The organism is Phenylobacterium sp. (genome assembly GCF_965284355.1).
Classification (GTDB): domain Bacteria; phylum Pseudomonadota; class Alphaproteobacteria; order Caulobacterales; family Caulobacteraceae; genus Phenylobacterium.
Window position 1 is genome coordinate 718,901 of record NZ_OZ260078.1, and the last position, 57,146, is coordinate 776,046.

Annotated in this window: 49 protein-coding genes, 1 tRNA gene and 1 pseudogene (2 of these 51 running past the window's edge); 26 read left to right on the forward strand and 25 right to left on the reverse strand. The window is 68.6% G+C overall.

The window, feature by feature from the left end; translation table 11 throughout:
- The 5 genes from rlmB to ACQ66R_RS03655 form a co-directional block, all read left to right on the forward strand.
- A protein-coding gene (rlmB, locus tag ACQ66R_RS03635) for a 23S rRNA (guanosine(2251)-2'-O)-methyltransferase RlmB (protein ID WP_430419318.1) crosses the window boundary here: on the forward strand, window positions 1–830 show its 3' portion. The gene continues 13 nt to the left of window position 1, outside the view; the window shows 830 of its 843 coding nt (coding positions 14–843); the start codon falls outside the window, past its left edge; it ends in the stop codon at window positions 828–830.
- Window positions 831–923: 93 nt separating this feature from the next.
- Window positions 924–1,862 carry a PEPxxWA-CTERM sorting domain-containing protein gene (locus ACQ66R_RS03640; protein ID WP_430419320.1) on the forward strand — a complete coding sequence of 313 codons (939 nt, stop codon included), beginning with the start codon at window positions 924–926 and terminating at the stop codon, window positions 1,860–1,862.
- Window positions 1,863–1,942: 80 nt separating this feature from the next.
- Window positions 1,943–2,821 (forward strand): helix-turn-helix domain-containing protein, encoded by an 879-nt coding sequence (locus tag ACQ66R_RS03645; RefSeq protein ID WP_430419322.1) that lies wholly within the window; start codon window positions 1,943–1,945, stop codon window positions 2,819–2,821.
- 137 nt (window positions 2,822–2,958) lie between these two features.
- Window positions 2,959–3,630 (forward strand): PEPxxWA-CTERM sorting domain-containing protein, encoded by a 672-nt coding sequence (locus ACQ66R_RS03650; RefSeq protein ID WP_430419324.1) that lies wholly within the window; start codon window positions 2,959–2,961, stop codon window positions 3,628–3,630.
- Between the two features lie 98 nt (window positions 3,631–3,728).
- On the forward strand, window positions 3,729–4,442 hold the full coding sequence (locus tag ACQ66R_RS03655; RefSeq protein ID WP_430419326.1) for a TerC family protein: 714 nt from the start codon (window positions 3,729–3,731) through the stop codon (window positions 4,440–4,442).
- Window positions 4,443–4,502: 60 nt separating this feature from the next.
- On the opposite strand, the gene metG is transcribed toward ACQ66R_RS03655, so the two are convergent.
- Window positions 4,503–6,308, reverse strand: coding sequence for a methionine--tRNA ligase (gene metG, locus ACQ66R_RS03660; protein ID WP_430419328.1), 1,806 nt, complete (start codon window positions 6,306–6,308; stop codon window positions 4,503–4,505).
- 217 nt (window positions 6,309–6,525) lie between these two features.
- Between metG and ACQ66R_RS03665 the strand changes: the two genes are divergently transcribed.
- Window positions 6,526–6,987 carry a hypothetical protein gene (locus ACQ66R_RS03665; RefSeq protein ID WP_430419330.1) on the forward strand — a complete coding sequence of 154 codons (462 nt, stop codon included), beginning with the start codon at window positions 6,526–6,528 and terminating at the stop codon, window positions 6,985–6,987.
- 75 nt (window positions 6,988–7,062) lie between these two features.
- Here the strand turns inward: ACQ66R_RS03665 and ACQ66R_RS03670 are convergent, their stop codons facing one another.
- Together ACQ66R_RS03670 and ACQ66R_RS03675 are read right to left on the reverse strand one after the other, a co-directional pair.
- Window positions 7,063–7,683, reverse strand: a complete 621-nt coding sequence (locus tag ACQ66R_RS03670; protein ID WP_430419332.1) for a hypothetical protein — start codon at window positions 7,681–7,683, stop codon at window positions 7,063–7,065.
- 25 nt (window positions 7,684–7,708) lie between these two features.
- Entirely contained in the window at window positions 7,709–8,062 is a 354-nt protein-coding gene (locus ACQ66R_RS03675; protein ID WP_430419334.1) for a DMT family protein, read from the reverse strand.
- Window positions 8,063–8,133: 71 nt separating this feature from the next.
- On the opposite strand from ACQ66R_RS03675, the gene ACQ66R_RS03680 reads away from it, so the two are divergent.
- Genes ACQ66R_RS03680 through ACQ66R_RS03695 form a run of 4 tightly spaced genes read left to right on the forward strand, consistent with a single transcriptional unit; the run spans window position 8,134 to window position 12,069 of the window.
- Window positions 8,134–9,243: a polyamine ABC transporter substrate-binding protein gene (locus tag ACQ66R_RS03680; protein ID WP_430419336.1), complete on the forward strand. Its 1,110-nt coding sequence runs from the start codon at window positions 8,134–8,136 to the stop codon at window positions 9,241–9,243.
- On the forward strand, window positions 9,240–10,394 hold the full coding sequence (locus ACQ66R_RS03685; protein ID WP_430419338.1) for an ABC transporter ATP-binding protein: 1,155 nt from the start codon (window positions 9,240–9,242) through the stop codon (window positions 10,392–10,394). The genes ACQ66R_RS03680 and ACQ66R_RS03685 overlap by 4 nt, the downstream gene beginning before the upstream one ends.
- Window positions 10,391–11,275: an ABC transporter permease gene (locus ACQ66R_RS03690; RefSeq protein ID WP_430419339.1), complete on the forward strand. Its 885-nt coding sequence runs from the start codon at window positions 10,391–10,393 to the stop codon at window positions 11,273–11,275. Before ACQ66R_RS03685 ends, ACQ66R_RS03690 begins: the two co-directional genes overlap by 4 nt.
- On the forward strand, window positions 11,272–12,069 hold the full coding sequence (locus ACQ66R_RS03695; RefSeq protein WP_430419341.1) for an ABC transporter permease: 798 nt from the start codon (window positions 11,272–11,274) through the stop codon (window positions 12,067–12,069). Before ACQ66R_RS03690 ends, ACQ66R_RS03695 begins: the two co-directional genes overlap by 4 nt.
- A gap of 508 nt (window positions 12,070–12,577) precedes the next feature.
- Here the strand turns inward: ACQ66R_RS03695 and ACQ66R_RS03700 are convergent.
- Genes ACQ66R_RS03700 through ACQ66R_RS03710 form a run of 3 tightly spaced genes read right to left on the reverse strand, consistent with a single transcriptional unit; the run spans window position 12,578 to window position 17,653 of the window.
- The gene (locus tag ACQ66R_RS03700; protein WP_430419343.1) at window positions 12,578–15,154 is read right to left on the reverse strand and encodes a GIY-YIG nuclease family protein; all 2,577 of its coding nucleotides are present in this window, start codon (window positions 15,152–15,154) and stop codon (window positions 12,578–12,580) included.
- On the reverse strand, window positions 15,117–16,700 hold the full coding sequence (locus tag ACQ66R_RS03705) for an Eco57I restriction-modification methylase domain-containing protein (RefSeq protein ID WP_430419345.1): 1,584 nt from the start codon (window positions 16,698–16,700) through the stop codon (window positions 15,117–15,119). The genes ACQ66R_RS03700 and ACQ66R_RS03705 overlap by 38 nt, the downstream gene beginning before the upstream one ends.
- Window positions 16,697–17,653 (reverse strand): N-6 DNA methylase, encoded by a 957-nt coding sequence (locus ACQ66R_RS03710; RefSeq protein WP_430419347.1) that lies wholly within the window; start codon window positions 17,651–17,653, stop codon window positions 16,697–16,699. Before ACQ66R_RS03710 ends, ACQ66R_RS03705 begins: the two co-directional genes overlap by 4 nt.
- Before the next feature lie 203 nt (window positions 17,654–17,856).
- Here ACQ66R_RS03710 and ACQ66R_RS03715 point away from each other — a divergent pair, with 203 nt between their 5' ends.
- The gene (locus ACQ66R_RS03715) at window positions 17,857–19,770 is read left to right on the forward strand and encodes a DUF262 domain-containing protein (protein WP_430419349.1); all 1,914 of its coding nucleotides are present in this window, start codon (window positions 17,857–17,859) and stop codon (window positions 19,768–19,770) included.
- A 4-nt stretch (window positions 19,771–19,774) separates the two neighbouring features.
- Here the strand turns inward: ACQ66R_RS03715 and ACQ66R_RS03720 are convergent, their stop codons facing one another.
- The 5 genes from ACQ66R_RS03720 to ACQ66R_RS03740 form a co-directional block, all read right to left on the reverse strand.
- Window positions 19,775–20,002: a hypothetical protein gene (locus ACQ66R_RS03720; RefSeq protein WP_430419351.1), complete on the reverse strand. Its 228-nt coding sequence runs from the start codon at window positions 20,000–20,002 to the stop codon at window positions 19,775–19,777.
- A 268-nt stretch (window positions 20,003–20,270) separates the two neighbouring features.
- Window positions 20,271–21,362 carry a site-specific integrase gene (locus ACQ66R_RS03725; RefSeq protein WP_430419353.1) on the reverse strand — a complete coding sequence of 364 codons (1,092 nt, stop codon included), beginning with the start codon at window positions 21,360–21,362 and terminating at the stop codon, window positions 20,271–20,273.
- Window positions 21,359–21,850, reverse strand: coding sequence for a helix-turn-helix domain-containing protein (locus ACQ66R_RS03730; RefSeq protein WP_430419355.1), 492 nt, complete (start codon window positions 21,848–21,850; stop codon window positions 21,359–21,361). The genes ACQ66R_RS03725 and ACQ66R_RS03730 overlap by 4 nt, the downstream gene beginning before the upstream one ends.
- Before the next feature lie 9 nt (window positions 21,851–21,859).
- Complete coding sequence (locus ACQ66R_RS03735) at window positions 21,860–22,024, reverse strand: helix-turn-helix domain-containing protein (RefSeq protein WP_430419357.1); 165 nt, start codon at window positions 22,022–22,024, stop codon at window positions 21,860–21,862.
- A 124-nt stretch (window positions 22,025–22,148) separates the two neighbouring features.
- Window positions 22,149–22,772: a hypothetical protein gene (locus ACQ66R_RS03740; RefSeq protein ID WP_430419359.1), complete on the reverse strand. Its 624-nt coding sequence runs from the start codon at window positions 22,770–22,772 to the stop codon at window positions 22,149–22,151.
- A gap of 255 nt (window positions 22,773–23,027) precedes the next feature.
- Between ACQ66R_RS03740 and ACQ66R_RS03745 the strand changes: the two genes are divergently transcribed.
- The 3 genes from ACQ66R_RS03745 to ACQ66R_RS03755 all read left to right on the forward strand — a co-directional run bounded on the left by ACQ66R_RS03745 (window position 23,028) and on the right by ACQ66R_RS03755 (window position 31,187).
- On the forward strand, window positions 23,028–29,393 hold the full coding sequence (locus ACQ66R_RS03745) for a hypothetical protein (protein ID WP_430419361.1): 6,366 nt from the start codon (window positions 23,028–23,030) through the stop codon (window positions 29,391–29,393).
- A 152-nt stretch (window positions 29,394–29,545) separates the two neighbouring features.
- Complete coding sequence (locus ACQ66R_RS03750; protein WP_430419363.1) at window positions 29,546–30,058, forward strand: hypothetical protein; 513 nt, start codon at window positions 29,546–29,548, stop codon at window positions 30,056–30,058.
- Window positions 30,051–31,187, forward strand: coding sequence for a DUF3800 domain-containing protein (locus ACQ66R_RS03755; protein WP_430419364.1), 1,137 nt, complete (start codon window positions 30,051–30,053; stop codon window positions 31,185–31,187). Before ACQ66R_RS03750 ends, ACQ66R_RS03755 begins: the two co-directional genes overlap by 8 nt.
- Before the next feature lie 241 nt (window positions 31,188–31,428).
- On the opposite strand, the gene ACQ66R_RS03760 is transcribed toward ACQ66R_RS03755, so the two are convergent.
- Window positions 31,429–32,646: a tyrosine-type recombinase/integrase gene (locus ACQ66R_RS03760; protein WP_430419366.1), complete on the reverse strand. Its 1,218-nt coding sequence runs from the start codon at window positions 32,644–32,646 to the stop codon at window positions 31,429–31,431.
- 165 nt (window positions 32,647–32,811) lie between these two features.
- Window positions 32,812–32,887 (reverse strand) — tRNA-Thr (locus tag ACQ66R_RS03765).
- A 73-nt stretch (window positions 32,888–32,960) separates the two neighbouring features.
- Here ACQ66R_RS03765 and ACQ66R_RS03770 point away from each other — a divergent pair.
- From ACQ66R_RS03770 to ACQ66R_RS03780, 3 genes are all read left to right on the forward strand, one after another.
- Window positions 32,961–34,205 (forward strand): FAD-dependent oxidoreductase, encoded by a 1,245-nt coding sequence (locus tag ACQ66R_RS03770; protein WP_430419367.1) that lies wholly within the window; start codon window positions 32,961–32,963, stop codon window positions 34,203–34,205.
- A gap of 6 nt (window positions 34,206–34,211) precedes the next feature.
- The gene (locus ACQ66R_RS03775; protein ID WP_430419369.1) at window positions 34,212–34,664 is read left to right on the forward strand and encodes a YaiI/YqxD family protein; all 453 of its coding nucleotides are present in this window, start codon (window positions 34,212–34,214) and stop codon (window positions 34,662–34,664) included.
- A 61-nt stretch (window positions 34,665–34,725) separates the two neighbouring features.
- A complete protein-coding gene (locus ACQ66R_RS03780; RefSeq protein ID WP_430419371.1) occupies window positions 34,726–35,202 on the forward strand; it encodes a c-type cytochrome in 477 nt (158 codons plus the stop codon).
- Between the two features lie 232 nt (window positions 35,203–35,434).
- Here the strand turns inward: ACQ66R_RS03780 and ACQ66R_RS03785 are convergent, their stop codons facing one another.
- The 4 genes from ACQ66R_RS03785 to mnmH form a co-directional block, all read right to left on the reverse strand.
- A complete protein-coding gene (locus ACQ66R_RS03785; RefSeq protein ID WP_430426197.1) occupies window positions 35,435–38,677 on the reverse strand; it encodes an efflux RND transporter permease subunit in 3,243 nt (1,080 codons plus the stop codon).
- Complete coding sequence (locus ACQ66R_RS03790; RefSeq protein WP_430419373.1) at window positions 38,677–39,915, reverse strand: efflux RND transporter periplasmic adaptor subunit; 1,239 nt, start codon at window positions 39,913–39,915, stop codon at window positions 38,677–38,679. The genes ACQ66R_RS03785 and ACQ66R_RS03790 overlap by 1 nt, the downstream gene beginning before the upstream one ends.
- Window positions 39,916–40,107: 192 nt before the next feature.
- Window positions 40,108–40,878 (reverse strand): class II aldolase/adducin family protein, encoded by a 771-nt coding sequence (locus tag ACQ66R_RS03795; protein WP_430419375.1) that lies wholly within the window; start codon window positions 40,876–40,878, stop codon window positions 40,108–40,110.
- Window positions 40,879–40,892: 14 nt separating this feature from the next.
- Window positions 40,893–41,996 (reverse strand): tRNA 2-selenouridine(34) synthase MnmH, encoded by a 1,104-nt coding sequence (mnmH, locus tag ACQ66R_RS03800; protein ID WP_430419377.1) that lies wholly within the window; start codon window positions 41,994–41,996, stop codon window positions 40,893–40,895.
- Window positions 41,997–42,036: 40 nt separating this feature from the next.
- Here mnmH and selD point away from each other — a divergent pair, with 40 nt between their 5' ends.
- Both selD and ACQ66R_RS03810 read left to right on the forward strand, forming a co-directional pair.
- On the forward strand, window positions 42,037–43,074 hold the full coding sequence (gene selD / locus ACQ66R_RS03805) for a selenide, water dikinase SelD (RefSeq protein WP_430419379.1): 1,038 nt from the start codon (window positions 42,037–42,039) through the stop codon (window positions 43,072–43,074).
- A gap of 113 nt (window positions 43,075–43,187) precedes the next feature.
- Window positions 43,188–43,382, forward strand: coding sequence for a DUF6959 family protein (locus ACQ66R_RS03810; RefSeq protein WP_430426199.1), 195 nt, complete (start codon window positions 43,188–43,190; stop codon window positions 43,380–43,382).
- Window positions 43,383–43,552: 170 nt separating this feature from the next.
- Here ACQ66R_RS03810 and ACQ66R_RS03815 read toward each other — a convergent pair whose 3' ends face one another.
- From ACQ66R_RS03815 to glpK, 4 genes are all read right to left on the reverse strand, one after another.
- Entirely contained in the window at window positions 43,553–43,966 is a 414-nt protein-coding gene (locus ACQ66R_RS03815; protein ID WP_430419381.1) for a hypothetical protein, read from the reverse strand.
- 99 nt (window positions 43,967–44,065) lie between these two features.
- Window positions 44,066–44,389, reverse strand: a complete 324-nt coding sequence (locus ACQ66R_RS03820; RefSeq protein ID WP_430419383.1) for a hypothetical protein — start codon at window positions 44,387–44,389, stop codon at window positions 44,066–44,068.
- 46 nt (window positions 44,390–44,435) lie between these two features.
- Complete coding sequence (locus ACQ66R_RS03825) at window positions 44,436–47,285, reverse strand: M16 family metallopeptidase (protein ID WP_430419385.1); 2,850 nt, start codon at window positions 47,283–47,285, stop codon at window positions 44,436–44,438.
- Between the two features lie 59 nt (window positions 47,286–47,344).
- Window positions 47,345–48,841, reverse strand: coding sequence for a glycerol kinase GlpK (glpK, locus tag ACQ66R_RS03830; RefSeq protein WP_430419387.1), 1,497 nt, complete (start codon window positions 48,839–48,841; stop codon window positions 47,345–47,347).
- Between the two features lie 108 nt (window positions 48,842–48,949).
- Here glpK and ACQ66R_RS03835 point away from each other — a divergent pair, with 108 nt between their 5' ends.
- The 6 genes and pseudogenes from ACQ66R_RS03835 to ACQ66R_RS03860 all read left to right on the forward strand — a co-directional run.
- Complete coding sequence (locus ACQ66R_RS03835; protein WP_430419389.1) at window positions 48,950–50,083, forward strand: DUF2336 domain-containing protein; 1,134 nt, start codon at window positions 48,950–48,952, stop codon at window positions 50,081–50,083.
- A gap of 62 nt (window positions 50,084–50,145) precedes the next feature.
- The gene (locus ACQ66R_RS03840; protein WP_430419391.1) at window positions 50,146–50,922 is read left to right on the forward strand and encodes an NAD kinase; all 777 of its coding nucleotides are present in this window, start codon (window positions 50,146–50,148) and stop codon (window positions 50,920–50,922) included.
- Between the two features lie 186 nt (window positions 50,923–51,108).
- On the forward strand, window positions 51,109–51,537 hold the full coding sequence (locus ACQ66R_RS03845) for an Hpt domain-containing protein (protein ID WP_430426201.1): 429 nt from the start codon (window positions 51,109–51,111) through the stop codon (window positions 51,535–51,537).
- A gap of 152 nt (window positions 51,538–51,689) precedes the next feature.
- Window positions 51,690–52,244: a hypothetical protein gene (locus tag ACQ66R_RS03850; RefSeq protein ID WP_430419393.1), complete on the forward strand. Its 555-nt coding sequence runs from the start codon at window positions 51,690–51,692 to the stop codon at window positions 52,242–52,244.
- Window positions 52,245–52,510: 266 nt separating this feature from the next.
- Window positions 52,511–52,792 carry a DUF559 domain-containing protein gene (locus tag ACQ66R_RS03855; RefSeq protein ID WP_430419395.1) on the forward strand — a complete coding sequence of 94 codons (282 nt, stop codon included), beginning with the start codon at window positions 52,511–52,513 and terminating at the stop codon, window positions 52,790–52,792.
- Window positions 52,732–52,902, forward strand: a pseudogene (locus ACQ66R_RS03860) (DUF559 domain-containing protein); the annotation flags it as partial. The gene ACQ66R_RS03855 and the pseudogene ACQ66R_RS03860, both read left to right, overlap by 61 nt.
- Before the next feature lie 129 nt (window positions 52,903–53,031).
- Here ACQ66R_RS03860 and ACQ66R_RS03865 read toward each other — a convergent pair.
- From ACQ66R_RS03865 to ACQ66R_RS03880, 4 genes are all read right to left on the reverse strand, one after another.
- Entirely contained in the window at window positions 53,032–53,340 is a 309-nt protein-coding gene (locus tag ACQ66R_RS03865) for a hypothetical protein (protein ID WP_430419396.1), read from the reverse strand.
- A gap of 49 nt (window positions 53,341–53,389) precedes the next feature.
- Window positions 53,390–54,190 (reverse strand): NUDIX hydrolase, encoded by an 801-nt coding sequence (locus ACQ66R_RS03870; RefSeq protein ID WP_430419397.1) that lies wholly within the window; start codon window positions 54,188–54,190, stop codon window positions 53,390–53,392.
- Between the two features lie 175 nt (window positions 54,191–54,365).
- Window positions 54,366–55,308 (reverse strand): IS630 family transposase gene (locus tag ACQ66R_RS03875; RefSeq protein WP_430419033.1). Its coding sequence is split into 2 segments (ribosomal slippage): window positions 54,366–54,971 and window positions 54,973–55,308, totalling 942 coding nucleotides; the frame shifts between segments, so codons are not numbered across the junction.
- Window positions 55,309–55,509: 201 nt separating this feature from the next.
- The gene (locus ACQ66R_RS03880; protein ID WP_430419398.1) at window positions 55,510–56,664 is read right to left on the reverse strand and encodes a DUF2336 domain-containing protein; all 1,155 of its coding nucleotides are present in this window, start codon (window positions 56,662–56,664) and stop codon (window positions 55,510–55,512) included.
- 172 nt (window positions 56,665–56,836) lie between these two features.
- Here ACQ66R_RS03880 and ACQ66R_RS03885 point away from each other — a divergent pair, with 172 nt between their 5' ends.
- Window positions 56,837–57,146, forward strand: partial view of a response regulator gene (locus tag ACQ66R_RS03885; protein WP_430419400.1) — the beginning only. The gene runs 911 nt beyond the window's last position; the window shows 310 of its 1,221 coding nt (coding positions 1–310); its start codon is at window positions 56,837–56,839; its stop codon lies off the right edge, out of view.

Below are 57,146 nucleotides of genomic sequence, written 5' to 3' on the forward strand. Positions count from 1 at the left end.
GCGAACGCAACGACGCCCGAAAGGGTGCGAACTTCCGACCCAAGTCCGGGGCGAAACCTCAAGGAAATCCGCAGGACAAGCCCTATTCACGGCCCCGCCAGGACCGCCGCGCGGGCCCGCCGGGCGACGATTGGATCTGGGGCTGGCACGCCGTCGAGGCGGCCCTGGCGAATCCGAAGCGGGAGAAGCCCCAGCGCCTGGTGGTCACGCCCGACAAGGCCAGGCAGGTCGAAGCGAAGTTCGGGCGCAAGGTGAATTTCGAGGTCGCCGACGCCCACCAGATCGGCCTGCTGCTGCCCCAGGGCGCGGTTCACCAGGGCGTCGCGCTCCGCCCTGCCCCGCTGGAGGACGTCGACCTCGAGGCCTTCGAGGCGCGTCCCGGCGCCGTCGTGTTGGTCCTGGACCAGGTGACCGATCCGCAGAACGTGGGGGCGATCCTGCGCTCGGCCGCGGCGTTCGGCGTCGCGGGCATGGTGCTGCAGGACCGCCACGCGCCCAAGCTGACCGGCGCGCTGGCCAAGGCTGCCGCCGGCGCTGTCGAGCGCGTGCCGGTGGCGCGGGTGGTGAACCTGTCTCGCGCGTTGGACGACCTGTCGAAGCTGGGCTGGCGCACCGTGGGCCTGGCCGGCGAGGCCGACCTGGGCCTCGCACAGGCGCTGAACGGCGAGCCGACCGTCCTCGTCATGGGGTCCGAAGGCGAAGGCCTGCGCCGCCTGGTGGCCGAGCACTGCGACGACCTGGCGAAGATCCCCATGCCCGGTGACTTCGAGAGCCTGAACGTCTCCGCCGCCGCGGCCATCGCCCTTTACGAGGCGTCGCGTCCTCGCTGACGCAACAACTCGCAACGCCTCGCAGGTCGGCGCACCTACCTGCGCCGGCCGCAGCTGACCATAACCCGCGCCTCCAACGATTGGGGTGCAACCATGACTCACAAGTTCAACTTCATCGGGGCCGCCGCCGGCGCTCTTGTTCTCAGCGCGTCGACGGCCGATGCGGGCACGCTGCTCGCCGGCTACGCCCAGCAGAACGGCCAGTTCGGGGTGACCGCGCAGGACGGAAACACGCTCGCCCAGACCGGAGGCGCGGCCGCCAGCCAGAAGGTCGTCGGCCTGACCTATGGAGCCGACAGCTACTACGCGGCCGGGGCCGGCGCGCCCAGCAACAACATCACCCGATACGACACGGCCGGCGGCTTCATCGGCGACATCAAGTTCGGTCCGCTGCTCGACCTCGGCCCCCTCGCCTTCGGCGCGGGCTCTGTCTTCATTGCCTACGAGTCGCAGATCACCGCCTCGTTCGGTGTCGGGTCCTTGAGCTCCGACCTCGGCTTTGACGCCACATTCGACGTCGAGATCCCGGAGATGGCGACGGGCCTGGCGTTCGGCGCCGACAGCCTGTTCGTCGCTTACGGCTCGCACCTGGCGCAATACGGCCTCAACGGGGACCTGCTGCACGCCTTCGACTTCGGCGTGCCGAAGCTGGGCGCCTTGGCCTACGGCGACGGTATGCTCTATGCGGCCTTCGCCAATGGCTCGAACCAGGGTTGGGCCGGGTTCGACCCGGCGGTCCTCTTCGCCACCGGCTCAGGCAGCGGTCTCAGCGTTTCCACCGGCTCGAAGGTCAACGGCTTGGCCTTTGGGGACGGCGGCGTCTTCGCCAGCTTCGACCACGAGCTCGTGAAGTACGACAAGGACGGCAATGTGCTGGCTGTCGTAGACACCGGGCGGCGGGTGAACGGCCCGCTGGCCTTCGTTTCCGACACGGGCGCGGTTCCGGAGCCCTCGGCGTGGCTGCTGATGATCCTGGGCTTCGGAACGACCGGCGCCGCCTTGCGCGCTCGCCGGCGAGTCGCGGTCGCCTGAGCCTGACTCGTCCCTCGCGTAAGAGATCGCTGACAATCGCCTGCGAACCTGCGACCCATCCGTCGTTGGGGAGACGTGCGTTGTCAGGGGATGATTTTCCGTCGCGGCTGTTGCTGGCGCTGAAGGCGCTGTCGATCAGCCGCGGCCGATTGGCCTCGGAGCTGGCCGTAGACAAATCAGTGATCAGTCGCTGGCTTTCGGGCCGGCAGGCGCCCACCGGGCAGAACCTCGCCAATCTCACCGCGCTGGTCGCCAGTCACCGGCCGGGCTTTAGCCTGCTCGACTGGGAAAGTGACCTCGACGCGCTCTCGGCCAAACTGGGCGTCGCCCCGGAAGGTTCGAACACCTCCTGGGGGCCGCTCGGCGGCTGGCTGGCCGAGTCCGTTCTTCGCGAGACAAAGACCCTTACCGACCTGCGCGGCGACGCCTACGAGGGCCACTGGCGTACGACCCGACCCGCGATCGGCCAGCCCGGCCGGTTCGTTCACGACGCCTGCCTCATCCGGCGGGCCGAGAACGGCTTCCTCACGACCCGCATCGCGGTCGAGGACATGCGCTTCGAGGGCTGGACGTTCATGACCCAGACCCAGCTGTTCTCGGTGCTGTCCGAGCCGCGCACGGGCATGTTCACCTTCTCGATCTTCAACGCGGTGCTGCGTCATCGCGCCGAGGTGCTGGACGGGGTGTCCATGGGCTTGCAACGCGTCGGCGGCGGCTCCCCCGCGGCCATGGGCTGTCTTATGGAGCGTGTCGGCTTCCTGAGCGGCGATCGGGCGGCCGATGACGCCGCGTTCGAGGCCGCCGCCCAGGCAGATCCTCTGGCCCCCGACGGCTCGATCACGCCCGAGGTCGCGGCCCGGCTCATGCCTGACGTGGGCCCGACCGCCCTGGCGGCGGGCGGCATGGCGATCCTGCACATGCCCTTCGCCACCTCCCTTTCGCGTGGTCCGCACCTCTAGCGTCCGGAATTCGCGCGACGCGCGAAACGCAACAACTCGCAACAAATCGAAGGTTGGCGCGCCTACCGTTGCGCGAACGAACCCCGCATCTAGCCGCCCAACGCGGCGACGCCGCCAACGACATCGGGATGCGACATATGCGGTTTCCATTCGTCCTCGCCATCGGGATGGCGGGCATTCTGGCCTTGGCGTCGGCAACGCGCGCCGACGCCGCCAATCCGGTCCACTACACGGACAGCGCCGCGTTCCACGCGCTGGGCGCGATACAACAGCTGACGGACTTCGACGCCCTCTACCCTGGGGCCGACACCATGTTTCTGGACGATGTCTTCGTCGACGGTGACATCAGCATCACGGGACCGTCCGAAAACTCGCTGATCGCGAAGGGCAGCGCCCCCTACTTCGCCGTCCGCAACAGCTTTGCGAACAACAACAACACCATCGCCGGGGACATCACCGCGCCCGGCTACGACATGATCACATTCTGGATCGGCGATCTGCTGGGCAGCGACGCGGTCACGATCACCTTCACGCTCAACGACGGCTTCTACGGTACAGGCGTGATGTCCTGGCCGGCGCAGGAAGGGTTCCGCTTCCACGGGTTCGTCGCGCCGCAGGGCAAGTACTTCACCAGCTTCGGCGTGCTGGGGAATGACACCAACGGCCTGCACCGGATCGGCCTCGCCCAGATCGAGCTCGGGAAGACCGGCGCCGTTCCGGAACCCGCGACGTGGGGTCTCATGATCTTCGGCCTGGGTGCGGTTGGGGTCATGTTCCGCCGCCGAGCTCTGGTCAGCGCCCCAGTCTGACCAGCTTGCGCGCCTGCCCCCCTGAAACAGGACGCGATGCGGCGGAGGCGGCGGTTCGGCAGTTGCAGCCGGCCGCCGCCTGACGCATTGAGGGCGCGATGTTTGCAGAGCTGTTCACGCCCGCGGCGCTTTCGGCGCTCTTTCAGGTCCTGATGATCGACCTGGTCCTGGCCGGCGACAATGCCGTGGCCGTGGGCCTGGCGGCCGGCGGCCTGCCCCCGGCCCTGCGGCGCAAGGCGATCTTCTGGGGCCTCGTCGCCGCGGTCGTCACCCGCATAGCCTTTGCCCTGGTCACCACCCAGTTGCTCGGCATCATCGGGCTGCTGTTCGCCGGCGGCGTGCTTCTGCTATGGGTCTGCTGGAAGATGTGGCGCGAGTTGCGCGACCAGGCTGCGGCCGGCGAGGAGGCCGCCGAAGCGGCGCTCGATTCAGACCCCACCACCGAGCCCAAGGTGAAGCCCAAGTCCTTCAAGGACGCGCTGATCCAGATCCTGATCGCCGACGTTTCGATGTCGCTGGACAACGTGCTGGCGGTGGCCGGCGCGGCCCGCGAGCATCCGACGATCCTGGTGTTCGGCCTTCTGCTGTCGATCGCGCTGATGGGCGTGGCGGCCCACGGCATCGCCCGTCTGCTGCACAAGTACCGCTGGATCGGTTACATCGGCCTGCTGATCGTCCTGTACGTGGCGCTGCACATGATGTGGCAGGGCGGCCGCGACGTGATCGACGATCTCGGCTGGACGGCGCAATACAACGCCGCCGTCCCCGATTTCCTGGACATCCATCCGAAGACGCCGGCCCCGGCGCACTGACGACGGACGCCAGCGCGTCATCGCCGGATTTGGACGCGCGGTTCTTGAGCCGGGTTAGGCTTACGCCGTCTCCGCCCCGCCGAAGCGTTCGCGCCACTCGGCGACCTGGGTGTCCTCGACCTTGCGGAACAGCACGTCCGGCGCGCGGATCGCGCGGCCCGGCTCCAGCGTGGTCAGCAGGTCGCCCTCGCCGGTCGGCCAGCCGCCCACCTCCGCCTCGCCCAGCGCCTCGGCGATCACCTTGGCCGTGGCCGGGATGAACGGCGCCGACAGGCGGGCGAACAGCGCCACCAGGTTCAGGCCCACGCGCACCGACACGCCGGCCCGGACAGGATCGGTCTTGAAGGCCGTCCAGGGCGCCGCCTCGGTCAGGTACTGGTTCCCCAGCACCCAGATCTGGCGCAGCGTCGTCGCCGACTTGCGGAACTCACGCGCTTCCATGTGCGCCGTCAGCTCAGCCAGCTTGGCCGAGACATCCGCCTGCAGCTTGGTCTCCAGGTCGCCCCACTCGCCGCCGACGGGGACCTTCCCCTCGAACCGGCTCTCGGCGAACTTGCAGATGCGGTTGACGAAGTTGCCCAGCACGTCGGCCAGGTCGGCGTTCACCTGGTCGCGGAACTGCTCCCAGGCGAAGGTCGAGTCCGAGCTCTCGGGCGCGTTGGCGATCAGCCACCAGCGCCAGTAGTCGGCCGGCAGCAGCTCCAGCGCCTGGTCCATGAAGACCCCGCGCTTCTGCGACGTCGAGAACCGCCCGCCGTAGTAGTCCAGCCAGTTGAAGCCCTTGAGGTCGTCGACCAGCTTCCACGGTGTGTTGCTGCTGGGCGTCCAGCGGCCCGCGCCGTCGCGGCGCTCGTTGATCCCCATCAGCGTGCAGGGGAAGCCCACGGTGTGGAAGGGCACGTTGTCCTTGCCCATGAACTCCACATAGGTGACGTCGGCCGCGCCGGGCTGGCGCCACCAGCGCTCCCAGTCCTCGTCCTTGGGCGCCCGGCCCTCGGCGGCGGCCTGCGCATCGGCCCATTCCCAGGTGGCGCCGATGTACTCGATCGGCGCATCGAACCAGACGTAGAAGACCTTGCCTTCCAGCCCGGCCACATCGGGCTTCTGGCCGTCCGGGTTCGGTCCCCAGTCGGCGGCGTTCACCGGCACGCCCCATTGCAGGTCACGGGTGATGCCGCGGTCCTGCAGGCCCTCGTCCAGCCACTTCAGCGCGATCGAGGTGACCAGATTCGGCCACGTCCCGCGCTTGGCCTCGATCCCCTCGCGCAGGCGATCGGCGAACAGGCTCTGGCGCAGGAACAGGTGCTTGGAGTCGCGGATCTCGATCTCGGTCGAGCCCGACAGCGCCGAGCGCGGGTGCAGCAGGTCGGCCGGGTCCAGCACCCGCGTGCAGTTCTCGCACTGGTCGCCGCGCGCGGCTTCGTAGCCGCAGTGCGGGCACGTGCCGATCACATAGCGGTCGGGCAGGAAGCGCTTGTCGGCCAGCGAATAGACCTGCTGGGTCACCCGCTCCTCGATGAAGCCGGCCTCCCACAACTGCTGGGCGAAGCTCTGCGTCAGCTTGCGGTTCTGCGGCGACGACGAGCGGCCGAAGTGGTCCCACGACATGCCGAAGCCGCGGCCCATGGCGTGAAGCTTGTCGTGCGCCAGCGCGCAGAACTCGGCCACCGGCAGGCCGGCCTCGACCGCGGCCAGTTCGGCCGGCGTGCCATGCTCGTCGGTGGCGCAGATGTAGAGCGTCTCGCGGCCGCGGGCCCGCTGGAAGCGCGCGTAGACGTCCGCCGGCAGCATCGAGCCCGCCAGGTTCCCCAGGTGCTTCGCGCCGGCGGCGTACGGCAGGGCCGAGGTGATGAGGATACGGGACATGGACCGGTCAGGGCTGGAGTAGGACGTTTCAGGAAGAGCGGGGCTTATAGGCTGCTCAGGTCGTTCGCCAAAGTCCGCCGCGCAAGAAATGCTCGCCAAGGCCCGCAACCGGCGCAAACCTCGGTTTCATGGGGCGGCCGCGACCGTCTGAGTCGCGCTGGAAAAGAGCCGCCCAACGGGAGGTTCGATATGCCGATACGTACACGGGAGGTTCGATATGCCGATACGTACAACGTCGCTGGCGGCGGTGACCGCTTGCCTGCTTCTGGCCGGATGCAGCGAGAAGGCTGCCGCCCCGGCGCCCGAGGCCCAGGCCGAAGCGCCGAAGAAGTCGCTGGCCCGCCAGGTCCAGTTCTACCAGGGCCAGGACAACGTCCAGGCGATCACGTCGGCGACGGTGAAACCCGTCGCGGGCGGCGGCTATGATCTGGAAGCCAAGGTCACCACCGACGGCGGCGGCTGGACCAAGGTCGGGTTCCTGCCCCGCGTCTACGCCGCGACCCCGCCCGACGGCATCTATGAGGTCGACGTCGTCGGCGACAAGCCCGCCACGCCGGGCGCCGCCGGCCCCACGCCCGTCGACGTGAAGAGCGGCTGGGACCGCTACAAGGACGGCCGGGTCAAGGGGGTGAGGTTCATCTCAAAGACCAACGAGGTCGTGGCGATGGTGGGCGGCTGAAGGTCGGCGCAGGCGCGTCCCGCCGGTGCGCGAGTGCGGCCGAGGGGCCTTTCGCCCCTCAGCCGGCCCCGCGCGTCACATCGGCGGCGCTTTGCCGTTCTCGCCGATCGACACCGAGCCGGCCATTAGCTGGCCGCCGGCGCCCTTCTGCACGACCATGAACACCGGGATGCCCGGCTTCACCTGAGCGCGCGTGCCGCCGGTGATCTGCACGATCGGCACGTTCTTCGGCACGGTGATCGTCCGCTTGCCATAGGTGTAGTTCACCTCGAGCTGGCGGCTGCCCTTCTTGCCGGCCACCACGGTGCCGACGGTGCCGTTGGTCATCATCGAGCCCGGCTTCTTGTCCCAGCCGTAGTGGCCCTCGCCCATCTTCACGCCGGGCGGGAAGACGTGGACTTCCAGCGACCGGCCAGTCCCATCCTTCTGCGGCATCTCGGCGGTGCCGATGAAGCTGCCCGGCTTGATCGCGTCCGGCTCGACCGGCTTCATCACCGCGACGGTCCAGTTGGGGGTGAGCGTTACCTTGGTGGAGCCCTTCGGGCCCTTCACGGTCAGCGAGTTGGCGTCCATCGCCGTCACGGTGCCCCGCACCGTGCTGGGCGCCGCCGGCGCCTGGGCCCACGCCGCGCCCCCTGCAAGGCTAGCGGCCGAAAGCGTCACCACGGCCGCGGCCGCCATCGCAGTTTTGAACATCTCTTCGTCTCCCTTGCTGACGCCGTCAGAGCGGTCCCTTGAACACGAAGAAAGCCCCGAGCGCGATGAAGCCGAACCCGATCAGGTGGTTCGCCGTCAAGCGTTCCCCCAAGTAAGTCACCGAGAAAACCGCGAAGACTCCCAGGGTGATGACTTCCTGCATCGTCTTCAGCTCGGCGGGGGAATAGACCGCCCGGCCGATCCGGTTGGCGGGCACGGCCAGCCAGTATTCGAAGAACGCGATACCCCAACTGGCCAGGACGATGATCCAGAGCGGCCCCTTCTCGACCTTCAAGTGCCCGTACCAGGCGAACGTCATGAACACGTTCGAGGCGACCAGCATCAGGATCGGAAGGATCGCGGTCGAGGAGAGGCTCATCGGCGATTCGTCCTTAACGTGGGTCCAAAGCGACCTATAACCTGCACCGGTTTGCAGGTGGGGATTCCGGTATGGCGGGATGGTGGAAGGCCCTTGGGCTGGGCGTGGTGCTGGCGGTGGCCGCCTGCAGCCCGAAGGCGGAGAAGGCGTCGGCCGAGGGCGGCACGCTCAGGATCTACAACTGGTCCGACTACATCGACCCTGACCTGCTCAGCCAGTTCACCAAGGAGACCGGCATCAAGGTCACCTACGACACCTTCGATTCCAACGAGGTGCTCGAAACGAAAGTTCTGCAGGGCGGCACCGGCTACGATCTGGTGGTCCCGTCCAACCACAACGTCCCGCGCTACATCACCGCCGGCGCGATCCAGCCGCTGGACAAGAGCAAGCTGCCCGGCCTCGACAAGCTGTCGCCCGACGTGCGGGCGCACATGGAGCCGTTCGACGCGGGCGGGAAGTATGTCGTCCCCTATATGCAGGGCACGATCGGCATCGGCTACAACGCCGAAAAGGTGCGCCAGCGCCTGGGCGACATGAAGATCGACAGCTGGGCGGTGGTGTTCGATCCCGCCGTACTGGCCAAGCTCAAGGACTGCGGCGTCTATTTCCTGGACGCGTCCGAGGACATGTACGCCGTGGCCCTCAACTATCTGGGCAAGGACCCGAATTCGACGAAGGTCGAGGACTACAACGCCGCCACGGCCCTCATGCTGAAGGCGCGGCCCTACGTGAAGAAGTTCCACTCCTCGGAGTACATCGACGCCCTGGCCAACGGGGATATCTGCGTCGCCATCGGCTATTCGGGCGACGTGCTGCAGGCCAAGGACCGCGCCGACGACGCCAAGAACGGCGTCAACATCGCCTACGCCGTACCCAAGGAGGGCAGCCAGGTGTGGTTCGACGTCTTCGCGATCCCCAAGGACGCGCCGAACGCTGCAGCCGCCCACACGTTCATGGCCTTCATGCTGCGTCCCGAGATCATCGCCAAGGCGTCGAACGCCACCCGCTACGCCAACCCCAACGCGGCGGCGACGTCGCTGGTCGACGCCGATCTGCGCAACGATCCGAACGTCTACGTCACGCCCGAGGTGTCCAAGCGCCTCTTCGTCACCACCACCAAGGGCCAGGATCTGCTGCGCGACGTGAACCGCCAGTGGACCCGGGTGCTGACCGGGCGGTGAGCGGCCGCCCGCAGAGCCCCCGGCCGCAGATCGGGGGCATCCGCGAGACGTTCGCGCCCTGGGCCGATCCGCAGGCGCGGCCGCTGGTGCGCTTCGACGGCGTCTCCAAGGCGTTCGGCGATACGACGGCGGTCAATGACGTCAGCCTCTCGATCTACGAGCGCGAGTTCTTCGCCCTGCTCGGCCCCTCGGGCTGTGGCAAGACCACCCTGATGCGCATGCTGGCCGGGTTCGAGCAGCCCGATGCGGGCCGCATCCTGCTGGCCGACCGCGACATCCAGGCCGACCCGCCCCACCGGCGGCCGGTCCACATGATGTTCCAGGCTTATGCGCTCTTCCCGCACCTCTCGGTCGCCCAGAACATCGCGTTCGGTCTGAAGCAGCAGAAGATGGCCCGGGACGAGATCGCGCCGCGCGTCGAGGAGATGCTGTCGCTCGTCCGGCTCGAGGGCATGGGCAAGCGCCGCATCGACCAGCTCTCGGGCGGCCAGCGGCAGCGGGTGGCCCTGGCCCGCGCCCTGGCGCCGCGTCCGCGCATCCTGCTGCTGGACGAGCCCATGGCCGCCCTCGACAAGAAGCTGCGCGAGGAGACCCAGTTCGAGCTGATGGCCCTGCAGCAGACCCTGGGCATGACCTTCATGATCGTCACCCACGACCAGGACGAGGCCATGGTGGTCGCCGACCGGATCGCGGTGATGCGCGAGGGCCGGATCGTCCAGGTGGGTCGCCCGGCCGAGGTCTACGAGGCGCCGGCCGACCGCTACGTCGCGGGCTTCATCGGCGACATCAACCTCTTCGAGGGCCGCGTGGCGGCGTCCGAGAACGGCGTCGTGCACCTCGTCTCCGAGGACGGAACCTTCGAGGCCGAGGGGACCGGACCGGTCGGCGAGACGGCCTGGGTCGCCGTGCGGCCCGAGAAGATCGCGGTCCACGCCGAGCCGCCGCCGCAGGGCGCCAACACGCTCGCCGGCCGCATCCTCGACTATGGCTACCTGGGCGACTGGACCACCTATCTGGTCGAGACCTCGCCCGGCCGCACGATCCGCGCCGCGCGCGCCAACGCCACGCGGGCCACCGACCGGCCGCTGGGCTGCGACGACCCGGTCTGGCTCACCTTCGCGCCCTCCAGCGCCGTGGTGCTCACCCGGTGAGACGCGAGCGTTCCGCCCTCGCCGCCCTCGTTCCCTTCCTGTGGCTGGCGGTGTTCTTCGCCTTCCCGTTCCTGCTGGTGGCCAAGCTGTCGCTGTCGGACGCGGCCCTGGCGATGCCGCCCTATGCGCCGCGCATCGACTGGAGCCAGGGTCTGGCGGGCATCCAGGCCTTCCTGGGCGGTCTCGACGGCGAGACCTACGCCCGCCTCACCCAGGACCGCCTCTATCTCGACGCCTACCTGTCCAGCCTGCGGCTGGCCGCGACAGGCACGCTGATCCTGCTGCTGATCGGCTATCCCATCGCCTACGGCATCAGCCGCTGCCCGCCGCGCCTGCGCCAGGCGCTGGTGATGGCCGTCATCCTGCCCTTCTGGACCAGCTTCCTGATCCGCATCTACGCCTGGATCGCCATCCTGAAGCCCGCCGGCCTCCTGAATGTGGTCCTCGCCCGGCTGGGCCTGCCCGCCGTCGACATTCTCAACACCGAGACCGCCGTCCTGCTGGGCCTGGTCTACGCCTACCTGCCCTTCATGGTGCTGCCGCTCTACGCCGTTCTCGACCGCCAGGACGAGAGCCTGATCGAGGCGGCCCAGGACCTGGGGGCCACGCCGCTCAGCGCCTTCTGGCGCGTGACCTTCCCGATGTCGCTGCCGGGCGCGGCGGCCGGCGCCCTGCTCTGTTTCATCCCCATGGCCGGCGAGTTCGTGATCCCCGACCTGCTGGGGGGCTCCGAGACCCTGATGCTGGGCAAGGTCATCTGGACCGAGTTCTTCGCCAACCGCGACTGGCCCGCCGCCTCGGCGGTCGCCATCGTGCTCCTGGCCACCCTGACCATCCCGATCCTGCTGTTCGAGCGGCAGCAGGCCAAGGTGCTGCGATGAGAAAGGGCCCCTCCGCCTTCAACGTCGCCTCGGTGGTCCTGGGCCTCGCGTTCCTCTACGCGCCGATCGTCATCCTGGTGGTCTATTCGTTCAACGCGAGCCGGCTGGTCACGGTCTGGGGCGGCTTCTCCACGCGCTGGTATGTCGCCCTCTTACAGGACGCCCAGATGCTGGACGCGATCTGGGTGACGCTGCGGGTCGGCGCCCTCTCGGCCACCCTCGCCACCGTCGTCGCGACCTTCGCCGCCTTCGCCCTCGTCCGGGCCGGCCGCTTCCGGGGGCGCACGGCGCTGGCCGGGGGCATCTACGCGACCCTGGTGATGCCCGAGGTGATCCTGGGGCTTTCGTTGCTCCTGCTGTTCGTCTCGATCGGGCTGCCGCGCGGGTTCTGGACGGTGACCCTCAGCCACGCGACGCTCACCCTGGCCTACGCCACGGTGGTCATCCAGGCCCGCCTCGCCACCTTCGACCGCAGCCTGGAGGAAGCCGCCCAGGACCTCGGATGCCCGCCGTGGAAGGCCTTCGCGCTGGTGACGCTCCCCGGCATCGCGCCGGCCGTAGCGGCGGCCTGGATGCTGGCCTTCACCCTCTCGCTGGACGACCTCGTGATCGCCAGCTTCGCCTCCGGCCCCGGCGCCACCACCCTGCCCATGCGGCTCTACAGCCAGGTGCGGCTGGGCGTGGATCCCAAGATCAATGCGGTGTCGACGCTGTTGATCGGCCTCGTGGCCACCGGCGTCATCGCGGCCTACCTGGCCCAGCAGCATCAGCAGCGGCGGCGCAGGGCGCGCTGAGCACGGCCCGCTGAGAATGGGCGCGCTCAGCCAGCGCCTCAGGCGGTCCGGTCGGCAGCCTTGTGACCCTTACGCGCCACCGGCCGGACCGCCTGGGCCAACGCCCCCCCGAGCGTCGGACGCCTGGCTTGCACCCCCGCACCCGCCAGGCCGTCGGGGGCGCGGCGTCCCGTCCCGGCACGCATCCCCGACTTGCAGGCCCCGCGATGCAAGGCCGGCGCCTGAAGCGTCCTGGGACTGAACATGAGATCTGGGGAGGCGCGTTGCGCGCGGGCGATGGTGCGGATGCAGGACTCACACGGGCCACCTCAAGATATTGATTTATTGTCCGTTTTTCATACGGGGAATTGGCCCCTGACCCCCGAAGTGACCCCCAAACCCTCTACGCGATGTTCAATTCCGCCGCGCCGATGTTGCGCTGTCACCTTTACCGACAACCCTACGAAGCGGTGCCTCCCCGCCCGGCGGGCCTCCGCGCACGATTGCCATCTCACGGATTGCCCACTGGCTAAACGCCCCTCGCCACTACTGTGTCGTAGCCGCCGACGTGCGTCAGCCCTTCGTGGCTGTCGATGCCCGTGTAGCGCAGCGAGGCATCTTCATAGCGCCGGAAGGCGAAGACAGCCTCATTCATCCGTTCCGTGTTGAAGACCTTCAAGTCGACGAGGAGATGGAAGTCCGCCACGGTCAGTCCGGTGACGGTCAGGAAGAGTTCCGGTTCCAGCTTCGTGATGACGTCCTGGAGCGTGTTCTCTCGGAAGTCGGTCAGGTACATGAACGCTGGAATCCGCGTCGCGAACTTGATCAGCTTCTCCTGAACCATCTTTCGCTTCGACTTGTATTCCTTCTCTTCCTCAGTGAGCTGCTTCTTCTCCCGTTCGCTCAGCTCGCGATCCTTGGCCTTGTTTTTGAGGTCCTTAACCGCGTCGCTCTTGTTGATGATGGTTTCGAGCACGTTGTCACCGAGGGCGCGCCAGCCCTCTATCCGCCCAACGGCCGCCATGGCTTCCTCGCTGGCGAGAACCCGGCGCAGGGTGTCGTTATCGACGTTGACCAGCAGCGCCGACTCCCACTTGCGCGCCAGCAGCGTCGCCGACGTGCCGGCCATCGCAATGTCGAGGATGCCGCCCGCGTCGATCTGCACCATGTTCGCGCCGTCGTAGGCGAGCACCGGCAGAAAGGAGACGAGGTCGCGCACAGCGACTTCCGGGTTCGGCTCGGTCGGCGAAAGGCCGATGCCATACTCTGACAGCTGGCGCAGGGCCCGGGTCGGCGCGAAGTCGAAGACGAAGCAGACGGGCTTGAAGACCTCCTCCTCGTTGGGGTCATCCCCGTTGGGATTTCCCTGCGACCAGGGCGATTGAACTCGGAACGCGGCCTGAAAGTAGGTTTCGGGCGACTTTAGGTTCCGAAGCATCAAGATCGACGACCACTGCTTCACCGTGACGCCGGTGGTCAGCTTTCCGCAGGACAGGGTGATGGTCTTGCTGTCGAAGCCACCGCCGATGGCCTCGCGCACCGGCGGGAGGGCGTCGAGGCCGATCCCGGCTCCCGCGCCGGCGGCCACGACGACCCGGTAGTCATGCCAGAAGACGTTGTGCTTCTCGGCCAGCAGGTTCCGCATGGCATGACAGGCGGCGACGTTCGGCAGAAACCAAAAGCTGTGCTGGAGGTAGGGCAGCAGGCGCGAGTCCGAATAGGGCCACGGTGGCGGAGAGCCGGTTTTCAAGCTCTCGACCGTCTGGGCCGCCTCGGCACCGCGGATGACGTTGAGCCACTTTTGAACCTCGTCCTTGTGCTTGAAGGTCGCGGTGGTTCCCGTCCCGGTGGCGGTGAAGAACTCGTTCAGATCGAACTCGTCGAACTCGCCCGCGCTGGCTATCGCCAACAGGTCGTCGGGCATCTGATACGTGAGCAGGCGCATCTGCGGCAGCGCGCCGTAAGGGTTGCGAATGCCCGGATGGGCCACAGCGAAGGCGGACTTGGCGCGCTGCTCGTCCGTGTAGGTCCAATTGAAGATTTGCTCTTCAATGAACTCGCCAGTCGCGAGCGCCTTAAACGGCGTGCCGGACAGATAGAGGTAGGCGCGGGTCGTGATCGGTAGGAACTCGGCTTCCTTCTCGGACAGCACGCTCAGGTCCTCGTTCACCACCGCCAGGTCGCCGGCGTACTCGCGGGCAGCCTCCGCCTTCGCCACCGCGGCTTCCTCGCCTTCGAAGAGTTCCTTGGCTGTCTCGCGCCACGCTCCGAAGTGGTACTCGTCAAAGACGACCAGGTCCCAATTGACCGCGTGGAGCCACTCGTTGCGCGGCTTAATGTTGCCGACCGCGTCGCGGCCGAGGAGGTCTTGGAAGGACCCGAAGTAGACGACAGGCTTGGCCGCGTCGATCTGGGTGGGATCGCGGCCTGAATTCCTGGAGAGATACTGCCAGCCCTCGAAATCCACATGGCTTTCCAGGTCGGTCTGCCACGCATCCTCAACCGCGGGCTTGAACGTCAGCACCAGCACACGCTTAGCTCCCAGCATTCGCGCCAGCTGGTAGGTCGTGAAGGTCTTTCCGAAACGCATCTTGGCGTTCCAGAGGAAGCGGGGGACAGCGTGCATGTCCTCCTTCCAGATGGAGTGGAAGTAGTCGTGGGTCTTACGGACGGCCTCGGCCTGTTCGGCGCGAAGCCCGAACGTCTCGTGACGGGGCCCGCTGACCTGCTTCCCTGTGCGCAGCTCATGCAGCACCGCGCGGACGTCCGCCACCGTGCAGCGCATCCACTCCAGCTGCGGATTAGCAAAGCCCTTGCGCCGAAGGGCCTCGCGAACAGCGTGGTCAGAAAACACCGAGCCGTCGTCACGCTCGGCGGCCTCGTTTAGCTCAATGGTGAAATTCTCAATAGCCGCGGTCTTGAGCTGTTCAGCGACCCGCCGCCTCACATCGCGCGTGGTCTGTCCAACCTTGAGGAGCCCTTCATGCGCCGCGTCGGCGATGGAGTAGGCGTAGATTCGAGGCCGGGCCTCCGGTCTGGGAGTGAGAACTTCTTCGACGGTAGGCTTGCTATTCATCGAAGAGGTGAGCGTCGTCGTGCTCCGCAACCTGCGCCTCTATAAACTCAATCTCGCCCTCAGAGATTCCATACCGGGCGTAGAGCTTCGCGTCGGTCCACTTTTGGTCCAGCGGCAAGTCGGGAATGAAGGAATAGACACCCTTGGGAGCGTCCTGAGTGAACTTGCGAAGAGAAACTAGGAACCGTGCGAAGCGAGTTCGAAGATAGCTTGCGTAATTCCTTGCTTCGGACTCCAGCTCGAACACGCCAGCAACGATATAACTCTCCGTGCAAGCTGTTCCCGGTTCCCCCACAATGGGTTTACTAAGAAACTTGGTTTCAATGGCCGCACTAGTCCCCTGGACGCGGCTCATGAACACCTTCCATTTATCTATCCACTGAGCATTCGTCGGGATCTCTGAGCGCTCGACCCAGCTCACCTTCTGTGAGCCGTACAGCTTGATGGGGTTCTCCAGGCCGTCCGGGGTCGCGTTTCCATGGAAGAAGGTGCGCAACCCGAATGGCTTCTGGCTAGAAGCGCGAGCATCGAGTGTGGACTCTCCCTTCGCTCGTACTTTTTCAAGGATTGGGACTGCCTCGTTCCGCCGCACTAAAACGTCGTACTCGTCTAGGTAACGAGTGATCGCCGGCCCCGTGGGCTCGCCATCCCAGATTGTTTGAATCTCGCACGGACCCAAATACTCTCGATCCCAAAGAAAGTAGGAGACGCCGCCTCGAATCTTCACTCCAGGGAAAGCCTCGTAGAGCTTCGGAAAGTCCACGATTTTTCGAAGGCGTTTATCAGACAACATTCGCTGCCTGTAGCTGTCGAGATTCTTGCCGCCGGTCATCCATCGTGAGGGCGTCACGAATGCAGCGTATTTCGGCTCAAGTGCCAGCGCTTGTTCTACGAACAACTGATAGATCGGCGCGGCACTTGTTCCGAAGCCGCCATCGTCCAACTGGTAGGGCGGATTGCCGATGATGACATCGAACTGCATGTTGTCTCCAAACATCTCGGCAACTCGTGCGCCGATGTCTTCCGCGTGAATGAAGGCGTAGGCGTGTGTTTCTTGTTCGTCGCCCCGATCTAGAGTCTCTCTGCTCGCACCGCAGAAGACGCACTTGCCGTCGGTCCAACTGTGCTCAGTGCGTGAGAACCATATGTTGCCGTCATCAGCTGCGAACCCCGTCGCTACCGAATGCCCTCCCGTCGCGTGTTTCGAGCAATATAAGCTACGCCGGGCGAGCAAGCTGGTGAGTTGCGTAATCCCGATCCCAAACAGCTGCTTCGTCAGAACGTGATCAACCCGTCTTTGCAGGTCGGGAATCTCGGCCTTCAGACCCGATATTAAGCGCGTAGCGATTTCGCGCAGAAAGACCCCGGACTTGGTGCATGGGTCGAGGAATTTGACTTCGCCGTTCGCCCAAATGTCTGCACCGTCATTGCCTTCGGCCCATGCCGCCGCGAGCGTGTCCAACATCCGATTGGCGAAGTCCGGCGGCGTGAATACTTCGTCGTTGGACAGGTTCGCTATGCAGGTCAGCACGTCGGGATTGCGACCCCGCAGCTTGAATGCAGCCCGCTCGTTCAAGACGAGTGCCCGTCCGTGTGAACCGTGACTGGGCGGCTTTCGGCGGCCGCCAACTCGCGCACGGTCATCGGTGGCAAAGCGCCAATCGGCGTAAAGACCTCATGCCGACCTAGGCGAGCGAAAAGAGATCCATCCTCTCGGAACCCGGCCATGCCGGTCAGGACATCGAGCCGGAAGTCCCGGCGCTGGAACTTGCCCCGACCAAGATATCCCCACTCGACGACCGTGATCGGCGTCCCGTCCGCGGCGCGCATGGTCATCGCATCGCCGTGGATCAGGTTGAGCGACAGGACGTGCGAAGCCGCGCGGTAGAGTTCGTCCCCCTCTTCCAGACCCAGGTAGGCCGCGAACACCTCCAGCATATTGGCTCGGCACTCGGCGATGTTGTCGGCCAGCAACTCGATTCCGTAGATGCAGGTGAGGGCCTGGAGGGCGCGATGTTGTCGGTCGAAAGCTGACTTCCCGTAGGCGCGCTCGACGGCCGCCAGCTTCCGCTGGAGTACCGGCATCAGGAAGTTGCCGCTCCCGCAGGCCGGTTCGAGGAACCGAGAGTCAATCCGCTCGCTCTCGGCCTTCACCAGGTCGAGCATCTTCTCGACCAGCCATGGCGGCGTGAACACTTCCCCGTGGTCGGCGACCCGCTGCTTGGATTTGATCAAACGGGACGCTTCGTCGGTCGTCATTCGCGCCGGTTGAATGGCTGGCGACGAACTGCTGTTGAGGGCATCAGTCGGCGAGGCCCCCTCAACACACGGGCTCTCGCATGCGGAGGCGTCGTTGTCGGCCCCCGGTTCGGCGAGACGTCCAATCAGGTCGAGCGAGCGCGTGATGTGATGGGGCGGCTGCATAGAGCCGTCCTCCCAGCCCTGGACCGCGTCCAACGGAGCCCTGAATTCCCGGCTCACGTCGTCAAGGCTGTAGCCTGCCGCAATCCGAACCGACGAGAACGACATGACCCTCCACTTCCGACGCCAACTCGGACAGCTATCGCCCGCCTTGCTTAGATAAAACGAAGCGCGAACTTCGGAAAGGTAGACGGCGAACGCGGCGAGTCGAGTGCGCTCGGTTGCAGTATGGCGCGCGGCTCGCAAGAGTCGCAATCGGCTTGAATGTGCTCACCGTTGCCCCTCCAATGCCAAGCTTGCGGAGGGGGCTTATGGACGCCAAGGATCACGCCGTCATTTCTGTTCTCGGCGATCAACGCCGCTTCATGGTGCCCATCTTTCAGCGCCAGTACAGCTGGCGCGAGCAGCGACTTCGGCCGTTTTGGGAGGATGTCCTAGCGAAGGCCGAGGAGACGCTCCAGGCGGCGCCGAAGTTCAAGCACTACATGGGCGCGCTCATTCTGGCGCCGGGCGGCCAGGGCTATGTCGTCGGCGTAACGCCGCGCGTCCAGGTGATCGACGGACAACAGCGCCTCACGACGTTCCAGCTTTTCCTCGCGGCGCTTCGAGAAGTGGGCGATAACCTAGGATTTCAGGAGGTACGCGAGGCCGTAGGGAACTACCTCTTCAACCGACCGATGACAGGCGATGTCGACGAGGACGCACGCTTCAAGCTCGTACCCACGCCCGAGGATCGCGTCGTCTTCAAAGAGATTGTCGATGGTGGTTGGAAGCAGGTTCGGAAGGCCCGCCCCTCCATCTTCTACCAGAACGGCAACCTGAAGGCCGGTCAGGCTCCCAACTCCGTCCGGGCGTTCGACTTCTTCACAATCTGCATTCGCCAGTACGTGCTGTTCGGTCCGCCACAAGACGATGAAATCAACCTTCTGACCCCTCCCGACGACGAGGACACTCAGCGCCGGCGCATTTCAGCGCTGCTTGAGGCGCTGCTGAACCACCTCAAGCTCGTGGTCATCACCCTAGATGAGTCCGACGACGCCCAGGTGATCTTCGAGACGCTGAACAGCCGCGGTGAGCCGTTGCTGGCCATGGATCTCGTCCGGAACAACATCTTCCATCGGGCACAGGCACAAGGCGAGAAGGCGGAGGAACTCTTCCTAACGAAGTGGAGGCCACTCGATGGCCCATTCTGGAAAGACGACGCCCCGCGCGCGAAACCGCGTCGACCACGCATTGATCACTTCCTCAGCCATGCCCTGACCGCACAGACGGGCGAGGAGGTGTCGCTGCGCGAGCTGTATGCCGAGTACCGCGCCTTCGCGCGACCGAAGGGTGCGCCACGGTTTGCCACCGTCGAGGGCGAACTCGATGCCCTACTCCACTATGCGCCCATCTATCGCGCATTAGAGGGCCTACCGGACAAGGCAGCTGAAGAACCTGACGCAAACCTTTTGGCGCTGGGTCGGAAGCTCGCGACCTGGGAAGTTGGAACGGCCTATCCACTGGTGTTCTGCGTCGCGGGAGCCGACATCGCGGCCGAAGAGAAGGCTGCCATCTACCGTCTGATCTACTCCTACATCGTTCGGCGGGCGATCTGCGGGCTGACTGCCAAGAACCTCAACAAGAATTTTCAGCGGATCGTCAGCCACCTGCTAACGCACGGTGTCTCGTCGGCGTCATTCGCTGCGTCTCTGGTGGAGCAGACTGGGCCTACGGTCCGGTTCCCCGACGACGCAGAGGTGAAGCTGGCCGTCAAAACCGTCCCGATCTATCGCAACATCCTGCGATCTGAGCGCCTGCAGGACATGCTCTGGGAAATGGAACAGGCGCGGCGCACGAAGTTTAGCGTCGCCACGCCGCGCCCGGATTCCATGTCGATCGAGCACGTCCTGCCGCAGGGTTGGACGAGCAACTGGCCTCTCCCTGACGGGCGCGACGCGCCGGCGGACAAGCTTACCGGTGCGGATCAAGCTATGCTCGATGCCATCTCGGCGCGCGAACGACTCGTCCACACGCTGGGTAACCTCACGCTCGTTACGGTGCCGGCCAACAGCGTCGCTTCGAATTCGGCATTCGATATCAAGCGGACGTGGCTGCAGAAGAGTCTTCTCGCGCTGAACCTTGAAATTCTGCAGCGGCCATCCTGGGACGAGACGGAGATCGAGGCGCGAGCAGCGAACCTTGGCGATCTAGCCGTTCAGATATGGCCGGGCATAGCCAAGTAGCAGATTACATTCGCGATGCGGCTTCGACCTCAAGTCGGGTGAAGCGGGCCACTGAGCGGCCCTCGCGCAATGCGTAGGCCTTCGGAACCATCTTCACCCGACCACCGGCAGAGGCGGCGCTACGGCTGTCGTACATCGCCTCGCGGAATTTGCGGGCGGGGAGTTCCCACACCTGGACCTCGCCGCGGTCGTCCTCAAACGCAGCGAGGATGGTGTCGAGGCGAGCCAACATTGTCGCCGTCACGCCGAAGGACGAGGTGCCAGGGCGACAGGACTTGATGACCGCAGGCCTATCCTTCCAGACTACCTCGTTAGCCCCATTGCGAACCAGGGCGAGCCCCATGCATCGCGACAAGCCCTTGGCCATTTTCAGGCCGTAGGCTCGGCCTGCAGCTCCGGTTTGACTGTCCTGTGGCAAACGTCCCCCCTGTCTCTGTCGGCCGGGCCCACGAGGGGGCGCTCGTCTGAGCTGAGCTTAGGGCACCCCCGTTGCAAGGGCATCACACCCGCCGCCGCTTTGCGAGTAGGGCCTCAAGGTCGGCCGCGAGATCATCGTTGGATGCGCCGTCTGCCGACCTCCCGAGACCTCTGATCAGCTCCGCCTGTCGCGAGACCGGCACGGCGCCGTAGCTCGTGAAGGTCGTCAGCACGTGCTCATGCCCGAAGTTCTGCGACCAGGCCTTGAACTCCTCCGGCGTGGTGCAGATGCGCTCGCCCAGTAGGGCCAGCATGTCGCGGAAGCTGTGCGGGTTGAAATAAGGTAGGCCCGCCACGGCGAAGGCCTCGCGGAAGATGCGTCGGATCGGCTCCGCCGTGCTCCAGGGCCTGCGATCCAGGCCTGCGGCCACGAAGCCGCCATCAGCGCCCACCTCGACGCGGGTCGCCGGAAACAACGGGTCGGCGTCGCCCCAATGCAGACTGCGCAGATGCGCCTCCCATCCCGTGACGATCTCCAGCGCGTCGGCGCCCACCGGGAAGAACCACGTCGAGAACGTCTTGGAGAACTTCGTCTTCACCTGCCGTGCGTCTTGGTGGACCACCGCCTCGGCGAGGTCGAGGTGGCGCAGCTGGAACGTCGCCAGGGCGCCGTCGCGGGCGCCGGTGAGCGCCGCGAAGGCGATCAGGGCACGGTCGCGAAGCTCGATGTCGGTGCGGGCCGGCATGAGCGACAGGACGTGATGCACCTGCTCCAGCGTCGGCACGCGCTTGGGCCGCACGGCCTTGGCGATCCGCACGTCCTTCTCCGGCAAGTTGAAGTAGTCGGCGTCGGAGTAGGCGATGCGCCGCTTGTACCCCTGCTGATCGGCCAGCCAGAGGAAGAAGGTGCGGAGGGCTGACAGGGTGGAGTTGACGGTGGCGCGGCTCAGCTTTTCGCCCGATCGCACGGCGCGTTGTTCGATCAGCCGGCGCTTGAACGCGACCGCCTGTTCGCGATGGAAGCTCCGAAAGGCTTTCCGGCTGGTGGAGTCCTCGAAGCAGGCGATCGCCTTGGCGACGCCGTCTATGGTGGCCTCGCTCGCCCGGCGAGCCTCGCGCAGGTACACGAAATAGGCGCGCTTGATCCGCTCGTTGTCAGGGTTTGTCTTGGTCATGGGTTTTCGTCCTCATTGAAGGCGACAGTGGCGGGGGGCGTTGGGCGCTCTGCTATGCGTCCCTCCCCCTCCATCACGCGGACCTCGACCCCGGGTAGGATGACCGGCACGGCCTCCCATCGCGCGCGCCGGTTCATGACGCCTCCGCACGTTTCGCAGAGGGCGCGGATGTTACCGGCGCCACGTCCGCGCGATGGGTGAAAGTCGGCCATCCTCAGGGCGGGTCGCCGGGCGGCTCGGCAACCGAAGCAGTGCAGGCGCCCGGCCGGCGTTGGCCGCTTCGCCGCCTCCCGGCGCGCCGCGACGAACGTTTGCAGCGTGGCGCCGTGGATCAGGGTCGGGCGTCGGCCGTCGATGGGGTGGAGGCCAGCGAACCTGACCCACCGCCGCACCGTCTCGCGGCTGAGGTTGTAGAGGCGCGCCACCTCCTCGGTCGTGTAGGTGCGGTTCAGCTTCGCTAGGCGCGGGTTCAGGCGGGTGCGGGCCAAGGCTGCGCCTCACTGGCCTTCGAGGAGCCGGCGGATCGACGCGATCTTGACCAGCGTCCGCCGCCCCAGCTTGACCGTCTCCAGGCGCCCCTCGGGGATGAGGGCGTAGATCGAGGTGCGCCCCAGGCTCAGCGCCTTAGCGGTGTCGTTGATGGATGCCGTGATGGGTTCCATGGTTCGTCTCCACGTGCCGGCGAATACCGGCGTTCACGGCGACGGTTGTGGTCGAGCGGTCGGGGCGAAGCTGCCGGATTGGGCCGGATTGAGCCGAAAATGGCTGGGCGACGAGTTTCCGGCGCTAGCTGCTCCGCAAGCGCCGCAGGACCAGATTCACGGTCTCCTGCACGGTGCTGCGAGATGGTCCCGACACCCCTCGGCTTTCGAGACGAGCGTCGATGGCATCAATGAGGGCATCCGCGCCCCTCGTGCCCTCGCCAGGCGGAACGCCTTCCTCATGGACGAAGGCGACCAGCTCAGCCACCCACTCAGGCCAATCGCGAGACATGGGGCGCCCGCCGCTCCTTTGCGGCTCCGGCGGGGCGCTTGTTTGGAAGGCCGTCGGCGCCATTCGCCGAACGTCGTCGCGATGGAACTTCACGCCGAACGCTTGCATGTGGAAACGCTTGTCGATCCACGTTTCAAAGTCGCCAGCGTGCCAGTTCTGCGAAAGGGCCTCGTGCCCTCTCGCCCACCAGAACTCCTTGTGGACCAGGTGGTCAGTCCGCGACTCCGCGCCGAGTATCATCAAGTCAGCGTGTGCTCTGATCAGTCCGGCATGGGCGCGCGTACAGATCGCGATGTGCGACGAGCGTGACATCGTCGCCTCTCTCACGAGGCGCAGAGTCTGGGATGCCGTCAGCCAGTCTTCCGGGCTGTAGGGTTCCGCGGTCTGCGGCAGGTTGCCGTCGTCGCTCTCGCTCACGCGGCGACCAGATCACTCAGTCGCGATTCGATACAGCCCGCCGTGGCCAAGCTCACCCAGCCGCCACGCGTTCTGTTCCGGGGCGTGGTCGACTATTCTGCCAGACTGCTCATGGGTGAGTCGCAAGTCGGGGATTAGCCGCTGCCGGAACCGATCGAGCCAGTCCGTGCGTCGAACGACGGCCACGCGTTCCACCATGCGTGGGCCGCGCGGACGGCGCTGGGCCTCGTCGATCCGGGCAGCGACCTTGCGGCCGTGGCGATCGAGGGGTTCTCGATCGACGACGAGGGTCTGGGCCTCAGCCAGAAGGCCGTCGAGGTTGCCGATCTCACCGTGTACCGGGGCGGGCGTACCGCGCAGTCCGCGCGCCGCATCGACGTTGAGCAGTTCAAGTACTCGATCGCCCGTGCGTCGATCCCCGTGCGTGCGGCCGACACCGTCGGCACGGTGGCCAAGTTCGCGGTCGCCTTCCGGGACATGATCGGCAGGCTCGGCCGGGCGCGGGCGCTGGAGGTGATGCGCTTCGCCTACATCACCAACCGGCCCATCCACGCCGACCTGGCGGCTGGCCTGGCGCGGCTGCGGGACGGTCTGGGTAGCGGCGACGGAGGCCAGGCCGACGCCCTTGCCGACGCGTCGGCGCTGACCGGTGACGATCTTCAGGCGTTAGCCGAGCGCCTCGCGTTCCTGGGCGGGACGGGGTCCCTCCGGGCGATCGACAGCGACACGCACCGCCGCATCGCGGGCTGGGGCCCGGCCTCGGACGCGCTGGCGCGGAACCGGCTGCTGGAGCTGCAGCGGCTGATGCGCGAGAAGGCGGGCGGCGCAGGCCAGGGCGACAACGTCGTCCTGCCTGTGGACGTCCTGGCCGCTCTCGGGGTCGCCCACGAGGACGAGCTCTTCCCGGCGCCTGCGGCCTTCCCGCCGGTGACCGATCCGATCGTCCGGGAGGCGACGGGAGCGCTGCTGGACGTGCTGGCGACCGCGACGCGGCCCGTGCTCGTCCATGCGGTGGGCGGTATGGGCAAGACCGTCCTGCTGCAGTCGGTGGCTCAGGCGCTCGGGGAGCAGTCGCACGTGGTGGTGTTCGACGGGTTCGGCGCCGGACGGTGGCGCGACCCCAGCGACGCCCGCCACCTGCCGGAACGCGGCCTGCTGCAGCTGGCCAACCAGCTGGCGGCCGACGGGCTCTGCGACCCGATCCTGCCCGGGCCCGCCGAGACGAGCGGTCTCCTGCGGACGTTCCGTGGACGGCTCGCGCAGGCCGTCGTGACGCTCCGTGAGCAGGGGCGGGCCGACGGTCTAGTGCTCATCCTCGACGCCGTGGACCAATCGGGGATGCGGGCGCGGGACACGCGGACCGAAGCGTTCCCCACGCTGCTGCTGGAGAGCCTGGCCATCACGCCGATGGACGGGGTCCGCGTCATCGCCTCGTGCCGGACTCATCGGCGCGATCTCGCGGCCGGCCAAGCTGATGTCGAACCGTTCGGCGTGCCGCCGTTCACGCGGGCCGAGTCCGATCGCCTCGTCCTGGCGCGCGTCCCCAACGCCGACGCCATCGAGAAGGCCGCCGCCTATGGCCGCTCAGGTGGCAACCCGCGTCTGCTGGCCACCTTGCTCGACCAGGGCCGGCCCTTCGAACCGCCGATCGCCGGCGCGGTGGGCGACACCGACGAGGCCCTGGACGTGCTGCTGGCCAAGCAGGTCGGCGAGGCCCGCGCCCGGGCGATGGCCGTGGGTGCCTCTCGCGAGGAGCTCGATGCGCTGCTGGCGGGCCTGGCGCTGCTGCCGCCGCCTGTGCCCGTGGAGGAGCTGGCCGCGGCCCAGGGCCTGACGGCCGCGGCGGTCGAGAGCTTCGCCGCCGACCTCTTCCCGCTGATCGAGTCGACGCCGCATGGACTGATCTTCCGCGACGAGCCCACCGAGACCTTTGTCCGCGGCCTGGCCACGCAGGACGTCGCGGCCCAGGAGAGCGTGCTGTCGCGCCTGAACCAGCGCCAGGCGACCAGCAACTACGCCGCGCGCACCTATCCCTCGGTCCTGCGCGATCTGGCCCGGACCCAGGACCTGTACCGGCTGGCCGCGGACGAGCGGCTGCCAGCGACCGCCACGAGTGGCGTCGCCCAGCGAGCCATCCGCTTGGCGCGGCTGGAGGCGGCGCTGCATGTCGCGGCGATGGCAGGGGACGTGGACCAGTTGCTGCGGCTCTCGCTCGACCTGGCGTGGCTGGCCGCGGGGCACGGGCGTTCCGACGCCTACCTGCGCGACAATCCCGACCTGGTCGCCATCGGCGACGATCCCGAGGCGCTGCGGCGTCTCTTCGAGGACAGACGCGGCTGGAGCGGGAGCCGCCACGCCGGGCTCGCCACCCTCCAGATGCTGCGCGGGGATCCCGACGAGGCCCTGCGCGAGACCCGCCGCTCGCTCGACTGGAACAGGTGGCGGGCGGCCCTTCCCGAGGATGAGCGGGCCGAGGCGCCGCGAGGCCGCGGGCTCGACGTCTCCGCCCCGGCCTGGGTGCTGCTCCGCCACGGGCGGGTCCGCGGCGTGGCCGACTGGGTGCTGAGCTGGCCCGCCGACCAGGCCCACCTGCATTCCGCCGACGTGGTCGAGCGCCTGGAGCAGCACGCACGGCTCGACCCGGCCGCGGCGTCGGCGCGCGACCGGCTCTACCGGCTGCTCTCGCGGCTCCCGCGGCCGCCCGCGGTCCTCCTGGTCTCGGTCCTGGACGGCGGGACCGTCGATCCGGCCCTGCGGCTACGGCTGCTCGGGAGGCTCGCCGCCTCCACGGATGACCTGCGCCGGGTCCGGGACGCCTGGGCGCGCCCAACCCAGGACGCCGTCGAAGGTGCGGTCCTGCGGTGCGCGCTTCTGGCGCTGACGCTCGGCCGGCGCGATCTCGCCGCCCCGATCCTCGATCGCGTGGCGCTGCAGCGACCGATGGCCCACGCGTTCCAGGCGCCGATCACGGACGCCGGCGCCATCGTGCGCTGGCTTCTCGCGTCCGTCGTGCGGGCGATGGCGGCCGGCCGGGACCTGAGGCTCGCCGATATCGCCCCCGTGGAGGCGGACGCGCTCGTGCGCTTAGTTCGGGACCGTCGGACGGATGAGGCCTACCTCGCCGCCGTCAAGGCCGCCCTGGCCACGCCGAAGCGCCGCCGGCGTCCACGCAAGCGCGGCGCCCGCCAGGTGGACGATCCTGATGGCGCCGAGCGGATCAAGCGGCTGCTGACGATCCGCCTGCCCCCGTTGCGCGCGGCACTCGGCGGCCTCGCCGAGCATCTGGCGGGCGGGGATGCGGAGGCGGCCCTGACCGGGCTGCTCGCCGACTGCGGCGCGCTCGTCTCCAAGGCCGAGGACTATCCGTACCGGGACCAGAAACGGTTCGTCGCGCAGATGCTGGGGGGCGTGGCCCTGGAACTAGTCGGGGCGCTGCCATCGATCGCGCCCGCGGCTGCGGCCGGCGTGGTGGACTTCCTGTCGTCCTCCGCCTTCCACCATGTCCCGAAGCACGTGGGCACGGTCAGGGCCCTGGCCAGGCTTCCCGGCGGCTCCGCCGCGGCGCTGTCCCTGGCGGGGATCATCGGGGAGGCGCTCGACCTGGAGCCGGGTATCGACACCCGGATCGGCCGGTCCGCGGCCCTGGCGCGGGCGCTCTGGCCGCTCTCGCTCGCCGAGGCCCGCAGCTGGTTCGCCGTCGGCCTCGGCCTGGCGGACGGCTTCAGCGCCGACGACATGGAGGAGACCGAGGGGCTGCTCGGCGTGGCGCGCGCCTACAGCGGCCGGCCGCTCGAGCCGCGTGTCCTCCACGACTTCAGCCGCATCTGCGAGATGCAGATGCCCGAGGAGAGCGATCGCTACGACTGGGAGGACTATGCCGACGCCTTCGCGCGCCTTGGCGGCCTCGATCTCCTGCCGCTCGCGACGCGTCTCGGGGACCGCGGTCACGGGGGGATCACCGACGGCCACCTGGAATGCCTGGCCATGCTGGTCCGTGCGGGCCGCCTGGACGGGGAGCTGGCGGCCGGCTTGATCGGCCTCTTCGAGTATCCCGCCATGTACCGGTTCCCGCTGGACACGTTCCTCGGCCACGTCCTGCCGAGCCTCGGCGCCGCGGCGAAGGCCGAGCTGTTCCGGCTCGCCGAGGTGGAGGTCGACAGGGCCCACGGCGCGGCTGTCCCGGAGGACCTCGCCCGCGGACTGGCCGACCTTGCGGCCGCGCACCTGCCGGCCACCGACCCCGTCCGGCGACGGCTAATCGCACGGCGTCAGCCGGATCGGCCACAGGTCCCGGCCCCGGTCGTGCCGACCGTGGAGCCGGAGCCCGACCCGGACCTGGCGAAGGTCCTTGGCCAAACCCCGATCCTGACCGCCGACGAGCTCGACGCGGCGGCGCTGGCGATCGGGGCCGAGCGCAGGCCGGGCCGGGCGTTCGTGCCGCTGATCTGGGCAGCGGCCGCCCGACATGTGCTGCCGGACGGTCAGCTGGCCTTCCTGCGGGCGGTCGAGCAGTCGCGGGTCATCCCGCTCAGCGACAAGATCGCCGGCGTCGGCGAGATCGTGGGGACCTGGGCGGCGGAGTCGGCGGCGGTCCGCGCCGCCCTTCCGGCTCTCGTCCTGGGCCTGGCCCGCAGCCATCCCCTGGAGCTCGGCCAGTCCGGATGGGAAGCATCCTACCATCGCCAGCGCCTCGTCGGGATGGCGGACGGGGCGGTGGCGCCCGAGACGATCGTCATCGAGGCCCTGCAGCGCCTCGGCGGCAAGGCGGCCGTAATCTCCAGCACCGCATGGCTGGACTTCGCCGGCATTCTGGCCCGCGTGGCCGCGCCGGCGACCATCGCGGACGGCCTCGCCCGTTACGTGGCGCGTTCCGCAGCGGGTCTGCCAGCGGCGGCTGCGGGTGGTCCGTGGCGCGCGGACCTGACGCCGCCGACCCGCCAGCAGGACGTGGTCGCTGGTCTGCTCTGGTACCTTCTCGGCGCCCCGGATGCAGCTACCCGCTGGCGCGCCGCGCACGCCCTGCGTCGTCTTGTGGAGCTGGGCCGGACCGAGGTGCTGGGCCTGCTGGTCGGTTTCCTCGACCGGACCGAGGCGACCCCGTTCCAGGATGCGGGCCAGCCGTTCCGGTTCCTGAACGCCAGGCTCTGGCTCCTCATCGCCCTTGCACGCATCGCGCTGGACCGGCCGGACCTGATCGCGCCGCATCAGGCCGCGCTCGAGGCCGTCGCGCATTCGACCGACCTGCCGCACGTGCTCATGCGCGAGATCGCCGCGCGCGCCCTGCGCGCCGTGGCCAGGGTGCTGCCACCGGCAGACGGCGCGGCGCTCCTCGACCGATGCGCCCAGGTCAACGCGTCGCCGTGGCCAATCACGCCGCCTGACCGCCGCCGCCCCAGCGCCAGCTTCTATTCGGGGCCGCCGAAGGGCTACCCCGAGCGCGATCCGGCCTTCTGGTTCGACTACGACTTCGAGAAGTCCGAGATCACCGGCTTGGCGACGCTGTTCGGCACCCACAAGTACGAGGCGGGCGATCGGGTCGCCGACCAGGTTCGGCGCTGGGCTCCGGATGCGAAGAGCATGTTCGACGGCGCCAAGGAGGATGATTGGGGGCATCGGCCCTCTGTGAAGGAGACCTGGGTCGGTAACCTGACTTGGCATTCGGTCTTCCTAGCGGCTGGCGGCTTCTTGACCAGCCATCCGTTGATGGGCGACCGGTGGGGCGACGGCCACCCGTGGACGGACTGGAGCGGTCGCGCCCTGACCTGCCGGCCGGACGGCCGATGGCTCGCCGACGACACCGGGCTGACGCCGCCCGACATGCGCGAAGAGCTCACAGGTGGCGAGCCGCCCGTGCCGCGGCTGTCGCGCGACCTGATCCCGCTGCTGACGAGGGGCGCGCCGCCGGGCGCCCTCATCGTAGAGGGTGACTGGAACAGCTCAGATGATGTGGACGTCCGCGTCTCCTCGGCGTTCGTGCCGAAGGACAGCGCGATGGACGCCGCGCTGGCGTTGATGCTCGCCGACCGCCATGACGTCTGGATCCCACGTCAGGACGAGCTCGATATGCACTGGCGCGGCGACGCCCCCTGGCAGGGCTGGCTGATCGAGGAGCTCGCCGGCCGGGAGAGCGCTCTCGATGACACCGATCCGTACGCCTCGACAGCCGCGCGCCACAACGTCAGGCCGACGGACGCGATCGTGACGGCGTCGGGCCTGTCGGGAGACGCGCCGTTCCGCAGGCGGTGGGTGGATGCGGATGGCAGGCCCATGGCCGAGGGCCTGGTCTGGGGTGGGAAGTCAGGCCGGGGCCGGCACGAGACCGATGAGCGGGGTCACCGTCTCACCGCGGATCGGGGCTGGATCCAGAAGATCTGCCGTCGCGACGGAACGACCCTCGTCGTCCTCGTGTACGTTCGCCGTTACCTGCGCGAGAAGCGGGGGGATGCGGCCTTCCCGTCGCGGTGGCTCCTCTCCACGCTGGGCGCGGACGGCGTCACCCGTCCGATCCTGCGGGCACCCGCGGCGGCCAGAGCCGCTGTGGCCCGCCTAGCCCGCGAGGACCGCCGTGATCTGGAGGATCGGCTGGCCGCGATACGGGCCGCGCGGAAGCCAGCCGGCTGAACCTGCCCGCCTCAGGTGTTCCAGCGGGCTTCATGAGAGATCGTAGGCTTTCGGTGCGGACAAGCTAACTGGCAGGATCGTCATTGGCTGTCGAAGGCCGTCACGAAGAGGCTGAGAATCCGATGACCATTGCTTGCCTCGGATGGGGCTCCTTGATCTACCAACCGAGGAACCTGCTGATCACCGGCGAATGGAAGGCGGACGGGCCAAACCTTCCCGTCGAGTTTCGGCGTCGCTCAGACGACGGCCGCCTTACGCTGGTAGTCACGGCGGACAGCGCACCGACCCGAGTTCTCTGGTGCGCGATGACCCCTGAGACGATCGAGATGTGCGCCGAGAGCATGCGTGAACGCGAGTGTCCCAAGCGTCCCGACTGGATCGGCTGGTGGACGAAGCAACGCCACTCTGGCCACCTTCATGCCGACTCCATCGGCGCTTGGGCCGTCGACCAGGGTCTAAAGGGCGTTGTGTGGGCCGCCCTCCCCGCGAAGTGGAACCGCAAGAACGACATCGCGCCGACCAAGGACGAGGCCATCGCCTACCTGCGTGGCTTGTCAGGCAAACAGTTCACCGACGCTCGCGACTACATCTGCAACGCTCCGCGCCAGGTGCAAACGCCTTGGCGCGCGGCATTGGAGTCGGCCGTGAGCGGCGAGGATGACTAGCCTCCGAGCAGCTAGGCGCCGCGAGGCCGGAAGGATCACGACCTATTTTCTGGATGAGAGCGGCAATACCGGCGACGTGAGCAAGCCGGGCCCGAGCTTCGAGTTTGACCGTCAGCCACTCTTCGTCCTCGCCTGCTTCGGCATCGACGACGTGGCAGATGTAGCGCGCGAGATGGACCGTCTTCGCGCAGCCCACGGGATCAAGACCAGTGAACTGAAGGCGACAAGCCTCGCCGCGAAGCCGCTCCTTGTTATTGATCTCCTGGCCTACCTGCGCCGGCGCGCCTCGCCGCTCTTCATGGAGATCGTGGACAAGCGCTACTTCATCTGCATGCACATCGTGGAAGGCCTGCTGCTGACCTCGGTTGACCCCGAGTTCGACTTCGCGCCGCAGTCCCGCTTCCTGAAACAGACCTTCGCGGAAAGCCTGGCCACCAGCGCGCCAGACGACGTACTGCAGGCATACATCGCGGCCTGCGAGAGCCCTGGCGTCGAAGCCGTGCGCGGCGCCTTTCAGAGCCTGCGGGCCTGGCTAGAGTCCCGACCTGATGACGAGATCGCCACCGGCATGCTGCGCTTCCTCATCGACGAGCAGGAGGAGTTCGAAGCCGCTGAGTGGGGCGAGGCGCGCGCGGTAGAGCGAACGCTTCCGCTTCCCGACGATAGCCTGCGCGGTCGGCCGGTCTGGATGCTGCCGAACCTCACTTCCTTCACGAACATCTACGCGCGATTAAACCGCTATCACTTTCGAAAAATTGGCCGCTTGACCCTCGTCCACGATGAGCAGCGCTACTTCGAGCACATCATGCGCGCGGGGAAGATCTCGGCGGAGCGTCTCTCGAAGCAGAATGTACGCTTCCAGCTGCCAAACGCCGACTTCCGCTTCATAGAAGGCGCGACACTGAGGTTCGCGCCATCTGCCACCACGCCTGGCGTCCAGCTCGCCGACGTCATCGCAGGCTTCACGATGCGCTATCTCCGCGACAGCCTGGGCGGCATCAAGCCGACGTCTGTTCAGGACCGGGCCTTCTGGGAGCTGATGCAGGCGGCTGACCCGCGGGACGGGAGAGGCATCAACTACGTGATGAGCTTCCGCGACCTGCGGCGGCTTGGAATTCCAACGGTCTGATCGGCACCCCTCGGTTCAATATCGGCGCGCAGCACCCTGCCTCGCGGAGCGGGGAACCGGGCGCTGTGGGAAGCCGCAGGCGACCGAGGCCGTTCGCGAGTCCTAGCCGACCGCCAGGGGATGACGTCAAGATTCGAGCTGTCCTACCACTGCCTTGAGTCAGACGCGGTCGCGCCTTGGCCACTGGCCTAAGGTCCGCCGCCCACCTTTGATGTGTCTCCCGGTCCAGAGGGCAAGGCTGTTAGCCCGCGCGATCCAACGGCATCACCTTCCCGCCCTCGCGGAGCCGGGCGAGGTAGTCGCTCCACCACTGCGCCATGAGCACGCGCTCCTGCCAGTGGGCGCCGCGGTGGTAGGCGGCCCGCACGGTGTCGGTGTCGCCGTGGGCCAGGGCGCGCTCGATCGCATCGACGCTCCACTTGCCGGACTCGTTCAGCAGCGTGCTGGCCGTCGAGCGGAAGCCGTGTGACGTCATTTCGTCCGATGTGTAGCCGAGGCGGCGCAGGGCCGCGTTCAGGGTGTTCTCCGACATCGGTCGCCGGGGCGTGCGGATCGACGGGAACACATACTTTCCCCCGCCGGTGAACTCGCCCGCGGCCTTCAGGATCGCCACGGCCTGCGTTGAGAGCGGGACGACGTGCTCGCGGTTCATCTTCATGCGGACGGCCGGGATGCGCCAGACGGCGGCGTCGAGGTCGATCTCCGACCATTCGGCCTGCCGCAGCTCACCGGGACGCACGAACACGTGCGGGGCCAGCTGGAGCGCCCAGCGCGTGGTGGGCTGTCCCTCGAAGCCGTCGATCGCCCGCAACAGGGCGCCGACCTCCTTGGGGTCGATGATCGCGGCGTGATGCTTCACCTTGGGCGACATGAGCGCGCCTTGGAGATCGGCGGCGACGTTGCGGCGCGCCCGCGTGGTGGCCACGGCATAGCGGAACACGCGTCCGGAGAAGGCTAGCAGGCGCTTAGCCGTTTCATGGCGGCCCGACTGCTCCACCTTCTTCAGGATCGCCAGCAGTTCGAACGCCTCGATGTCGGCGATGGGCCGCGAGCCGATGCCGGGCTCTAGCAGGCTCAGCAGCCACTTGGCCTTGGTGGTGGTGACGTCCTTCAGGCCTTCGCGCTCCCGACGGTCGATGTATTCGTCAGCAACGGCCTTGAAGGTGTTCGCCGCGCCGACCAGCGCCGCCGCCGCCGCGCGCTTCTTCTCGAAGGACGGGTTCAGCCCCTTGGCGATCTGCGCCCGCGCGTCGTCCCGCCGCTTGCGCGCGTCCTTCAGGCTCACGGTCGGAAAAACCCCGATCGAAAGCTGCTGCTCCTTGCCCAGGTGGCGGTACTTCAGCCGCCAAAGCTTGCCGCCGGACGGCTTCACGATGAGGAAGAGCCCCCCATCGTCATAGAGCTTGTATTGATTTTCCTTGGCTTTTGCCGACCGAACCGCCGCATCCGAAAGCGCCATTTGGGGGTCACTCCGCCTCTATCGCTCGCGGCGCCCCCAAAAGTGACCCCCAAACCATCGCGAACAACCGCGAACACGGGCGACCACCGGCGAAGCGCACCATGTCTATATAGCTGTTTTTGCGCTGATTTTCTAGACGCCCGCGCCCGTAGGCGAACAGGGCGATGGTGCCGGATGCAGGACTCGAACCCGCGACCTTCGGTTTACAAAACCGCTGCTCTACCAGCTGAGCTAATCCGGCGTGCCGTCTGCGCCCTCCTTAGACGGTGGACGCGGCGCGCCGCAACAGGCCATCGTGCCTGCGGGAGGACGTCATGATGACACGGCGCGGGGCGCTGACAGGGATCGCGGGCGCGGGTCTGGCGCAGGCGGGCGCGGCCTCGGCGGCCCGGCCTCAGACGCGGCGGCGGGGTTCTGGAACGCCGGCCATCCACGACGTCGCCGTGATCGGCGCGGGCGTGTTCGGGGTCTGGACGGCCTGGCATCTGGCGAAGCGCGGGGCGTCGGTGGCGATCGTGGACGCCTATGGCGTGGGACACGCGCGGGCCTCGTCGGGCGGCGAGAGCCGGGTGATCCGGCTGAGCTATGGCGCCGACCCGATCTATTCGCCGATGGCGCGGGAGTCGCTGACGGCCTGGGATGAGGTTTCGGCGCGCGGGCGCGAGCCGATCCTGCACCGCACCGGCGTCCTGTGGTTCTCGCCGGCCACCGACGACTACATGGCCAAGAGCGTCGAGTGGCTGGCGGCCAACAAGGTGGATCACCGGCGCATGGACCTGGCGGCCTTGAGCGCCTCCTACCCGCAGATCGTCTTCCGCGACGGCGAGTCCGGGTTCCTGGAGACCAGGTCGGGCGCGCTGATCGCCGGCCGCGGCGTCCGCGCCGTGCTGGCCGACGCCGGGCTGGAGGCGCAAACGCTGAACGCCGGTCCGCCCGAGCGCGACGCCGGCGGAGCCTATGTCGTGGGCCCGGACCTCAAGGCCAACACCTTGGTCTATGCCTGCGGCCCCTGGCTGCCCAAGCTCTTCCCGCAGGTGCTGGGCGGCCGCATCACGCCCACCCGCCAGGAGGTGTTCCACTTCGGGGCCCAGCCTGGCGACACCCGCTTCGCGCCCCCCGCCCTGCCCGTCTGGGCCGACTTCAACGGCGGCGAACTGGTCTATGGCATGCCCGACCTGGAGGGCCAGGGCTTCAAGATCGCCTTCGACCCGCACGGCCCCGTCGTCGATCCCGACACCCAGTCGCGCCAGGTCACCCCGGCGGGCGTCGCTCAGGCGCGGGCCTATCTGGCGCAGCGGTTTCCGGCGCTGGCCGATGCGCCGCTGATCCACGCCCGGGTCTGCCAGTACGAGAACAGCTCGAACGGCGACTTCCTGATGGACCGCCTGCCCGGTCACGACCGCGTCTGGCTCGTCGGCGCCGGCTCCGGCCACGGGTTCAAGCATGGCCCCGCCGTCGGCCGGCGCGTGGCCGATCACGTGCTGGAGCCCAAGACCCCCATCGAGCCGCGCTTCAGCCTGGCGTCGAAGGCGACGCGGGCCGAGCGCTCGGTGTACTAGGCTGGCATGCGAATCTTCATCGACGCCGACGCCTGCCCGGTGAAGGACGAGACCTACAAGGTGGCGGCCCGCTACGGACTGAAGGTGTTCGTGGTCTCGAACAGCTTCATCCAGATCCCGGCCTCACCGCTGATCGAGCGCCGCATCGTCGACGCCGGCCCCGACGTGGCGGACGACTGGATCGCCGAGCAGACCCAGCCCGGCGACATCTGCGTGACCAACGACATCCCCCTGGCCGACCGGGTGCTGAAGGCGGGCGGCGCGGCCGTCGCGCCGAACGGGCGGCCGTTCACCGCCGACAGCATCGGCTCGGCCCTGGCCCAGCGCTCGATCATGGAGCACATCCGCTCGACCGGCGAGATCACCGGCGGGCCCAAACCGTTTGCAGGGGCCGACCGTTCGCGCTTCCTGCAGGCCCTCGATGAGGCGGTGCAGCGGGAACGACGGCGCAGGCGGTAGCGCCGACTTGCATCGCCGTGGCTTCCCGGTAGCTTGCGGCCGACTTCAGCCGGAGACGACTATGCGCCTGGGACCGATCCTTGCCGCCACTGCCCTCGCCACCCTGGTCGCCGCCTGCGGCCAGCCTGCGGACAAGGGCTCAGCCTCGGGCGCGGCCCCCGCCAGCGACGCCGAAAAGGCCGCGCTGCTGGCCACCTACCCGGCGCCCTACAACACCGCCGACCTGGCCAACGGCAAGTCCAAGTTCGCCCTCTGCCAGTCGTGCCACACCATCACGCCCGGCGGCGCCAACATGACCGGCCCCAACCTGCACGGCGTGTTCGGCAAGAAGGCCGCGGCCAACAGCGAGTTCAACTATTCGGATGCGCTGAAGAACGCCGGCATCGTCTGGGACGCCGATCACCTCAGCCAGTGGCTCGAGAAGCCCCAGACGTACCTGCCCGGCACCAAGATGTCGTTCGCCGGTCTGAAGGACGCCAAGGACCGGACCGATCTGATCGCGTTCCTGATGGTCGAGACCGGCCACAAGGGCAAGTAGGCGGCTCGCGCTGGAGGCGCAACGGTTTGTTGTGAGACAACCTTGACGCGCAACCCGACTAAGCCCATTGTCGGGATGTCGACGAAGAGCATCTGTCTGGATCGGCACCCCAATCCGAAGGGCGGCGCCCCCCGCCGCCTGCCGGGCCCAGGGACCTGACACCCCCCTTTATTCCAGGCTCCCTGGCGCCCGTCGGATGGGGCGTGCGCCACAGCGCGTCACAGACCTTGCGCTATTCGGCGGCGTTGGCGACCCGAGCCTTCTCGGCGTCCTCGAACGCCTCGATGCGGCGCGCCGTGGCCATCGGCGATTTCGTGAACTTCGCCAGCATGTTGTAGAACACCGGCACCACGAACAGCGTCACCAGGGTCGCGAAGATCGCCCCGAAGAAGATGGTCACGCCGATCGTCTTGCGGGATTCACCGCCGGCCCCGCCCCACACGATCAGCGGGATCGCGCCCGCGGCCGCCGAGATCGACGTCATGATGATGGGACGCAGGCGCAGGCTGGCGCTCTCGATCACGGCCTCGCGGATGCTGAGCCCCTCGTCGCGAAGCTGATTCGCGAACTCGACGATCAGGATGCCGTTCTTGGCCGCGATGCCGATCAGGATGATCAGCCCGATCTGACTGTAGGTGTTGATCGACGAGTCCGCGATCAGCAGGCCGAACAGCCCGCCGACGGCCGCCACCGGCACGGTCAGCATGATGACGGCCGGGTGGATCCAGCTCTCGAACTGCGCGGCCAGGACCAGGAACACCAGCAGCAGCGCCATCGCGAAGGCCAGTCCGATCGAGCCGGACGCCTCGAGATAGTCGCGCGCGCCGCCGCCCCACTTGAGCTGGATGGCCCCAGGCTGCTTGGCCGCCTCGTCGCGGAAGAACTGGATCGCCTCACCCATGGAATAACCCGGGTTGAGCTGCGCGTTCAGCGAGATCGACCGCAGGCGGTCCACCCGCGACCGGTCGGGCGTGTCGCCGCGGATCTGCGTGGTCACCACCGACGACAGCGGCACGGTCTCGCCCGATGACGTCCGGACATAGAGCCGCGACAGGTCGGCCTCGGTCTGGCGATTGTCGCGGTCGGTCTGCAGGAGCACGTCGTACTCCTGGCCGTTCTTGATATAGGTCGTGGCCCGCCGCGAGCCGAACATGGTCTCCAGCGCCCGGCCCACCTGCTGTGAGGAGATCCCCAGCGAAGCGGCCTTCTCGCGGTCGATGTTGACCACCACCCGCGGACTGGTGGGCTCGTAGTCCAGGCGGGGCCGCGCCAGGCCCGGATTGCGGCCCGCGGCCTCCAGGATCGGCGCCATGAACCGCGCGATCTCGGGATAGTCGGTCCCGGTGGCGATGACCGAAAGGCTGGTGCCGCCCCCGCCGCCGCCGCCGCCGCCCGGACCGCCGCGCTGCAGGCCGCCCTCGGCCGAGACGATGGCGCGCACCGAGGTGATCGACGACAGCTCGCGGTTCAGCTTGGCGGCGACGTCCGGCGCCGTGGTCTTGGCGTCGTCGGCCAGGATGGCGTTGCCGCCGCCGGTGTTGAACGAGTTGTTCCCGAACCGCGGCATCGAGAACACGTAGCGCTCGAGCGTGCCCTCCTGGACGTAGCGGTTCAGCACCGCCTCCACCTTCTTGGCGGCCGACAGCGTGTAGTCGAAGCCCGCGCCTTCCGGGCCCATGATCATCACCATGGCGCGCCGGCGATCCTCCTCGGGCGTGAGTTCGCGCGGCAGCACGCTGAACACGCCGAAGGCCGCGACCCCCAGCAGGACGACGAGGGCCGAGGCGCCGAGCGAGACGCCGCGCCGGCCCAGCATGGCCTCCAGCGAGGCGTGGTACGACGACTTCAGCTTGTGCATCGCCGCGTCGACCTTGCGCGCGACAAAGCCCTCGCCCTTCGCCGGGCGCAGCAGCTTCGACGCCAGCATCGGCGACAGCGACAGCGCCAGCAGCGCCGAGAACGCCACCGCCGCGGCCACCGCGACCGCCAGCTCGACGAACAGCCGCCCGATGAATCCGGGCAGGAACATCAAGGGCGCGAAGACCGACAGCAGCACGATCGTCGTCGCCACCACCGCGAAGAACACCTGCCGCGCCCCGCGCTGGGCCGCCACGATGGGCGGCTCGCCCTCGTCGATCCGTCGCTGGATGTTCTCGACCACGACGATGGCGTCGTCGACGACCAGGCCGATCGCGAGCACCAGGGCCAGCAGGGTGAGCAGGTTGATGGAGAACCCGAGCGGCGCCAGGACGATGAACGTCGACAGGATGCAGATCGGCGCGACGATCGTGGGAATGATCGCGGCCCGGGCCGTGCCCAGGAACACGAAGTTCACCAGGGCCACCAGCACCAGCGAGATGCCCATGGTGATCCACACCTCGTCGATCGCGTGGCGCGTGAACTCGGTGTAGTCGACCGACACGTCCAGCTTGGTGCCCTTGGGCAGGCTCGAGTTGATCTCCGTGATCGCCGTGCGGATCCCTTCCGAGATCTCCAGGTCGTTGGCCAGGCTCTGCCGGAAGACGGCGATGCCGACCATGTCGCGGCCGTTCATGCGGAACAGCCGGCGCAGCTCGTCAGGCCCCTCCTCGACGCGGGCGATGTCGCCCAGGCGGGTGATGTAGCCTTGCGCCGCGGTCGCGCCGGTCACGTCGCGGGTCACGCCCTGCGCCGCGCCGGCGCCGGCCGCCGCGCCGCCGAGGGCCGCAGAGCCCTGCGTCTGGGTGGCCGTGCGCGAAGGCACGATGGGCATTCGGGCGAACTGTTCGGGGGTCGCGTAGCCCCGGGCCACGCGGATCGTGAAGTCCTTCGCGGGCGCCTCCAGCGAGCCGGCCGGCAGCTCGGCGTTCTGGCTGTTGAGGGCCGTCTCGACATCCTCGACGGTGATCCCGCGCGCCGCCATGGCGTCGGGGTTCAGCCAGATGCGCATCGAATAGAACTGGGCGCCGCCCACGCCGACGTTGGCCACGCCCGGCACGGTCGACAGCCGCTCGACGAGGTAGCGCTGCGCATAGTCCGACAGCGCCAGACGATCCATCGTCGTCGACGTCAGGTTCAGGAACATGATCGGCGACGAGTCGGCGGTCGCCTTCTGAATCTGCGGCGGGTCCGCCTGTTCCGGCAGCTGCGCCGAGACGCGGCTGACCGCGTCGCGCACGTCGTTGGCGGCCGCGTCCAGGTTGCGGTTCAGCTTGAAGGAGATGCTGATGCGCGACGAGCCGTCGCGCGAGGCGGAGTTGATCCGGTCGATGCCCTCGATGCCGGCGATCTGGCGCTCGATCACCTCGGTGATCCGCTCCTCGATCACCTCGGCCGAGGCGCCCCGATAGCTGGTCGAGACACTGACGACCGGCGGATCGACGCTGGGCAGTTCGCGCACCGTCAGCGACGTGAACGAGGCGAAGCCCACCACGCACAGGATGATCGCCGCGACGGCGGCGAAGACAGGCCGCCGGACCGAGATATCGGAGAGCATCATGCGGCGGGCCTCCCGGTCGGCCGCGGTCCCTGCGGGGCGGCGCCCGCCGCCGGCGGTCCGGCCTTGCCGGGTTCGGCGCCCACGCCGGGGCCCCGCGCCACGCGCACCGGCTGGCCGGGCTGGATCTTGTTCAGGCCGTCCGCCACCAGTTTCTCGCCGGGTCGCACGCCGTCCACGATCTCGACGAAGCCCTGCTGACGCACGCCGGTCACGATCGGGCGCTGCATGGCCATCGTGCGCCCTTCGCGCTCGGTCAGGACATAGACGAAGGCGTTGTCCGCCTGAACCGAGACCGCCGACTCCGGCGCGCTGGCGCTGTTGCGCTGGCCACGCGAGACGCCCACGCGCATCAGCATGCCGGGCTTGAGCTTGCCCGAGCCATTGGCGAACTCGGCGCGGGCGGTGATGGCGCGGGTGCGCTCGTCGACCCGCGTGTCCAGTCTGGCGATGCGCCCGACGATGGTCTCTCCGGGATAGGCCTCGGCTGTGGCGAGCACCGTCTGGCCCTCGCGCAGCTGGGCGAGGTAGCGCTCGGGCACCTGGAAATCGACCCGCATCACCGAGGTGTCATCGAGGGTCACGATCGGCGCGCCGGGATTGACCAGCGCGCCCGGCGCCACGTCCGAGAGGCCGACCACGCCGGCGAAGGGCGCCCGGATGACCCGGTCGTTCTGGCGGGCCTTGGCGGCGGCCACATCGGCCTGCGCCGCCCGCCAGGTCGCCTCGCGCTGATCCACCAGCGCCTTGGAGGTCCAGCCCTGGTCGCCCAGGGTCTTGTAGCGGTCGTAGGCGCGCTTGGCCTCGACCAGCCGGGCTTCGGCCTGGGCCACGCCCGCGTTTTGTTCGGTGTCCCGGAGCTCGACCAGCACGGCGCCGCGCGCCACGCGCTGGCCGTCGCGGAACCGCACCCGGTCGACCAGCTGGGTGGCCGCGGCGGTCAGGGTGACCGACTGGCGTCCCTTGGCGACGCCCAGAACCTCGATGGTGTCTTCGAACACCCTCGGCTGGACCACGGCGACGGAAACCATCGTCATCGGGCCGCCGCGACGGCCCCCTGGACCGCCCATGCCGCCCGGGCCGCCTGCGCCGCCGCCCTTGCCCTGGGCCATGGCGCCGCCGCCGGGCGCTCCGCCCTCGCCGCCGGGCTTCTTGGAAAGCACCTTGAACCCGCCCGCCACCACCATGACGGCCAGGACCAGGACGGCCGCAATGAGGAAGAAATGGCGTCTGATCAACCGACTGGGCTCCGTCGTCCGCGAACCGGCGGACGCTTTACTGGTACAAGAGCGGCGCTCTTAGGACGCTCCTTACACGTGGTCCAGTGACAGGAGGATGGCTCAAGGTTGCGGTCCTGAAACGTGGCCCGCAAAGGCAAACGGGCGCCCACTAGACGGGCGCCCGCTCAATCCTGTGACTGCCGGAGGGCGTCAGGCGTCGTAGCCGGGCAGTTCCCGGTCGAGCTTGCGCAGGCAGCCGGGCCAGGCCAGGGCCCCGCCGATGCCGCGCGCGACCTGCGACCGGACCTCGGCCTGCGAAGCTTCGGGCGCGATCAGCACCTTGTCGCGGCCGCCGCTCATCGCCCTCACCTGCATCGTGCAGGCGCGTTCCAGGTAGTACATGTGGACCCAGCAGTTGGCCGCGGTGTCGCCGACCGCCAGCGTGCCGTGGTTCCTCAGCAACATCATGGACTTGTCGCCGATATCGGCCACCAGTCGCTCGCGCTCGTCGTGGTTCAGGGCGATGCCCTCGTAGTCGTGATAGGCCAGCCGCGGCAGCACGATCAGCGCGTGCTGCGACAGCGGGAGCAGGCCGTCGGCCTGGGCGGCGACCGCCACCCCGTCGTCCGAATGCAGGTGCATCACGTACCGGGCGTCCTCGCGCGCGGCGTGGATCGCCGAGTGGATCGTGAAGCCCGCCGGATTGATGAAGTAGGGCGTGTCCTGAAGGATGTTTCCGTCCAGGTCGATCTTCACCAGCGACGACGCGGTGATCTCCTCGAACAGCATCCCGTACGGATTGATCAGGAAATGGTGCTCGGGCCCGGGAATGCGCGCCGAGATGTGGGTGTAGATCAGATCGTCCCACCCATAGAGCGCGACCAGGCGATAGAGCGCCGCCAGATCCACGCGGGCCTGCCACTCCTCGGCGCTGACCTTGCCCTGCAGCGAAACGACGCCAGTGACGGATCCGTCGGCCATGGCCGTTCTCCCAGTTAGTTTCCGTTGTTCACTTGAGGGTCGCGCCGCAGCGCCGAGGCGTCAAGCTCGCCGACCAGACGGGCCACCTCCCCCACGGCGCGGGCAAGGCTCGCCGGGTCGTCGGGAACCAGCCGCACAGTGCCGGCCAGCGTCCGGTCGTGGCGCTTGCGCGAGCGGTCGTAGGCCGGATCGTAGTGCAGGACCATGATCGCCTGGGCCAGCTCGGCCAGCGCCCCCTGCTCCGCCATCGCCTGCCAGCTCGCCAGCCGCTTGGCGCTGATCCGGATCGGCAGCCGCGCGAAGATGTCGTCCAGCGCCGGTCGGTCGGCGACCACATCGGCGTAGGCGGCGGCGAGGTAGCGCGCCCGGTCGGCCGCCTCGGCGACCAGTTCGATCCGCGGCGCCTCGGCCAGGCGGGTCCATAGCGCGGGCGGGATCATGCGCTGGCCGATCTTGCTGGACTCGGCCTCGGCGACGACGACGCGGCCGGCATCGAGTCCGTCCAGAACGCCCAACAGGCGGCTCTCGAACAGCTTCTGGCTGGGCTGCGGTCGGCCCGGCAGCGCCCCGAACAGCGAGCCGCGATGCGCCGCCAGTCCTTCCAGGTCGAGGATCTGAAACCCCGCCTCGCCCAGCCGGCCCAGCACCTCGGTCTTGGCCGATCCCGTATGGCCGTCCAGCAGAACGAAGCGGTGGTCCAGGGTCTGGTCGTAGAGCCGGCGCACCACCTCGCGACGATAGGTGCGGTAGCCGCCGGTCAGCACGCTCGTGCGCCAGCCCACCTGACTGAGGATCGTCGCCATGGCCCCTGAGCGCATGCCGCCACGCCAGCAGTAGACCAGCGGGCGGAAACTGCCCGGCTTGTCGGCCAGCGCGGTCTGCAGATGGTGCGCGACGTTCCGGGCCACATAGGCGCCGCCCACCCGGCGGGCCTTGAAGCGGTCGTCCTGGACGTAGATCGTGCCCACCTCGGCCCGCTCGTCGTCCGACAGGACTGGCAGGTTCACCGCGCCCGGCAGGTGATCCTCGGCGAACTCCCCCGGACTGCGGGCGTCGATCACCATGTCGTACCGCGACAGCGCCGCGGCGGAGACATCCTCGGTGACCTCCAGGCTCATGACGGTGCTATAGCCCGGTTTCCGCCGCTGGAGAGTCCGCATGTCGCAAGTCGTCCGCCTGACCTCGCTCGCCCACGGCGGCGGTTGCGGCTGCAAGCTGGCGCCCGCGGTGCTGCAGGACATCATCAGCCGCGTCCCTGCCGCCGCGGCCTTTCCCAACCTGCTGGTCGGGACCGAGACCTCGGACGACGCCGCCGTCTGGCGGCTGAACGACAACCAGGCCCTGGTGGCCACCACCGACTTCTTCATGCCCGTCGTCGACGACCCGTTCGACTTCGGCCGCATCGCCGCGACCAACGCGCTCTCCGATGTCTACGCCATGGGCGGGACGCCGATCTTCACCCTGGCCATCGTGGGCATGCCGGTGAACGTCCTCGACCCCGACACCATCGGCCGCATCCTGGCCGGCGGCGCGTCCGTCTGCGCCACGGCCGGCGTGCCGGTGGCGGGCGGCCACTCCATCGACAGCGTCGAGCCGATCTACGGCCTCGTGGCCCTGGGCCTGGTGCATCCCGACAAGGTGCTCACCAACCGGGGCGGCCGCCCAGGCGACGTCCTGATCCTGACCAAGCCCCTGGGCGTCGGCGTGCTCAGCGCCGCGTTCAAGCAGGAACGCCTCGACGCCGACGGCTACGCCGCCCTGATCGGCAGCACCACGAAGCTGAACGTCCTGGGCGCGCGCCTCCCCGACGTGGCGGGCGTCCACGCGGTCACCGACGTCACCGGCTTCGGCCTGATCGGGCACGCGCTGGAGATGGCCAACGGCGCCGGCCTGACCGCCGTCATCGACGCCGCCGACGCGCCGCTGCTGCCAGGCGTCGAAACGCTGGTTCAGGCGGGCGTCCGCACCGGCGCCTCCACCCGCAACTGGGCCAGCTATGGCGCCCGCGTCCAGGGCGCCCCAGACGACTGGCGGCGCGACCTGCTCACCGATCCCCAGACCAGCGGCGGTCTCCTGATCGCCGTGTCGCCCGACGCGGCCGACGAGGTCCTCACCCTCGCCCGCGCCGACGGCTTCGACCACGCCGCCGTGGTGGGCCGGCTGGTCGAAGGACCGCCGCGAGTTCAGCTGGTCTAGCGGGCGCTTCGCTGGCCGACGTCGGCCATCGACCCGTTGCTGACCTTGGCTGGCAGGGCGACAGTGTCCGCAGATGATTTCGTCTCGGGAGGGACGCCTTGAGCGTTGCTAACTTGCTATCTGAAGCGACGAACTTCGCCGTTGTGCAATTGCCAGGTCGGGCTTATCCGGGCGTCGTCTTCCAGGGCGATAGCCTCGCGAGCCTGATTGGCGACATCGCGGAGGCGGCTGGCGAACCCGATCAAGAAGAGCGATGCAGCGTTGTTGGCGATCCTGGAGCATCTACGAAGCGTGCAAGCCCACTATGAGTCCGTGCTGGTTCGACACAACATCTCACTTCCCTACGATAAGGCCTAAGCCCGCTCGCAACCCATCGCCGACGTTCGCCACGGCCGCTGACGGGGCATAGCTCAGAAGGGCCGCCTGCGACGCTCACGCCGATGTCCGCATTCGACCCGTAGCGGACATTGCCGGACGGTCACCAAACGAGCGCAACAGGCTCCGCCTCTGCGTCGGCGACTTCAAAGGCTTTGAGCAGGTCGCGCGCGCAGTACGCGCGCCAGCCAAGCCCCGCACCGAACTGCAGAACGGTCGCGTCGATGGTGGACTCGTCTTCGTCCCGGGCCATCTGGTCGAAGAGATCGCCAGGCACCGCTAGCTGTCCATCGACCTCCGCGCTGTACCGACGCAAGAGCGGCAGAAGAAGCCGCGCCTCATCTGGTTCGATGAGTATGTGGTCGGACGCGTCCTCCAAGGCGGACTTCACGCGCGCAATAGCCTCGCCTTCGTGCGTGGAGGCCATCGCCTCCATTCCCGCCAGGACACCCTCAAATGCCGAACCCGACTTGTCGTCGCCGGAAAACGACCCGCAGTAGATGTTAATGCCGCCCATGCTCGTCCCGCCGCCAGTCGCAATGATCGCCCAAGACGGACACCATGCGGAATGTCGGCTGTCCACCCGTGGGCGACTTTGGGGGCGTCCACTGGCGGACTATCGCTGCAGCACGGAGACCAGGCCGTCTCTAAGTTCAGATGGCTTGTGGCGGTAGTTGGGTCCGGCGATCCAGCGGTCGCCCCAGTCATCAGGAAGCCCGTTCCCCACGGGCTCCTGGATGATGAGAGTATCGTCGCGACCATCCCATACTACCCGGATGGGCCTGCCGTTTGCTGTCCCTCGGATGAGCCAGCTTCCGAACGCCTCCGGCGTGGATCGCGCTTCGTGCACGTTAAGGCCAAGATCGCGCATCAGCGCGCGGCTCGCCTCGAAGTCTGGTCGGTCGTTCATGGCAGAGCTTACCTCGTCAATGACCGCCATCCACCCATCGCTGACGTTGATGCGCCCGCGACGCTGATCGCGACGTCTACCTGTCCGCCACCTCGTCCTTGATCATCACTGGCGCCCCATAGCCCAGGCCGGACATCCGCGCCGCCTGGGTCCTGGCGTCGCCGACCACGACGTAGGTCATGGCGTCGGTGCGCAGCTGCTTGGCCGCGATGGCCTGGACCTTCTCCACCGTCATCCCCGACACCACCCGCGCTTCGGCGCGCAGGTAGTCGCGCGGCAGGCCGTAGTCGCCGATGTTGGCCAGGATCTTCAGCTTGGCCGCCGGCGTCTCGAACGCACGGGCGTTGCTCTTGCTGATGAAGGCCTTCGTCACCTCCAGGTCCTGCGCCGTGAAGGTGCGCCCATAGTCATGCACGATGTCGCGGATCAGCGTCGCGGCCTCCAGGGTCACGTTGGCGCGCACCGGGCTCGTCACCTGGAACGCGCCGTCATAGGCTCCGCCGCGGAACGTCGAGCGGACGCCGTAGGTATAGCCCTTGTCCTCGCGCACCTGCTGGATCAGGCGCGAGGCAAACCCGCCGCCGCCCAGGACGTAGTTGGCGACCCACGCCGGGTAGTAGTCCGGATCGTCCCGGCGCAGCGCCGGGTAGCCGAACTGCAGCATCGACTGCTTGGCGTCGGGCAGGTCGTAGAACACCACCCGCGACGCCGACGGCGGATCCGGCGTGGGCGGCTTGGGCGCCTTGGCCCCGCTCGTCCTCCAGCGCCGGCCCAGATCGCGCAGGGCCGCGACCGTGCCGTTACGGTCGACCGCCCCGACCACCCGGAACCGGGCCAGGTTCGGGGCGATGGCCCGGGCGTGGAGCGCCTTGAGCTCGGCCATGGTGAGCGCCTGGACCGACGTTTCCGCCCCCAGCGGGTTCAGCCCCAGCGGATGGTCAGGGCCGTAGGTCACGTGGCTCATCACCCGCTCGGCCAGGGCGGGCGCCTCGGCGCGGCGGCTCTGGATCGCGGCGACCGTGGCGGCCTTGGCCAGGCGCAGCTCGGCCTCGTCCCACCGCGGCTCGAGGATCATGTCCCGGAGCAGGTCCATGGTGGGGGCGAAGTTGCGCGCCAGGGTGCGCCCGCTGATCAGGAACCGCTCCTCGCTGGCCGTAACCGTCACATCGGCGCCCAGCCCCTGCAGCGCCTGCTCGAACTCGGCCCGGGTGCGCCGGACCGTGCCCTTGGTCAGCATCTGGGCCAGCAGGTTCGCCGCGCCGGGTGTCTTCGGGTCGTCGAACAGTCGCCCGCCGTCGATCGAGAGCTCGAACGTGGCCAGCGGCAGTTCGCGATCCTGCATCCCCATCAGCCGCAGGCCGTTCGGCAGGCGCGCCTCCCAGATCGGAGGCGTCTTCACCTGCGGCGGCGGCCCGTACGGCGGCTCCACGGTGCGGTCGAAGCTGGAGGCGGTGCGCTTGTAGACGGCCTGCCCGGCGTCGGGGTCGACCGGCTTCTCGGCGCCCTGGACGATCCGCTCCTCGACCACCCGCGCCAGGGTCGCGCCCTGCACCGCCAGCTGCGGCTGGTCCCGGGGCACGAAGCTGGCCGCCACGTGCGGACGCCCCTTGATGTAGGCGCGGTAGACCCGCTGCAGGTCGGGGGCGGTGACGGCGCGCAGCATCGCCAGATCCTTGTCGGCGAAATCCGGCGTCCCGGCATAGACGTCGTAGCGGGCCAGGTTCCGCGCCTTGCCCAGCACGCTCTCGAAGTTGCGGTAGAACTCGACCTCGCGCCGGATCTTCACCCGCGCCAGGTGTTCGGCCGCGACACCCTCGCGCTCGAAGCGCGCGAAGCCCTGGTTCACGCCGGCCCGCACGCGGTCCAGGTCCACGTCCTTGAACGCCGTGATGACCAGGTCGTGCTCCCCGGCCAGCACGCCGTCCGAGACCTGCGGCGTCACCTTCGCGGTGAGCTTCTGCTCCTCCACCAGCACCTTGCTGAGCGGCGCGTCCTTGCCCTGCGTCAGCAGGTCGAACAGCAGGGTCAGCGCCCAGGAGTCCTTGTGGTGCCGCGGCACGGTGGGCCAGGCCAGGGTCAGTTGCGGCAGCTCGGCGAAGGCGTCCGGATAGTAGACGTTCCGGTTCGCGCTCAGCCCGGCCCTGCGCGGCTGCAGCCGGGGCGCGGCCGTCCCCTTGGGAATTTCCCCGAAGTACTTCTCGACCCAGCCTCGCGCCTGCACGGGGTCGAAGTCGCCGGCGATCACCAGCGTCACGTTCCCCGGCCCGTACCAGCGCCGATAGAAGGCCTTCACATCGCCCAGCGTCGCGGCCTCCAGGTCGGCCATCGAGCCGATGAGGGGCCAGCTGTAAGGATGGTCACGCGGGTAGAGCTGGGCCGCCACCACGTGCTGGGCGAAGCCGTAGGGCTGGTTGTCGTAGAGCTCGCGCTTCTCGTTCTTGACGACCTGCTTCTCCTTGGCCAGCACCGGGTCGGTGACGGTATTGATGAAGAAGCCCAGCTTGTCGGCCTCGGCCCAGATCATCTTCTCCAGGGCGTCGTTGGGCACCGTCTGCAGATAGTCGGTGATGTCGCGGTCGGTGGAGCCGTCGGCCCCCGATCCGCCCACCCGCGCCGACAGCTTGTCCAGCCCGCCCTTCCCCAGGTTCTCGCTCTCCAGGAAGAAAAGATGCTCGAACAGGTGGGCGAACCCCGTCCGCCCCGGCGTCTCGCGCGACGACCCCACGCGCGGCGCCAGGACGACGGCGGTCACTGGATCGGACCGGTCGACGTGGAAGACCACGTGCAGGCCGTTCGCCAGGGTGAACTGCTGGACCGGCGCCAGCTGCCCGGTCGGCGGCGGCAGACGCGCCGGCTGGGCCGCGGCCGAGGTCGCGAGCAGCAGCGCCGCCGCCAACCCCGCCGCCCACGATCCGCCCAGCCCCATGCCGTCTCCCTACGCGACGCGGCCGGACGTTAGAGGCCGGCGGCCCCCGCTGCCAAGCTTTAGCCCGCGCGCACCCGGTTCACCGCGTCCAGCCAGCGCGCATAGGCCCGCTCGCGCGGATCGGCCGCCATCACGGGCCGGTAGCTCTCGGTCTTCGGCCGCGCGGCCGCCGCCTCTTCGACGTCGCGGTAGACGCCCGCGCCCACGCCCGCGAACAGCGCCGCCCCCAGCGCGGTGGTCTCCTCGAACGTGGCGCGGCAGACGCCGACGCCGGTCAGGTCCGACAGCCGCTGGCTGAACCAGGCCGAGCGCGCCATGCCGCCGTCCATCCGCAGCTCCACCTCGCCCTTGAACGCGTGCGGCGCATCGGCCCGCATGGCCTCGATCAGGTCGCGGGTCTGCAGCGCCGCCGCATCGAACGCCGCCCGGGCGATCTCGGCCAGGCCGGCGTCGCGCGTCAGGCCGAAGATCCCGCCCCGGGCGTTGGCGTCCCACCAGGGCGCGCCCAGGCCGGTAAACGCCGGAACCAGCACCACGCCCAGGTCGTCGCGCGCCCCGGCCGCCAGCGCTTCGGCCGCCTTGGGTCCGCCCTGGACGCCCAGGCCCTCGCCCAGCCACTGGATCGCCGCGCCGGCGATGAAGATCGCCCCCTCGAGCGCATAGGTCGTGCGCCCGTTCACCTGCGCCGCCACCGTCGTCAGCAGCCGCGCCTGCGAGACCGGCGCGGCCTCGCCCGTGTTCAGCAGCATGAAGCAGCCGGTGCCGTAGGTGGCCTTCATCTCGCCCGGCCGGATGCAGCCCTGGCCCATCAGCGCCGCCTGCTGGTCGCCCGCCACGCCGCGGATCGGGATCGCCCGGCCCAGGATCGGCGCATCGGTCTCGCCGAAGTCGCCCGTGCAGTCGCGCACCTGCGGCAGGATGTTCAGCGGCACGCCCAGCATCTCGCCCATCTCGGTCGACCACTCGCCGGCGCGGATGTCGTACAGCAGCGTGCGCGAGGCGTTGGTGGCGTCGGTGGCGTGCACCCGCCCGCCCGTCAGCTTCCAGATCACCCAGCTGTCGATGGTCCCGGCCAGCAGCTCGCCCCTCTCCGCCGCCGCGCGCGCGCCGGGCACATGGTCCAGCAGCCAGCCCAGCTTGGTCCCCGAGAAGTAGGGGTCGAGCAGCAGGCCCGTCAGCTCGGTGACCCGCGCCTCGTGGCCCGCGTTGCGCAGCGCCAGGCACGCGGGCTCGGTGCGGCGGTCCTGCCAGACGATGGCCTTGTGGACAGGCTTGCCGGTGGTCCGATCCCACAAAACGATGGTCTCGCGCTGATTTGTCACGCCGATCGCCGCGACGTCGGAAAGCGGCCGTCCGGCCTTGTCCATGACCGCCCGCAGCGCCTTGACGGACTCGGCGAAAATCTCCTCGGCGTCGTGCTCGACCCACCCGTCCCGAGGGTAATGCTGCTCGAGAGGGCTGCCCGCCTCGGCCAGCGCGCGCCCGTCGGCGGCGAACAGAATGGCCCGTGTGGAGGTGGTGCCCTGGTCCAGCGCCAGGATCAGCGGGTCGCCCATGGTTTACGATTCCCTAACCGCGAAGTGACCCGGCTTAAGCATGTCTTCACCGCCCCGCGCCAGAGTCCGCTTAGCCTGGATCGAACTGTAGAACATAGGAGACCCGGCGTGAGCTTCGCGATGAGCAGCGAAAGTCTGCTCGACCTCGCCAAAAGCCGCCAACCGGCGGATCGAGAACGCCTGTTGTTGGCGATTGCGGACCTGTGCGACACGCCCCACGCCGGTGAGGCGATGAAGTCGGGCGGCATTCAGATGCTGCTGTCCTCGATCTTCATGAGCCTGGTCGTCGAGGCCGAGCGCGACATCCGCCACCGCCTGTCCGAGAAGCTGGCCGCCGCCGACTGGGCGCCGAACGCGCTGATCAACGTCCTGGCGCTGGACGATATCGAGATCGCCCGCCCCATCATCGCCCAGAGCCCGGTGCTGCAGGACGCCGACCTGATGCGCCTGCTGGTCGAAGCCACGATCGAGCACCAGATCGAGGTTGCGCGCCGCCCGCACATCTCGGAAGCCGTGGTCAGCGCCATCCTCGAGCAGTCCGAACCCGCCGTCCTGACCGCGCTGGTCGGCAACCACACCGCCGAGCTGTCGCCCAAGGACATGCAGGACCTGGTCGAGGCGTCCCGCCAGATCGCTGCCCTGCGGACGCCGCTGTCGCAGCATCCCAAGCTCACCGGACAGCTGGCCAAGCGCCTCTACCTCTGGGTCGGTCTGGCGCTGCGCAAGGGTCTCGCCGACCGCTTCCGCCTCGACGTCGCCGTTCTGGACGAGGCGCTCGCCGCTTCGATCAACGAGGCCCAGGCCGGCCACATCACGCCCTCCTCCTCCGAGGCGGTCCCCCGCATGACCCGCGAAGGCGAACGCGAGGTGATGGAACAGCGGCTCATCGACAAACTCTACGCCGCGGGCCAGCTGCGCCCCGGCTACCTGGTGCGGGCGTTGCGGGAAGGCCGGCTGGGCCTCTTCGTCGGCGCCCTGGCGATGCTGGGCCGCTTCGACACCGCCCACGTGCAGGCGACGCTGGATTCCGACCGGCCCGAGCTGCTGGCCCTGGCCTGCGCGGCGGTCGGCATCGACCGCAGCGTGTTCCCCGACATCCTCGAGATGACGCGCCAGCTCAACAACGGCCGCCCCGGCGGCGGCGCCGACGGGGCCCGCAAGGCCTCCGTGGCGTTCGCGCCGGTGTCGCCGGAAGTCGCGGCGTCGGCGTTCCGACAGGCCGCCCGCTCGCTCGCCGCGTAAACGTCAGAGTGTCGCAAACGCCTGTTTGACAGACGGCGGGGCTTCGGCCCTTCTGGCGCCCGATGCCGAACCTGTTCGTGACCCGACTGACCTTCGTCGCCAGCACCCGCCCCGAGGCGCAGGAGGCGCGCGACAAGCTGGCCGCCCGCTATGGCGACGCGGGGATCGACAACGCCCAGGTGATCGTCGCCCTGGGCGGCGACGGCTTCATGCTGGAGACGGTCCACGCGCTGATGGCCTCGGGCAAGCCGATCTACGGCATGAACAAGGGCTCGGTCGGCTTCCTGATGAACGAGTTCGCCGACGACGACCTGCTGGGCCGCATCAACTCGGCCGAGCAGGCCGAGATCCACCCGCTGCGGATGCAGGCCGTGGACGTCGACGGCCAGACCCACGAAGCGATCGCCTTCAACGAGGTCAGCCTGCTGCGGACCACCCGCCAGGCCGCCAAGCTGCGCATTTCGGTCGACGGCAAGGTGCGGCTGCCCGAGCTGATCTGCGACGGCGCCCTGATCTCCACCCCGATGGGCTCGACCGCCTACAATCTCTCGGCCCACGGCCCCATCATCCCGATGGATTCCAAGATCCTGGCGCTGACGCCGATCAGCGCCTTCCGCCCGCGTCGCTGGCGCGGCGCCCTGCTCGCCCACAATTCGCGGATCCGCCTCGAGGTGCTGGAAGGCGCCAAGCGCCCGGTCAGCGCCGTGGCCGACAACTTCGAAGCGCCCAACGTGCTCGAGGTCTATGTGGCCGAGGACCGCGACGTGAAGGTGTGCATGCTGTTCGACGCCGGCCGCAGCCTGGGCGAACGCGTTCTGGCCGAGCAGTTCTCGGTCTAGTGCGCCGGGTCCGCCCCCTCCCAGGCGCCTGCGAACTTCGGTCCGGGCGCCGGCCTGCGGCGCCTTTCCACATCCACAGTTGAGCTTTCGCCGCTTATTAACCGCTTCACCCTATTCTGGCTGGCGTTCCGCTGGGAGAGTTACGTGAGCGATCCGAAAACCGGTCAGTTCCAGACCCCCAACGCCATGCGCCTGCGCGTGGGCGGCGGCCGGCTGGGCGCCATCGATCCCGCGGCCATCGCCAAGGCCGAAGCGGCGCTGAAGAGCCTGTCGGGCAACTTCACCCAGTGGCTGAACGACGAGATCGCCAAGCTCGAGACCGCGCGTGCGGCCATCCGCGACGCGGGCCAGACCGCCGAGACCATGGAAAGCCTCTATCTGCGGGCCCATGACCTGAAGGGCCTGGGCGCCACCTACGGCTTCCCGCTGATCACTCGGATCGCCGGCCTGCTCTGCCGCCACATCGACGACAAGGCCAAGCGCCTGGACGTGCCGATGACCGTGATCGACGCCCACATCGACGCGATCAAGACGGCCGCCCGCGACGACATCAAGACCGACGACCAGCCCGCCGGCCAGGCCATGCTCCAGGCCCTGGAAGCCCGCGCGGCCTGAGCGGCCCCTTCCCTCCCTTGACGGGGAGGGACAGGCGCCGAAGGCGCCAGGGTGAGGAAGTCTCGATCCTCCCCACCCGCAGAGTTCTGGCCCACAATCCCTCACCCTGGCCGCTCACGCGGCCTGTCCCTCCCCATCAAGGGAGGGAAGACTTGACTTCCCCCACAATCTATGTTCTCTTTTTGTTCATGTCGAACGCCGCCGACACCGCCGCCGAACAGGCCCTCCTCCTGGAGCTCGCCCAGCTCGGCATGGGCATGGTCCGTCAGGTCCATGGCGTGGCCCTCGAAACCCGCGACGTCGACCAGCTCGTGGCCCTGACCACCGTCTACAGCCAGGTGAGCCGGGGCGTGCGCCAGTCGCTGGCGCTCCGCGCCCGCTTCGCCGCCGGAACCGCCGCGCCCGCGCCCCGCGCCGAGACCACGCGCTCCGCCGCGACGGCGGCGAGCGACGTTGAGCGCCCCGAACGCGACGACGCCTACGAACGCCCCGACTGGCACACCCGCCTCGAACGCCCCGAGGCGATCGAACACCTCTCCGACGACCCCGACGTCTGCCGCGCCCAGATCGCCCGCAACCTGACCGTCGTCTCCCGCACCCCGGCCCTGGCCGCCATCCCGGCCCTCCAGGCCCCCGCCGCCCAACTCGCCGGCCGCGCCGCCCTCCTCACCGGCGCCCGCCCACTGCGCGTCGTCAACACATCCTAAGCCCCTCTCCCAGGCGCGGCAGCGCCGAGGGAGAGGCCGGGAGAGGGCGGCGCCGACGAACGGTCATCCGCACCGTTGGACCCGATCCCACCTCAAATCGTCGATCCCGCGGCGCCACGCGCGGCGCCTCATCCGCACGCTCCCATCGCCCTGTCGCCGGGTGATCCCGTCCTTTCTTCCCCTCTCCCGGGCGCGGCAGCGCCGAGGGAGAGGCCGGGAGAGGGCGGCGCCGCCGTGCAGCCGCCTCACCGTTGGACCCGAACCCCATGGCCAAGGTGGTTTCCGTCACTTCCAAATTCCGGGGAGACCGGGCCCGCCGTCTTGGGCGCAACCAGACCGAGACCGAAGCGCGTTTGTGGGGCGTCCTGCGCGCAGGCCGCCTCGAAGACTGGAAGTGGCGCCTCCAGGCGACGGTCGGCCCCCGAAGCCGCCCTGGTCGTGGAACTCGACGGCGGGATTCATGCCGATCAGGTAGTACGATGCGCGCCGCGATACCTACCTCAAGCGGCACGGCCTCACGGTGCTGCGCGTCCGGAACGCCCAGGTGATCGACGACCTGGACGCCGTGACCTGGTCGATCCTCAGCGCCTGTCGCGAGTCCGATCCCAGCCGCCGCGGCGCTCGCATCGCCCGCGAGCGACGAACGCCCGGCCGCTAGCTCAGGGCGCGATCGGGTCCAATGTCGAGCGGGCGTCTACCACCTGCGCCGCCCTCTCCCGGCCTCTCCCTCGGCGCTCCGCGCCCGGGAGAGGAGACCGACAGCTTAGGGTCGATTGTAGACGGCGGCCTACAGGGCCTGGACGAGCCGCTCGCACACAAGGCGGACCGTCGGCTCCGCCCATGCCTGAGCCTCGTCGTGCTTCTGGTCTTCCAACGCCCGCACGTCAGGATGCCAAAGCGCCCTCCGATGGCCGAGCGGGATATCGTCCGTCTCGCTAGTCACTCCAACCATCGGCGTCAGGAGGCGTCTGAGGTCGTCGGGCGCCTCATCCTCAAGGCTCGCCAGCGCCCATGCGGCCTCAAGCGGCGAAAGCCGCCCTTCGAGAAAGTCCGTCGCAACCGTTCGGAGTTTCTCGCGGTGGGCCAAGTCCATCACGTGAGAATGCGGCGCGGGCGGAACCTCCGCAATGGCGCTCGACCGCCCCCTACCCCGCCCGGCTCTCCGCCGAGATCCGTTCCATCGGCTCGGCCACCGCCCCATATCCCGCGTCCGGCGGGATCACCAGGAAGCGCGCGCCGTCGCGCAGCTCCACCACCGGCAGCACGGTCACCAGCGTCCGGGCCTGCGCGCGGGCCACGCAGTCGCTGGCGCTCTCGGCTTCCGCCAATAGCTGCACGTTCATCCGGGTCGGGAAGATCACGGTGCGCTCGCCGGCGTCGGCGAGGCGCAGGATCTCCTGGGGCGCGATCCACTCGGCGTCCACCGCTTCGCGACCGTCGGCCGCGGCCACCTGGTCGGCCGGCGCGCGCACCGCGTAGAACCAGGTGTCGAAGCGCTTGGGCATCATGGTGGGCGTGATCCAGCGGGCGAACACGGCCAGCGAATCCAGCTGCAGCCGCACGCCCAGCTCCTTCACCACGTCGATGAAGGCGGTCTCGCCCCGGTCCACCGCCGAGCGCACCGCCGGGTCGCAGACCTCGGCGAAGTCCGAACCGTCCAGGCCCTCGGCCAGCAGGATGCCCGCCTCTTCATAGGCCTCGCGGATCGCGCCGATGCGCAGGGTGCGCTGCTCGTCGTCGAAGGCGTCCCAGCCCACGCAGTGCTCGGCCCAGGCCGGGTCGGTGTCGCCCGCGTGGGTCTTGCCGCCCGGGAACACCAGCGCGCCGGAGGCGAAGTCGATCTGGTGATGGCGCTTGACCATCAGCACCTCGAACTCGGGCTGGTCGCGCAGCAAAAGGATAGTGGCGGCGGGCCTCGTCTCGGCGGGCTGTCGTTGTTCGCTCATGGGTCCAGCTTGGAACGCTGACCGCGGGGAAGTCGAGTCCCCGACCGGCCTGCGCCGCGTGGTTCGTTCAACCCCGAAACCCACGAAATACACGAAAGGGTCGGAGCCGCCTGGCCCACGCAGCGGGCGCTCGATCCCTCGCGAGGAAGGTGAAAGCTGCTAGAGCGTGACCGCTTCAGCATGGAGCGTATCCGGAGTTGACGAGGTAGTTGGCGCACTCGGCGGCTGAGAAGTGGTCGAGGAGGAGGCCGATGCGTCGCCAGGTGGCTTCGACGGTGCGCTCGGCGGCTTTGCGCAGGAGGGTCTTCAGCTTGGCGAAGACCTGTTCGATGGGGTTCAGGTCGGGGCTGTAGGGCGGCAGGAAAATCAGGTGCGCGCCGGCGCGCCGGATGGCCTGGCGGACGGCCTTGCCCTTGTGGCTGCCGAGGTTGTCCATGATCACCACATCGCCGGGGGCGAGCGTCGGGACGAGGACCTGTTCGACGTAGGCCCGGAACCACTCGCCGTTGATCGGCCCATCCAGGACGAAGGGCGCGTCGATCCGATCGCATCGCAGTGCGGCCAGGAAGGTCAGGGTCTTCCAGTGGCCGTGAGGAACCTTGCCGACCAGCCGCTGGCCACGCGCGCAGCGGCCGTGGGTGCGGGTCATGTTGGTCTTCGCCCAAGTCTCGTCGATGAAGACCAGGCGGCGCGGATCAAGCCGGCCCTGATGGCGTCGCCAGCGGTCCCGCTTCCTGGCCACGTCCGGTCGGTCCTGCTCGATGGCGTGCAGGCTTTTTTTTGAAGGTCACGCCCTGGCGCAGGTAGAAACGCCACACCGCGTCGTAGCTCACAACCACGCCGCGGTCGGCGAGCTCGGCCTGGATCGCCCGGAGCGTCAGGTCCGGCTGCTCCGCGATCCGCGCCAGCAGCCAGTCCCGCTCGCCCGCCAGCACCAGCGGCCGATGACCGCCCATCCGCCGCGCTGCGGCGCTGCCTTCGCTCCGCAGACGCTGCGACCAGCGCACCGCCGTCGCCACCCCGACCCCGAACCGCTCCGCCGCCTCACGGCACGTCCCGCCCGCCACCACGAAGCGCGCCACTCGATCCCGCAGATCAAGCGAGTAGGGTCGACCCATGCGAGCTGGCCTCCCATCCAGCCCACATCTTGAATCATGATCCGCCCAAACCCGGAATCCCGATTCAGCTAAGCGCGGTCACGCTCTAGTTCGCCGCGCCCCTGGGCGGTTCACAAACCCGTCGGCGCCGCTTCGCGGCCTGAGGCGACGGGCCCGCCCTTTCGTGTATTTCGTGTATTTCGTGGTTCCAGTCTCGGAGCCTCAGCCCAGCTGGACCACCCGCTCGGGTTCTTCCGCCTGGGCCGTGGCGACGCCGCCGCCCATGCGGGCCAGCAGGTAGTCGACGTCCTCGCGCGCCGCCGCCTGCGGCTGGGTCAGGAACCGCTGCAGCATGCGCTCCTGGAACCGCTCCTGGTCGCGCGGGCCGCCGTCGAACTCCATCGCGTGGAAGGTGTCCACCGCCGCCCGGAAGGCCGGGAACAGCCGAGCCGGCAGCATGGCGCGCTCGTAAATCGCCCGCAGGCCCAGCGGCCCGGCGTCGTGAATCATCAGCCAGGTGCGGTGGTGCGGCACGCCCGCCAGCTCGGCTACCGCCCACTCGAAGAAGGTCATGTGCCCATGCGCCAGCGCCCGCAGCAGCAGCGAGGCGGTCAGCTTCCGCTCGCGGTGCAGGTGGGCGACGAAGCCCTTCACGTCGGCGGTCCTGCCGGCCTGGTCCACAAGGTCGACCGTGGCCCGCTCGGCGGCGCCGGTGGCCAGCTGCATCGCCGTCTCGGCCGACAGATCCAGCTTGCTCACCAGATGCTGGCGCACCTGCAGGCTGACCATGCCGATCAGCCGCTCGGTCACCGCCAGCGGCAGGGTGTTGCGGTAGGCGACCGCCGCCAGCACCCGCTCGGAGGCCTCGAAGCGGTCCATCACGCGCTGCAGGCCGTCGTCGCTGAACTCCGCGGCCGGGTTGGCGCAGGCCGTGACGATGGCCCGCTCGCCGCCGTGTTCGGCCAGGCTGTCGGTGACGGTGCGCGACAGCTCGGGCCGCTTGGCGATGGCCACCTGCCGCACCGGTCCGCCCAGCCGCACCACCTCGGCGAGGTCGGCGTCGGTGAAGACGGGCGAGAAGGTCAACAACGGCAGGCAGACGCTTTCGACGTCCCGCGCCAGCTTCACGGCCACGTCGCGCGGCACCACGTGGGACGCCTTCAGCTCCTCGGCGATGGCCTTGCGCACCAGCTCGGCCGCATCGGCCGCCATCACGCGCAGAATGTCGCCGGCCAGCGCCCGGTCCTCATCGGACAAGGGCGTGCGATCCATGGTCGTGCAGAGCTTGCGCGCGGCGACCGCGCGCTCGTCCGGTGTCGCGCCTTTCACCAGCGTGCGGATATCCACATCCGTCAGCGCCGATCGCGTGGTCGCCATCGCCAGCCAGTTCCCCTGCCCGAACCCGCGTTCGGACTCCCGCGATTCGACATTTGAATGGCTCCGCTTAACGAGAGGTTGCCAAGCGAATCTGTGGATTAAGGATTTCGCGTAACCGCACGCCAACGCCGCGTTGCTCAGGGTGGGAACGCACCCCGCGAGAGGCCTGCCCGTGTCCACCGACAAGTCCGCCGAAACCACCCTCGCCGCGGCGGTCGGCGAGCAGGGGATGAAGGCTCAGGCGGCGCTCCTTCCCTTCGCGCTGCTGGCGTTTGGCGTCTCGCTGCCGGTGTTCGTCTGGGTCGCGGGCCACGCCGCCAACGCGCACTGGATGGGCGCCGCCTTCGGCGCCTTCGCGGTCGGCTGGGGCGCCTTCTATGCGGTGGTGAACTGGCTGAAGACCGACGCTGCGGCCGATCTTCGCAGGCGCGCCCGCGTGCAGGTCATGGCCGGACTGGTCTGGGCCCTCACCGTCGCGGGCC

Coding starts and splice junctions, on each gene's coding strand:
- ACQ66R_RS03840 (WP_430419391.1), top strand. CDS start 50,146: ATGCCGAACCTGTTCGTGACCCGACTGACCTTCGTCGCCAGCACCCGC.
- ACQ66R_RS03880 (WP_430419398.1), bottom strand. CDS start 56,664: ATGGCGACCACGCGATCGGCGCTGACGGATGTGGATATCCGCACGCTG.
- ACQ66R_RS03775 (WP_430419369.1), top strand. CDS start 34,212: ATGCGAATCTTCATCGACGCCGACGCCTGCCCGGTGAAGGACGAGACC.
- ACQ66R_RS03675 (WP_430419334.1), bottom strand. CDS start 8,062: ATGAGCCTCTCCTCGACCGCGATCCTTCCGATCCTGATGCTGGTCGCC.
- ACQ66R_RS03695 (WP_430419341.1), top strand. CDS start 11,272: ATGAGAAAGGGCCCCTCCGCCTTCAACGTCGCCTCGGTGGTCCTGGGC.
- ACQ66R_RS03715 (WP_430419349.1), top strand. CDS start 17,857: ATGGACGCCAAGGATCACGCCGTCATTTCTGTTCTCGGCGATCAACGC.
- ACQ66R_RS03755 (WP_430419364.1), top strand. CDS start 30,051: ATGACTAGCCTCCGAGCAGCTAGGCGCCGCGAGGCCGGAAGGATCACG.
- ACQ66R_RS03870 (WP_430419397.1), bottom strand. CDS start 54,190: ATGAGCGAACAACGACAGCCCGCCGAGACGAGGCCCGCCGCCACTATC.
- glpK (WP_430419387.1), bottom strand. CDS start 48,841: ATGGGCGACCCGCTGATCCTGGCGCTGGACCAGGGCACCACCTCCACA.
- ACQ66R_RS03665 (WP_430419330.1), top strand. CDS start 6,526: ATGCCGATACGTACAACGTCGCTGGCGGCGGTGACCGCTTGCCTGCTT.
- ACQ66R_RS03785 (WP_430426197.1), bottom strand. CDS start 38,677: ATGCTCTCCGATATCTCGGTCCGGCGGCCTGTCTTCGCCGCCGTCGCG.
- ACQ66R_RS03770 (WP_430419367.1), top strand. CDS start 32,961: ATGATGACACGGCGCGGGGCGCTGACAGGGATCGCGGGCGCGGGTCTG.
- selD (WP_430419379.1), top strand. CDS start 42,037: ATGTCGCAAGTCGTCCGCCTGACCTCGCTCGCCCACGGCGGCGGTTGC.
- mnmH (WP_430419377.1), bottom strand. CDS start 41,996: ATGAGCCTGGAGGTCACCGAGGATGTCTCCGCCGCGGCGCTGTCGCGG.
- ACQ66R_RS03795 (WP_430419375.1), bottom strand. CDS start 40,878: ATGGCCGACGGATCCGTCACTGGCGTCGTTTCGCTGCAGGGCAAGGTC.
- ACQ66R_RS03825 (WP_430419385.1), bottom strand. CDS start 47,285: ATGGGGCTGGGCGGATCGTGGGCGGCGGGGTTGGCGGCGGCGCTGCTG.
- ACQ66R_RS03780 (WP_430419371.1), top strand. CDS start 34,726: ATGCGCCTGGGACCGATCCTTGCCGCCACTGCCCTCGCCACCCTGGTC.
- ACQ66R_RS03855 (WP_430419395.1), top strand. CDS start 52,511: ATGGCCAAGGTGGTTTCCGTCACTTCCAAATTCCGGGGAGACCGGGCC.
- ACQ66R_RS03720 (WP_430419351.1), bottom strand. CDS start 20,002: ATGTTGGCTCGCCTCGACACCATCCTCGCTGCGTTTGAGGACGACCGC.
- ACQ66R_RS03815 (WP_430419381.1), bottom strand. CDS start 43,966: ATGGGCGGCATTAACATCTACTGCGGGTCGTTTTCCGGCGACGACAAG.
- ACQ66R_RS03650 (WP_430419324.1), top strand. CDS start 2,959: ATGCGGTTTCCATTCGTCCTCGCCATCGGGATGGCGGGCATTCTGGCC.
- ACQ66R_RS03735 (WP_430419357.1), bottom strand. CDS start 22,024: ATGGAACCCATCACGGCATCCATCAACGACACCGCTAAGGCGCTGAGC.
- ACQ66R_RS03760 (WP_430419366.1), bottom strand. CDS start 32,646: ATGGCGCTTTCGGATGCGGCGGTTCGGTCGGCAAAAGCCAAGGAAAAT.
- ACQ66R_RS03820 (WP_430419383.1), bottom strand. CDS start 44,389: ATGGCGGTCATTGACGAGGTAAGCTCTGCCATGAACGACCGACCAGAC.
- ACQ66R_RS03640 (WP_430419320.1), top strand. CDS start 924: ATGACTCACAAGTTCAACTTCATCGGGGCCGCCGCCGGCGCTCTTGTT.
- ACQ66R_RS03655 (WP_430419326.1), top strand. CDS start 3,729: ATGTTTGCAGAGCTGTTCACGCCCGCGGCGCTTTCGGCGCTCTTTCAG.
- metG (WP_430419328.1), bottom strand. CDS start 6,308: ATGTCCCGTATCCTCATCACCTCGGCCCTGCCGTACGCCGCCGGCGCG.
- ACQ66R_RS03845 (WP_430426201.1), top strand. CDS start 51,109: ATGCGCCTGCGCGTGGGCGGCGGCCGGCTGGGCGCCATCGATCCCGCG.
- ACQ66R_RS03670 (WP_430419332.1), bottom strand. CDS start 7,683: ATGTTCAAAACTGCGATGGCGGCCGCGGCCGTGGTGACGCTTTCGGCC.
- ACQ66R_RS03725 (WP_430419353.1), bottom strand. CDS start 21,362: ATGACCAAGACAAACCCTGACAACGAGCGGATCAAGCGCGCCTATTTC.
- ACQ66R_RS03710 (WP_430419347.1), bottom strand. CDS start 17,653: ATGTCGTTCTCGTCGGTTCGGATTGCGGCAGGCTACAGCCTTGACGAC.
- ACQ66R_RS03680 (WP_430419336.1), top strand. CDS start 8,134: ATGGCGGGATGGTGGAAGGCCCTTGGGCTGGGCGTGGTGCTGGCGGTG.